The following is a 51,139-nucleotide window of genomic DNA, read 5'->3' on the forward strand; positions in this document are numbered from 1 at the left end:
CGTTGGGGCCGTAGTCCGTGTCGTCGTAGTCGGTGACGCCGTCGGCGTTGGGGCCGTAGTCCGTGTCGTCGTAGTCGGTGACGCCGTCGGCGTTGGGGCCATAGTCCGTGTCGTCATAGTTGGGTATGCCGCCTGTACCGGAGCCGTCATTGGTGCCGGCGGGCGCAGGTGTGGGGGTGGGGGTGGACGCCGGCGCGGGCGTCTGGGGCGTAATCGGGACCACAACCTCCACGGGGTCCTCCGGCGGCGGGGACTCGGCCTGCCCGGGCTCACCGCCCAGCTGGATCACAATGCTTTCGCCGTACCGGTCCTCCAGCTGCTCCTGAATCCGCGTCTCCTCCTGGGCCTGCCATTCCGCGTCGGCGCTGTTCACCGTAATGGAGATGGTGTCGCCGTCGGAGAGATAGCCCATGTCAATGGCGCGCTCCACCAGCTCGTCGGTGGCGGTCTCCCGGTTTTTGCCCTGGTAGGTATAGCCGGCGATCAGCGTCTCGCCGTCCTCATTCAGGCCCTCCAGACCCAGCACCCGGTCTGTCCGGCTGACCGTCATCTCCACATCCGGGTTGATCTGGATGCGCAGCGTGCCGTAGGCCGTGTAGTTGGGCTGGTAGTAGCCAAAGAAGACCAGGCACACGCAGGCGGCCAGGCCCGCCAGGCCGGACAGGGGCTTCCACACGGCGGGGGACTTCGCCTTGGGCGGCTGCAGTTCCACAATGTCCTGGACGGTGTCCCCCACCTGGTAGCTCAGGTTGGCCGCCTTCAGAAAGCGCCCCTCCTCGTCCAGCAGCACCGCGTAGGCCGGGTGGGTTTCCATGACCAGATAGTTCATCTTCCGCTCCCTCCCTTCGCCGGGGCCAGCTGCCGCAGGTGTCCCCGGATGATCTCATAGCCGTTGGTAAAGGCCAGCAGAATGGCCACCAGATACTTCCTGTGCCGCTCCATGGTCTTTTTGTCGGTGCCGGAGCCCGCCGCCAGCTCGTTCATGGGCAGGCGGCCCGTCCCCACCAGCCGGTCCAGCAGCTCCGGATGGGCCCGGGCGTGGTCCAGCACCCGGCGGCAGGCGGCCAGTGTGCGCTCCTGCCGGGGGCAGTTGTCCGCCACGTCGGAAAAGGAGATGCCGAAGGCCGCCAGCTGGGCGCCGAACTCCTGGATCTCCCGCTGGCTGGCCGTGCGCGTCTCGTAGGCCCCGATCTCATCCCGGGTGTCCGGCAGGGTGTCCAGCAGGGTGCTGTCCTCCTCCCCCGCGGAGGCGTGGAGAGAGATCACGTTTCCGTGCCGCTTTTCCGCCCGGTAGTGGTCGATGAGCCGGTTCCGGATGGCCCGGGCCGCATAGGGGAGAAAGGCCCCCCGCCCCTTTTCATAGCTCAGAATGGCCTCGTAGAAGGCCAGCATGGCGATGCTCAGCTCGTCCTCGTGGCCGTCCTCCGGGGCGGCGTGGGTGAATTTTACCGTCTCACTGCGAATGAAGCCCATGTACTGGCCGATCAGAGCGTCCGCCGCCTCCGGGTCCGTTTTGGCCGCGTAGACCTGGCCCACGATGCTGTGTTCTGTCCGCACCATTTCGATCCCTCCATCCCCTCCAGCAGAAGAGTACGGGCCGTCTGCCGGATTTTCGGGGTCGCAATAGATTTTTGCGAAAAGACTCCGGGTGTGTATACCTAGTCAATTTATCATTTTATCAAACATTAGGTTTCGGCTCTTTCCTGCCACTGTCAAATATCTGTAAAATTCATGTAAAATTGCCGCTGGACTTTGGCCGCGCCGGACAGGAGGAGATTTTACAGAAACCTGACAAAGAGCTGACGATCCCTGCATCGCACGTCAAAACGCCTTCCAGTATAATGATTGTGACACCCAAAAACGTTCGGAGCACAGAATCGGAGGGATTTGCAATGGCGGTGGGGATCGCGGCATGCCTGCTCCTGGGCGGCCTGTTCCTGTATCTGTCCGCCCGGCAGTACCGGCGCAGCGCCCGGTGGCGCGGCGCAGTCCGCCTGCTGGCTGTGGTGAAATCCGTGCGGTATCAGGAGGCGCGGCAGCAGAAAACGGAGATCAACGACCATAGATCGTCCACCGAAGCCACGCTCTGTTTCACCGACCGGGGCAGGGCGTACGAGGAGCGCCGGCAGTACCCGGGGATCATCCTTGCACCGGTCCCGGGGCAGAAGCTCCCCATCCTCCTTGACCGGGACAGCAGGGAATGGATTTTGCGGAAGGAGGCCCGGACCCATTGGCGCGTGTTCGCGGCGCTGGGCTGTCTCTGCACCGCGGCGGGGATAGCCCTGCTGCTGGACGGATGGGGGATCCTGGCGGCACTGACCGCCTATCGTGTGGAGGCCCCCAACCTGGCCGGCAGCACTGCCTGCGCGCTGATCGGGCTGGCCTGCGGGGCCTGCGCCTATGCCTGCGTCCGGGGCCTGATGCCCTCCCTGCTCCGGACGGCCGCCGAGCCGGTGGTCTGGCTGTTCAAGGCACGCGTCCTGCACCGGTTTGAGGAGGTGGAGGCCCAGTGCGTCGGGATCATCCGGCGGGAGACCGGCGATGAGGATGTCAGCTACTATCCCTTTTTTCAGTACACCACGGCGGGCGAACAGCTCCACTGGTTCCCCAGCCGCCAGATGTCCCGCAAGCGATACCGGCCCGGCGGCCGGTATACGCTTTACCGCGACACCGTGACCGGGGGATGTGCGCTGCGGCCCGGCGCCATGGAGCTGCTCTCCGCGCCCCTCTCCCTCATTCCCATCGGTTTTTTCCTCCTGCTCATCCTGTCGCTGGTGGTCTGTGCGGCGGGAACCCTCTGCATAGCGGCTATAGGATTCGCGCAGCTGATGGGGGCCTGAGCGGCAAAACAGCCCGGGGAGCCCGACAAGAGTCAGACGGCGCTCCGCCCGGAGCCGGCAGGAAACCCTGCAGGCTCCGGGCGGAGCGCCTCTTACACCTCTGTGCCGGGCCGGATCGCCAGGCCTACCCCTCCAGATCCATGCGCTCGATTTTGAAGATCACCGGCCGGGTCCCGTCTGAACAGCAGGTGATCATCACATTTTCCCGATTCATCCACCCCTTCATGATGGAGCCGCCCTGGAGGCCGGCGTAGATATACCGGGCAATGGCGTCCCAGGCCTCGGAGCAGTGGGGCATCCTGGGGCCGCCGGCCACCGTGTCCGGATCGGCGCAGGTTTTGACCAGGGTGTTCAGGCCCATGTGCCAGAAATCGTCCCGATCCCCCTCCCGCTCAAAGAGAAATTCGTCCCCCACGTTATAGCAGGGACAGGCCCCGGCGGCGGGATCGGCGCAGTACTGGGCCTGGAGCTCCGGGTACAGCTTTTTGTCCAGGACGGTTACTTTGACTCTGTGCTTCATGTGATTCGCTCCTTTAACTGGAAAATACAGGTGGAATCCGCCCGGCGGATGTGATAAAATCAGGCTCCGGAAGGTGAGGTGACCGCCATGCTGATGCCGCGCTACTATTTTGCGGAGGACTTCCGCCCCTTTCAGGACTATTTCCTGTCCCAGCCACACACCGAAAAGACGTTTCAGAAGGGCGGGCTGCTGTGGGAGCCGGGGCGCCCTTATGAGAAGATCCACTACATCCTCTCCGGGGCGGCGATGCACTACGCCCTGCATGAGAGCGGCCGCCGGAAGATCATCAGCTTTCACGGGCCGGGCACCGTCTTTCCCGGCTACCGCCAGAACGGCTACCGTATCGAGTGCACCCTGGCTACCCAGGCCCTCTCGGACATGCGGGTGCTGGAGTTCACGGTGCCGCAGTTTACCGCCATGTTTGTCTCCAGCCCCGCGCTGAGCCGTCAGGTGGTGAACTGGTACTCCATGTACATCAACCGCTTCCTGTACGAGACCATTCACCAGGAGTTCAACCCCACCCGTATCAAGCTCTGCAATCTGCTCTACCTGCTGCTCATGAACCGGCCGGCGGCTTCCGGCCCGGCCATCGGGATGACCCAGGAGGAGCTTGCGGACATCCTGGGCATGAGCCGGGTGCAGGTGTCCCGGGAGCTGTCTGCCCTTAGGAAGCAGGGGATCCTCTCCACAGGGCGAGGCGGACTGACGGTGACATCCCCCTTGAAGCTGGCCCGGCTCTGCACCAGCGAGACGGTGTGATCCGGGGATTCCATGGACCGATTTTACCGGATTTCCGGGCGGCTGTCTGCATCTCCTGATACACAGCGCCGGGCCGGAACCTGCCCGCAGTGCCGGATTTCCATCTGACGGAGCATATTGCGACAAAAGCGCGCGGCGTATCAATCGCCGCGCGCTTTTGTGAACACAAGGTGTTTGAGAGCCTGAATTATTCGGCATCCAGCTCGTACATGGCCAGGTACTCGTCCAGGTTGGAGCTGTCCACGGGCAGGCAGGGCAGAACCATATCCTCGATGTCCTCGCCCTCGATGGTCTTGATGAGGTTGGTGGCGCCGTCGTAGCCCAGGTTGTACCAGCGCTTGTCCACGGTGCCGGACAGGCCGCCGTCACGGATGGACTGCACGGCGTCGATGTTGCAGTCGCAGCCCACGACGACGATCTCGTCCTCGCGGCCGGCGGCCTTGATGGCCTCATAGGCGCCCAGGGCCATCTCGTCGTTGGCGGCGAACACGCCGTCGATGTCGGGGTACTTCTGGAGCAGGTCCTCCATGACGGTCATGCCGTCCTCACGCATGAACTTGGCGGTGATGCTCTCCAGCACGGTGATGTCGGAGTTGGCCTCGAACACGGACATGGCGCCCTCGTGGATCTGCTCGGCAGCCTGCACGCCGGGGGTGCCGTCCAGCATCAGCACGTTGCCGGCGCCGCCGATCTTCTCCACCAGGGAGGTGGCGCCCACTTCGCCGGCGGAGGTGTTGTCCTGGCCGACCCACACGAAGTCGCCGCCGGTGGGACGGGAGGCGGCGATCACCAGGGGAAGGCCGGCCTCGTTGACCTGCTCGATGGCGGGAACCACGCCCTCGTCGTCCACGATGATGAGCAGCATGCCGGCGATGTCACGGTTGAGCTGGTCCATGATGATGTTGGTCTGCTCCTCCTGGTTGTCCGCCTTGGTGGGGGCCAGGGTGGTGACGGTGTAGCCGTACTCGGCGGCGGCGGCCTCGGCGCCCTTCTGGGTCTGGAGCCAGATGGGGTTGGTCAGGTTCTTGGTGATGTAGACGATTTCCTTGGTGCCCTCGCCGGAGCCGGAGCCCTCTTCGCCGGAGCCGGTGCTGTTGCAGGCGGCCAGAGCGAAAAGCATGGCGGCGCAGGAGACAATTGCGAGGATGCGGCGCAGATTCTTTTTCATTTCTGGATACACTCCTTTTAATTTGGTTTCCTCTTATATTAAGCCGGTCGGCAAACCGGTCTTAACCGTCGCTCTTGACGTATTTCTTCTCCAGGAAGGACATGAGGACCTCCAGGAGGATGGCGCCCACGATCACGGCGCCGAACACGAAGGTCTGCCAGTGGGAGGACACGCCCACCAGGGTCAGGCCGTTGTTGATGACGGAGATCAGGATGGCGCCCACCACGGCGTTGAGCAGGCTGCCCTTGCCGCCGGCCAGGGAGATGCCGCCCAGCACCACCGCGCCGATGGACTGGAGGGAGAAGTCGGTGCCCAGCACGGGCTCGGCGGCGTTGAGGCGGGCCACGTACAGGATGCCGACGAAGGCGGCGATCACGCCGTTGAGCACGAACACGGACAGCTGCAGGCGGTTGACGCCGATACCGGAGATCTCAGCGGCCCGCTTGTTGTTGCCGATGGAGTAGACGTTGCGGCCCCAGATGGTCTTGACCATCAGGAAGATCAGAACCACGGCGCAGATGGCGGCGATGTAGATGGGCACGCCGATGCCGAACAGGGTGCCGGAGCCCATGAAGCGGAAGGAGTCGGGGAACACGCCGTAGACGATGGTGCCGCTCATGAGGATGTAGGCAGCACCCCGGACGGCGGAGTCCATGCCGTAGGTGGCCACGAAGGGGGGCAGCTTCACCACGCTGACCAGCAGGCCGTTGACCAGGCCGATGCCGGCGCCGACCAGCAGGCCCACGATCACCGCCAGGATGATGTTGACGCCGCCGGAGATCATCAGGGCGCTGATGCAGCTGGACAGGGCCGCCACCGAGCCGTTGGACAGGTCGATGCCGCCGTTGCCGGAGATGATGACGATGCCCTGGCCCAGCGCCAGGATCACCAGGAACGCACTGACCCGCAGCACGTTGGAGATGTTGTCGAAGGTCAGGAAGGTGGAGGGGACCTGCACGGCAAAGAAGATAACCACCAACAGGAGCAGCAGCCACCTGGACAGCTTAATGAGATATTTCACCATTGTCGATTACGCCTCCTGTCTCTTCTTGCGGTTGTAGAGGAACACGTCCACCATGATGCTGAGGATGACCACCACGCCGATGACGAAGGTCTGCCAGGAGGAGGTCATGCCCAGGTGGTTCAGGCCGTTCTTCAGAATCACGATGATGCCCACGCCGATGAGGGTGCCGCCGATGCCGCCCCGGCCGCCCTCGAAGGGAGTGCCGCCGATGACCACGGCCGCGATGGCGTCCCACTCATAGCCGATGCCGGAGGTGGACATGCCGCTGCCCATGCGGGTCAGCAGGAGGAAGCCGCCCAGGCCGGCGAACAGGCTGCTGAGCAGGTAGGCGGAGGACTCAATGCGGGTGGTGTTGATGCCGGCGTAGTGGGCCACCTGCCGGCTGCCGCCCACGGCGTACATGTAGGTGCCCCAGGTGGTGCGGTAGAGGAAGAAGGCCATGATGGCGAAAACCACCGCCGCGATGATAACATAGCTGGAGATGCCCGCCAGGCTGAAGCTGCGGAAGGCCTTCACGATGTCGGGGAAGCCCACGATCACGTTGCCCTCGGTGATGCCCATGACCAGGCCGCTGGTGACGCTCATCATGGCGAAGGTGACGATGAACGCCTCAATGCGCATCCGGACAATGAAGAAGCTGTTGATGAACCCGACCACCAGGCCCACCGCCAGCGCCGCCAGCAGGGCCAGGGGGAAGGAGCCCACGTCTCTCAGCACCATGGCCGCGGCCATGCCGCTCAGGCACATGGTGCCGCCGGTGGACAGGTCGATGCCGCCCTCCAGGATGGTCATGGTGACGCCGACGGCCACCACCAGCAGGATCGCCGCCTGGTTGAGCACGTTGAGAAGGTTGTCCAGATCAAAGAAGCTGTTGGTAAAGACGCTCAGGGCGATGAACAGGATCACCAGGCCCCAGAACACGCCCGGGAGCTTTTTCAGATTACTGATCAGCGATGTTTTTTGCATGGATATATTCCTCCCCTTTTCCCATTGCGTAGCTCAGGACCAGCTCCTGGTCGGCCTCATCCCGGGAGAGCTCCTTCACGATCTCTCCCTCGCGCATGACGTAGATGCGGTCGCTCATGCCCAGCACCTCGCTCATGTCGGAGGAGACCATCAGGATGCCGACCCCCTGGTGGGTGAGATCGTCCATGATGTGGTAGATCTCCTCCTTGGCGCCCACGTCGATGCCGCGGGTGGGCTCGTCCAGGATCAGCACCTCACACTCGGAGCACAGCCACTTGGCCAGGATGACCTTCTGCTGGGTGCCGCCGCTGAGGAAGCGGACCTTCTTCTCCGTGGTGGGGGTGGCGATGCGCAGCTTGTCGATAAACTCCTTCGTGGCCTTCTTCTCCCGGCCCACATTGATGATGCCGGCGGGATGGAGCTTCTTCAGGCTGGCCTGCACCACGTTCTCCCGGATGGACATCTCCACCGTGGCGCCCTCGTAGGCGCGGTCCTCGGGCACCAGGCCCAGGCCGTGGCTCACGCTCTCCTTGGCGCTGTGGCTCTTGAGGGGCTGGCCCTTCAGGGTGACGGTGCCGCCGTCCAGAGGGCCCACGCCGTAGGCGGCCTGCACCATCTCGGTACGGCCGGCGCCCATCAGGCCGAAGATGCCCACGATCTCGCCCTTGCGCACGGACACGCTGCCGTCCTTGACCCGCTTGCCGGACTTGATGTGCTCCAGGTGGAGGACCTCCTCGCCGGGCTGGGGGGCGTTGCGGTAGTAGTAGTTGCCGATCTCACGGCCCACCATCTGCTGGACCAGCTTGTCCATGGTGGTGTCCTCCAGCTTGGAGGTGCTGATGTGCCTGCCGTCCCGGAGCACGGACACCCGGTGGCCGATGCGGTAGATCTCCTCCATGCGGTGGGAGATGTAGAAGATGCCCACGTTGCGCTTGAGCAGCTTGTCCACCATGCGGAAGAGCTTCTCAATTTCGTTGGTGGTCAGGGCGGCGGTGGGCTCGTCCATGATGAGCACCTTGGCGTTGTGGGAGACCGCCTTGGCGATCTCCACGATCTGCCGTTCGCCCACGCCCAGGTCGAGCACCAGGGCGTTGGGGTCGATGTCCACCTCCAGGTCCTCCAGCACCCGCTTGCTCTCCTCGTACCGCTTGCGGTAGTCGATGCGGCCCTTGCCCTTCAGGGGCTCGTTGCCCAGGAAGATGTTGGTGGCCACGGTCTGGTGAAGCAGCAGGTTGAATTCCTGGTGGATAATGTCGATGCCCAGCTGCTCGGCCTGCTTGGGGTTTTGCAGATGAACCTGCTTCCCCTCGTAGTAAATGCTTCCGCTGTCCGGCTGGTAAATGCCTGTTAGGACCTTCATCAGCGTGGACTTACCGGCGCCGTTTTCTCCCAGAAGGACATGTACCTCTCCTTCATACAGGTTGATATTGACGTCGCTCAGCGCCTGCACGCCGCTGAAGGATTTGCTGATATCCTCAAGCCGGATCAATTCCTTCATTGCCATCCATCCTTTCTAACCTGGGTCTTGTAGAGCCTGCACTTGGCGGAGCTCTGAACAAAAATCTTCAAATGCAAGGTTTTTGCCAAGTTGGGAAAAAGAGGTCAAAGACGACCGGCAGCAACGGCAGAAAGTGAGCAGTGGAAAGGGATTGCGGGGAAAAAATTTTTTGTCCAGGCGGCCGCCTGGACATGCCCTCACCGAACAGGTGAGGGCATGATACCCCTTTGATCTGCAACAGTTGTTGTTGCTTTGCAACAAAGCGGCCTGTTGAAAACAACTGCATATTGGGCATCTATTATAGCGGCCTGGGCCTGATTGACTGATAAGGTTCCAAAAAGTGGAGCAAGCATTATCCGTATTATGGGACACTGCTTGCTGCAGAATATAATTTATTCAGATGCTGGAACCGTTCCCCCGCGCAAAGCGCGGGGGAACGGTTCCAGGTTGGGAGTATCCGGCCCACGTATATAGCCACGGTTTCCTTTGTTGTTCCATTTCTGCAACACAATCGCAATTATACAACAAAAAGAGTGGGCTCCAACCACGTCGGAAAATTGTGAATATACTCCGGGATTGCTTGCAGCTCTAAGAAAAAAGATTTCTTCGGGAACTTTTCCATTATTGGCATGCAGGTTGCTTAATCTGTTCGTGTCAGACAAACTTTGGTATGACAGAAATTATTCTGAAGAAGGAGTGCCGAACTATGAGCAAGACTGTTCTTGTAGACCTGTCCCATCCCTTCGGCCGGGGCAATCCCCTCTGGCCGTCCAACGGCGATTTCCACATCGACCGGGTGCAGCATATGCCCATGCACTACCGCCTGCTGCAGACCTTCAACGACTTCCACATGCACAACTCCACCCACGCCGACTCCCCCTCCCACGTGATTCCCGAGGGTGCATTCACCCATGAGCTGCCCCTGGAGAACTACTATGGTCCCGCTGTGTGCCTGGATATCCCCAAAAAGCACTGGGAGCTCATCACCGTGGAGGACATCGAGAAGGCCGCCGCCAAGGTGGAGGGCGGTATCCAGGAGGGCGACTGGGTCCTCATCTGCACCGGCATGAACAAGCGCTGGGGCGAGAACGACGACTACTTCATGTACTCCCCCGGCATGTCCATCGAGGGTGCCCACTGGCTGGTGGACCACAAGGTGAAGGGCGTGGGCTTCGACCTGCAGGCCCTGGACCACATCCTCTACACCTATGCCGCCCAGCACGGCCCCGGGCCCTACGTGCCCCGCATCGTGGACGAGTACAAGAAGGAATTCGGCCACGAGCCGCTGGAGGATTTCCCGGAGTGGGAGCCTGTCCACACCATCCTGCTGGGCAACAATGTCATGGGCATTGAGAACCTGGGCGGCGATATCGAGAAGGTCAAGGGCCAGCGGTTTATGTTCTGCGCCTTCCCCCTGCGCTGGTACATGGGCGACGGCACCATCGTCCGCGCTGTGGCCTTCATCGACGAGGACAAGATCAACAAGGACGTGCCCGACCGCGTCTACAAATACGGCGTGTATTGACCGAGAGCCCGTGCAGGGTTGAGGGATTGAGAAAGATTGTAAGGAGCGTATCACATGAATAAGCAAGACAAGAAAATTGCCAGTGAAAACATGAGCATGAACTTTGGCGTTCGCGGATGGTGGGTCATCATCTATCAGGCGCTGATGTTCTTTTTCCTTATTGGCTTCTCCATTGACGGCCTGAACATTGTGGCCCCGGCCTTCTCCGAGGCCACCGGCATCAACTACCCCAGTGTGCTGAGCATGGCTACGGTAGCCGGCATGATCGGTGTGGTGGCCTATATCGTCATTGCCCAGATCAACGTGAAGGTGGGCGCCCGACTGCTGTCCGGCGTGTGCCTCATTGGCGCCGGCCTGTCCTACATTTTCCTGGGCCACTCCACTACTTTGGTGACTTACTGCGTCGCCCTGACCCTGGTCACCTGCTTTATTAACGGCGCAGCCTATATCGCCGGCAACACCCTCATTGCCCAGTGGTTCCCCAAGAAGAAGGGCCTGGCCAACGGCTTCACCACCATGGGCCACAATTGCGGCTCCGCCTTCTATGTGCCCCTGGTCTCCATGATGATCGCCACCTTTGGCTTTGCCAACGGCCTGAGCTATCTGGCCATCGGTGCCATCGTGCTGGGCATTGTGGGCCTGCTCACCATCCGCAGCAAGCCCCAGGAGTGCGGCCTGTACCCCGACAACGTGACGAAAGAGGTCTACGAGCGGGAGTACTTTGACGGCGGCAAGGACGAGAACGGCGGCTGGACCGTGGTCAAGCTTCTGAAGACCAAGGAGATGTGGCTGTGTGCTCTCATCATCGGTATCAACCAGCTGGTGACAACCGGCGTCATGAGCCAGCTGGTGGTGCGCAACACCGGCCTGGGCTTTACCCAGGAGGCGGCCACCGGCCTGATGACCGTCTGCGCCCTGATCGGCGTAGTGGGCTCCTATCTGTTCGGTGCCATTGACCAGAAATTTGGCGTTAAGAAGGCCATCCTGATCTTCCTGGCCTGGTACTGCGTGGCCCTGGCCATCAATTGCACCGACACCACCATGGGCGTATATATCTCCGTGGCCATGATCGGCATCGCCGTGGGCGCGGCCGCCAACTTCATCGTCTCCCTGCCCGCCTCCGTTTTCGGCCGCCACGGTTTTACCCTGGTGAACTCTGTGTTCTTCCCCCTGATGCAGATTGTCCTGATGACCAACTATGTGGTCAACGCGGCCGCCCTGCAGATCACCGGCAGCCTGCGCGGCGCTTACTTTGTCTACATCGGTCTGCTGGTAGTGAACATGCTCATCACCCTGTGCATCAACCCCACCAAGTACAACAAGGACTATGCCGTGGAGGATCAGCTGAAGAAGGGCTGAGCTTCCGCGCAAAGCAGGGGCCGGCGGCGGGAAGGTGTACACCGCCCCGGCCCTTCTGCCGCATCTACCTGACTGTTACACCCCCACTCTCACCAGGCCAATTGCCAGAAAGGAAGCGATCCATATGTCATTGATGACCGGCCAGCAGTATATCGACAGCATCCGCAGTATGAATATGCAGGTGTACATGTTCGGCAAGAAAATTGAAAATCCCGTGGACGATCCCATTCTGCGCCCCTCCCTGAACAGCGTGCGCATGACCTATGATCTGGCCCAGATGCCGGAATATCAGGATCTGATGACCGCCGTGTCCAACCTGACCGGGGAGCGGGTGAACCGCTTCACCCACATCCACCAGTCCGCCGAGGATCTGGTGAAGAAGGTGAAGATGCAGCGCCTGCTGGGCCAGCAGACCGCCGCCTGCTTCCAGCGCTGTGTGGGCATGGACGCATTCAATGCGGTGTACTCCACCACCTATGAGGTGGACCAGAAATACGGCACCAGCTATCATGAGAACTTCAAGAAGTTCGCCGCCTATGTGCAGGAGAACGACCTGACCGTGGACGGGGCTATGACCGATCCCAAGGGGGACCGCTCCAAGGCCCCCCACGAGCAGGAGGATCCGGATCTGTTCCTGCGCATCGTGGAGCGCCGCCCCGACGGCATTGTGGTGCGGGGCGCCAAGGCCCACCAGACCGGCGCGCTGAACAGCCACGAGATCATCATCATGCCCACCCAGTCCATGAAGCCGGAGGACAGGGACTACGCCGTGTCCTTCGCCGTACCCATGGACGCCGAGGGCATCCTGATGATCATCGGCCGCCAGAGCTGCGACACCCGCAAGCTGGAGGGCAGCGAACTGGATGTAGGCAACAGTGAGTTCGGCGGCGTGGAGGCCCTGGTGGTGTTCAACGATGTGTTCGTGCCCAATGAGCGCATCTTCCTGTGCGGTGAGACGGAGTTTGCCGGCATGCTGGTGGAGCGGTTCGCCGGCTACCACCGGCAGAGCTACGGCGGCTGCAAGGTGGGCGTGGGCGACGTGCTTATCGGCGCCGCTGCCCTGGCCGCCGAATACAATGGCTGTGCCAAGGCCAGCCACATCAAGGACAAGCTCATCGAGATGACCCACCTGAACGAGACCCTGTACTGCTGCGGCATCGCCTGCTCCGCCGAGGGCCACCCCACCGAGAGCGGCAATTACCTCATCGACCTGCTGCTGGCCAACGTATGCAAGCAGAACGTCACCCGCTTCCCCTATGAGATTGCCCGCCTGGCCGAGGACATCGCCGGCGGCCTTGTGGTCACCGCCCCGGCGGAGGCGGATCTCCGCGACCCCGTGGTGGGCCCCTATGTGGAAAAGTACTTCCAGGCGGCCCCCGGCGTGTCCACCGAAAACCGCTTCCGTATCCTGCGGCTCATCGAGAACCTGACTCTGGGCACCGCAGCAGTGGGCTACCGCACCGAGTCTCTCCACGGTGCCGGCTCTCCCCAGGCCCAGCGCATCATGATCGCCCGCCAGGGCAACCTGCCCATGAAGAAGGAGCTGGCCAAGAAGATCGCCCACATCCGGGAGTAATCCGCATGCAGGCGTTTACTTACTATGTTCCCACAAGACGGGTTTTTGGCCCGGGTACCGAGGGAAGCGTGGGCAAGGAAGTCCGGGCCGCCGGAGGCTCCAGGATCCTGATCCTCTATGGCGGCGGCAGTGCCGTGCGCAGCGGCCTGCTGGACAGAGTGCTCGACTCCCTCCAGGCCGAGGGCGTTGCGCACTTCCTCAAGGGAGGCGTTCAGCCCAATCCGCTTCTGCGCTACGCGCTGGAGATCTCGGCGGAGTACCGGGACAAGGGAATTGATCTGGTGTTGGCCGTGGGGGGCGGCAGCGTGATTGACACTGCCAAGGCGGTGGCTCTTGGCTTGGCCGGCCCGGCGGATACCATCGAAAACGCCTTCGCCGGAAAGGCGGCGGAGGAGGATGCCCTTCCGGTCGGGGTGGTACTCACCATCGCCGCCTCCGGCAGTGAGAGCAGCGCCGTCTCTGTTCTCACGGACGACAGGACCCACGAGAAGCTGGTGTACGAGCATCCGTGCCTGCTCCCCCGCTTTGCCATTATGAACCCGGAGCTGACCTATACCACCCCGCCGCTGCCCACCGCCTGTGGTACTGCGGATATCATGATGCACACCATCGAGCGGTACTTCGCACCTGTGGACGGCAATGCCGCCACCGACGCGCTGGCGGAGGCCCTGCTGCGCACGGTGATCCGCTTCGGCCCTGTTGCGCTGGAGCGGCCGGAGGACTACGAGGCCCGCTCTGAGCTCATGTGGTGCGGAAGCCTCTCCCACACGGGGCTCACCGGACTGGGCCGCCCCAGCGACTTTTCCATTCACCAGCTGGGCCATGGCCTGTCTGGGCGGTACGGAGTACCTCACGGCATGAGCCTGACCATTCTCTGGCAGGCCTGGGCGGAGACCGTGTGGGAGACCGATCCGGCCCGCTTTGCCCGCCTGGGCAGGACGGTGTTCGGTATCAGAGAGGCGGACAACCGGAAGGCCGCGCAGGCCGCCATCGGTGCGGTGACAGACTATTTTCGGCGGCTGGGCCTGCCTACCAGCCTGGGGCAGTCCCCGATCGGGACGCTTTCCGAGGAGGAACTGACCGAACTGGCCCTGGCCTGCTCCAGAAACCGTTCCCGCACCGTAGGCTGCTTCCGCCCGCTGGGATACAGTGAAATGCTGGCAGTCTATCGGGCCGCCAACCGCGGGACAGACAAAAAAACGCTCGAGGCCGAGAGCCCCGAGCGGGATTGCCATCAAAAGGACTATGACAGCTCAATATGATACTGCTTGATTTTCCGGGAGATGGTGGAGACATTTACCCCCAGCGCCTCTGCCGCAGCACGCATGCTTTTGGAGTCCCTGAGCGCGCGCTCAATGAGGGTGCGCTCGTAAAGCGCAACCGCGTCACTGAGGTTTGAGACGGGCTGATCCGCCGTATCCGGCGCGCTCTGGCGGAGCAGATCCAGTACCAGTTCTTCTGGAATGGTATCCCCGTCCGGACAGCACAGCGTCAGATATTCCAGGGCATTTTCCAGCTCGCGGACATTACCCGGCCACCGGTAGTTCTTCAGGATGTTCATGGCCCCGGTGGAAAGCGTGATTGCCCGCTGGTATTTGTGCCCGTAGATCCGGAGGAAGTGCTCAATCAGCTCCGGAATATCCTCCGGCCGCTCCCGCAGGGGCGGAATCTGGATGGGGATCACATTCAGCCGGTAAAAGAGATCGCTGCGAAACGTGCCGGCGGCCACCTTTTCCCGCAGGTTGCTGTTGGTCAGGGAGAGAATGCGGATATCCAGATGGCGGGCCTTGGTTCCGCCCACCCGGGTGATTTCCCGGTTCTGGAGGGCACGCAGAAGCTTGGCCTGGAGATCCAGGGGGAGATCGCCGATCTCATCCAGCAGGAGTGTGCCGCCGTCAGCCAGCTCAAACAGGCCGGCCTTGCCGCCCGTGTTGGCACCGGAGAAGGCGCCCTTCTCATAGCCGAACAGCTCTGACTCCAGCAGGCTGGCTGGGATGGCCGCGCAGTTGACCTTGATATAGGGCCGGTTGTTGCGCAGGCTGTGGCGGTAGACCTCGTCGGCCACTACCTCCTTGCCTACGCCGGACTCGCCGGTGATGAGCACAGTGGCGTCCGAGGCGGCCACGTGGTGAATTTTCTCCCAGATATCATTCATGGCCGCTGAATGGCCGATCATCGGTCGGTTTTCCAAAGTGCTGCTGTTCTCGTTCACAGTAGAGGCAGGCTCTCTCTTGCGAATCTCTTCCAGATTATTGACAAACTGCTCAAAGTCGCCCTGAAGCTGCTTGAAGGTGGAGACGGGGTGGCTGCTGACTACCACTTTGGACAGCTCCCCGTCCGGCCCGAAGACAGGCACGCCTACGGTATAGCCCAGGAGCGGTGGGTCGGTTTTATAGGTGGTCGACAGACGGAATACCCTCTGCTTGCTGTGAATCACATCGCAGCTGGCGCCGCCGGTAAAGATCTTACCCTCCCGGACGATGTCGAACACGTTGCGGCCCAGCACATCTTCCGGCTGTACATTGGTGTTTCTGCTGTAGGCGGGATTGACATAGAGCACATTGCCCTCCCCGTCTGTAACAAAAATACTGTGGTCCAGGTGCTCTACAATTTCAAAAAAATTCAGATTTTCTCTGGCATAATCCTTTAAGTCCGCCGCCGCTTCTGCGATGGCGGCGGCGACCGGGCCGGATATTTGTCCGCTCTGAGTACGGAGCCCCTCCAACTTCTGAATGATGGTGTCGAGCTTATCCTGTATTTTCATTTCAACACCTCCGCGCTGTGGTATGATTTTGCAATCTAGTTTATTGTATCATAGATCTTTTCAATGTCAAAAGATATTGTTCCACCTGCGCAACACATTCCCCCATCGTGCAACAATCAGAGAGCACACGCCTGCCTCCCGCTGCATCGGCGAGCCGGTAAACGCTTGCGGTTGTAGGAGGAAATTTTTTCTCCGCACTTTGAAGCCTTGGCATGTGATTTGCTTATGTGTAAAATGTCAAGCGAACCTCTTGGCGCAGTCCAAATAAAACAGAAAAGGAGTTTTTGTTATGAGTAAGACCGTTCTTGTGGATCTGTCCCATCCCTTCGGCCGGGGCAATCCCCTCTGGCCGTCCAACGGCGATTTCCACATCGACCGGGTGCAGCATATGCCCATGCACTACCGCCTGCTGCAGACCTTCAACGACTTCCACATGCACAACTCCACCCACGCCGACTCCCCCTCCCACGTGATTCCCGAGGGTGCATTCACCCATGAGCTGCCCCTGGAGAACTACTATGGTCCCGCTGTGTGCCTGGATATCCCCAAAAAGCACTGGGAGCTCATCACCGTGGAGGACATCGAGAAGGCCGCCGCCAAGGTGGAGGGCGGTATCCAGGAGGGCGACTGGGTCCTCATCTGCACCGGCATGAACAAGCGCTGGGGCGAGAACGACGACTACTTCATGTACTCCCCCGGCATGTCCATCGAGGGTGCCCACTGGCTGGTGGACCACAAGGTGAAGGGCGTGGGCTTCGACCTGCAGGCCCTGGACCACATCCTCTACACCTATGCCGCCCAGCACGGCCCCGGGCCCTACGTGCCCCGCATCGTGGACGAGTACAAGAAGGAATTCGGCCACGAGCCGCTGGAGGATTTCCCGGAGTGGGAGCCTGTCCACACCATCCTGCTGGGCAACAATGTCATGGGCATTGAGAACCTGGGCGGCGATATCGAGAAGGTCAAGGGCCAGCGGTTTATGTTCTGCGCCTTCCCCCTGCGCTGGTACATGGGCGACGGCACCATCGTCCGCGCTGTGGCCTTCATCGACGAGGACAAGATCAACAAGGACGTGCCCGACCGCGTCTACAAATACGGCGTGTATTAATCCGCCCGGAAAGCACAAAGAGAGGATACCATGGCAGAAAAAAAGAAAATCGCCCTCCTGGGCGCGGGCACCATGGGCGTGGGCATCGCCCAGATGTTTGCACAGGCGGGGCACGAGGTCAAGCTGATTTATGTCTATGACGATAAGGTGCGGGCACACCCCTATGACACCATGACCGCCAATCTCAACATCCTGCGGGACGAGGGCGTGCTGGACGGGGCGGAGATCCCTGCCATTATGGGCCGGGTTACCTGCACCGAGTCCCTGGAGGAGGGGGCCTCCTCTGCCGATGTGATCATTGAGTGCATCGTGGAAAATTTGGCTGTCAAGCAGGACTATTTCCAGAAGCTGGACGCCCTTTGCCCCCCCTCCACGATCCTGACCACCAACACCTCCGCCATCAGCGTGACAGAGATCGCCGAAAAAGCGGTACATAAGGAGCGTATCATTGGCACCCACTTCTGGAATCCGGCTTACCTGATCCCCCTGGTGGAGGTAGTCCGAACCAAGTATGTCTCCGACCAGGTGGTGCAGGCCACCTATGACCTGCTGCAGGAGGCCGGCAAAAAACCGGTCATCGTCAAGAAGGATGTGCCCGGGTTCCTGGCCAACCGTATGCAGCATGCCCTGCAGCGGGAGGCTATCTCCATCGTGGAAAACGGCATTGCCGACGCCAGGGATGTGGACGACGCCATCAAGTATGGCTTCGGTATGCGCCTGGGCGTCTCCGGCCCCATGGAGGTCATCGACCGGGGGGGCCTGGATCTGACCTGCTCCATCCACAAGTACCTCTTCCCCTACCTGGAGAACTCCACCGAACCTTCCAGGCTGATGCTCCGGCTTATGGAGGAGGGCAAGCTGGGCTTTAAAACCGGCGAGGGCTTTCAGGCCTGGACACCGGAACAGATTACAGAGTCCAACGCCAACCTGACCCGGGGGCTGATTCAGGTGGCCCGCGCCCTGGGCAGGCTGTAACCCGAATCACAGAGACCGCCGGTCGCCGGAGCTGCCGCCGGCCGGCGAGAGAAACAGGAGGAACAACGACTATGTCCGACAAAAAGAAAACCTTGGTTGCCCTGGCAAAGGAGCCTACCGTTCAGGAGAGCGTCACCAAGGTTTTTGACCTGATGGGCGGCGTTACCAACATGATCAAGCCCGGCACCACCGTCATGCTCAAGCCCAATGCCGGCCATGCATCCCCCGCAGACACCTCCGTGTGCACCAACCCCGAGGTGGTGCGGGCCGTGATCCGCGAGGTAAAGAAGGCCAACCCCAAGAGCATCGTCATCGCCGAGGCCGCCGCCATTGGCTGCGACACCATGGAGTGCTATGAGGTGTCCGGCATCGCCGACGTGGCCCGTGAGGAGGGTGTGGAGCTCTACGATATCAAGGCCGACAAGGATCTGGTCAACGTGGCCGTGCGGGGCTACCGCTCCAACCTGAGCCATGTGAAGCTGCCCCGCCGTCTGATGGAGGCTGATCACCTGATCAACCTGCCCATCCTGAAGGCCCACGCCAGCATGGTGTTTTCCTGCGCCCTGAAGAACATCAAGGGTGTGGTGCAGGATGCGGTGCACCTGCAGATGCACCAGCAGAACCTGACCATGGCCATGATGGACGTGTGGAGCGTCTGCCACGCCGACATCAACATCGTGGACGCCATCCGCCCCGCCAGCGGCTACTCTCCCCACACTCCCGTTCCCATCGAGGTGGGCTGCATCCTGGGCTCCTATGACCCTGTGGCCGTGGATCTGATTGCCTGCGACCTGGTGGGCATCGATGCCGAGGCAGTGGACTACTTCCGCGTCTCCGCAGAGACCGGCCTGGGTACCACCAACCGGGACGACATCGAGGTGGTGGGTGCCAAGGTAGAGGACTGCTACAAGAAGATGTGGGTCCCCTATATCGGCGACATGAGCAAGCGCTGGCCTGAGTATCAGGTGCTGTGTGACGGTGCCTGCTCCAGCTGCCAGGCCCTGCTGGCCATCAACATGGAGACCCTGAAGGCCATCGGCGACTACGAGCGGCGCTCCGACTTCACCGTGGTGGCCGGCGGCAAGAACGTCATCCCCGACGACGTGGATGACAGGAAGCTGGTGCTCCACGGCAACTGCACCCGCAAGTACCTCAAGGACCACCCCAATGCCATCCATATCGAGGGTTGCCCCCCCTCCGAGCCCCTGCTGTACATGTCCATCTCCAACGGCGAGCTGGTCCATGGCAAGGGCGGCCAGATGAGCGAGTACATCCGTCCCCGCATGGCGGCGGATCAGCCCGTGTGGCGCAAGTACGTGGAGGAGCAGGCCAAGAAGTTCTACGGCGAGCAGCAGGCATGAGCTTCCGGTATGTGGACTATCCCCAGGAGATGCGGGAACTGATGGAGCGTATTTTTCACGAGGACTTCATGCAGGCACACACCCGCTTCCAGTCCTTTGAGGGCTTCCGCTACTCCAGCGCCGTGTTCGTCAACTGGAATGCGGAGCAGCTGATCTACAACGAAGAGGCTCTGGACAACTTTGTCCGGGAGAGCACCCGCTTTGCCTCCTGGGATGAGATGGTGTGCACAGCCACTGACCTCTATTTCCGGGCCTCCGGAGAGCGTTCCGTGGCTGACATGGAAGAGTAAACCTGTTTGGGGACAGCCGCGCGGCGCGCTGTCCCCTCTTTGAAAGGAAGGAAGATCCAATGGGTGACGTCGTCATCACCGCTGGGTGCCGTACCGCCATCGGTGCCTTGGGCGGGCAGTACAAAACTATGACCGCGCTGGATTTGAGCATCCCGGTCATGCAGAACCTGGTACAGCGGGCCGGTATCGACCCTGCTTCCATCGAGGACGTGATCTGGGGGTGCAACTACCAGCGCACCTACCTGGAAAACAACCTGGCCCGGGTGGCCCTGGTGAAGGCCGGTCTGCCGGTTACGGTGCCTGGCATCACGGTCCACCGCAACTGCACCTCCTCCATGAGCTCGGTGCAGATGGCCTACTATCAGATCAAGGCCGGCGAGGCGCAGTGCATCATGGCCGGCGGCGCCGACAGCATGAGCACCGCCCCTCACATGGTCTTTGGCCTTCGCTTTGGCAAAAAGATGGGCAACTTCGAGCTCCACGACTCCATGTGGGATTCCCTGACCAACCTGGGTGTGGGCCCGGCCATGGGCATCACCGCTGAGAACGTGGCCGAGCGCTACGGCGTCAGCCGGGAGGACATGGATGCCTATGCCCTCCAGAGCCAGCTGCGGGCCGCCGCCGCCATCAAAGAGGGCAAGTTCAAGGACGAGATCATCCCCGTCACCGTGAAGGGCCGCAAGGGCGATGTGGTGGTGGACACCGATGAGTATCCCCGGGAGACCAGCCTGGAGAAGCTGGCGGCCCTGAAGCCCTCCTTCAAGGAGGGGGGCAGGGTCACCGCCGGCAACGCCTCCGGCATGAACGACGCCTCCTCCGGCGTGATCGTCATGTCCGCCGAGGCCGCCGAGGCCGCCGGCTGCAAGCCCCTGTGCCGTATTCTCTCCGTGGCCACTGCCGGCGTGGAGCCGGAGGTCATGGGAATCGGCCCTATCCCCGCCGCTCAGAAGGCCATGGCCAGGGCGGGCCTGACCATGGCGGATATCGACCTGGTGGAGATCAACGAGGCCTTTGCCGCCCAGACCCTGGCCTGCCAGCGGGAGCTGGGCATCGACATGGACAAGCTGAATGTCAATGGCGGAGGCATTTCCCTGGGACACCCCGTGGGCGCTACCGGCTCCCGCATCATTATTACCCTGATGTACGAACTCAAGCGCCGGGGCCAGAGGTACGGCCTGGCCACCCTGTGCGCCGGCGGCGGCATGGGTACCGCCGTGATCATCGAAAATCTGGCCTGACAGGCCGAACAAATTCTGAGGTGAATGAACATGGCTACCACACAGCGTCTCAACCATAGCACCAAGGTCATTGTCACCGCCGCCCTCACCGGCGCCGTGACCACCAAGCAGAACAACCCCCACCTGCCCACCCAGCCCAAGGAGATCGCTGAGGCCGCCCTGCGCTGCTATGAGGCGGGCGCCGCCATGGTGCACATCCATGTGCGGGACGACGACGACTCCGCCAGCATGCGGTTTGACAAGTTCGAGGAGACTGTGCGCCTGATCCGGGACACCGGCTGCCCCGTGCTGCTCAACCTGACCTCCTCCGGCGGCCAGGGCTTCTCCTGGGAGGAGCGCATCCGCCCCTTCAAGGAGCTCAAGCCGGAGCTGGCCTCCTTTGACGCGGGCACTATGAACTGGCTCAACAGCGTGGTGTTTATGAACGAGCCCAAGTTCCTGGAGCTGTGCGGCCAGGAGATGATCGCCGCCAATGTCAAGCCGGAGATCGAGATCTTCGACATGGGCATGCTCAACACCGCCAAGTACTACCTGAAGACCGGCGTGCTCCAGGCCCCCGCCCACTTCCAGCTCTGTCTGGGCGCCCCCGGCGGCATGGAGGCCACCACCGAGAACCTGCTCTACCTGGTGAATCACCTGCCGGAGGACTGCACCTGGAGCACCTTTGGCATCGGCCGCGGCGCCAACGAGATCACTCTGGCCGCCCTGGCCCTTGGCGGCAACATCCGCGTGGGACTGGAGGATAATGTCTACTACAACAAGGGCGTGCTGGCTGAGGGCAGCGAGCAGTTCATCGGACGCGTCAAGCGTGTGGCCGCTGAGTTTGGTAAAGAACTGGCCACTCCGGACGAGGCCCGCGCTATTCTGGGGCTCAGTCGGTGCTGAGCCTGCGGCATATGGCCTGCCCCGTCTGAAAAGCAGACATAGGGAACCCTGACGGTTCATCTCCGCGCCAAGTGCCGCCGCTTTGCGGCGGTTGTGCTCCGAAACGCCCTGCGGGGCAGCCTTTCACACTATCTCTCCCTCCGAATCCTTCGGCTGGAGGGTTTATCGACAGTCTCAGGGACCGCTTCTGGAAAGCGGTCCCTTTCCATGTTTATGCCGGCGCACAGCCTGCTGCGGAAAGAGGAAGCGGTGGAAGGGAGTGGGGATGCCCGGACGGATGCTGCTACCCTACGGCTTTTCCCTTCCCCGTCTGCGCCCTTTTTCCTGCCCGGCGTGGGATTCCCGGTAGCGGAGGGGCGGAATCCCCTCCTGCTTTTTGAACACCTTGGTGAAATAGCTCTGATCCTCAAAGCCAACCAGCTGGGCGATATCTGTCAGGCGGATGCTCTTCTGCTTCAGCAGCCCCTTGCTCCGCTCAATCCGAATGCGGGTGAGGTAGGTGGTGAAGGACTCCCCCGTCTCCTCCTTGAACACCCGGCTGAAATAGGAGGGGGACAGGTAGACCCGCTGGGCCATCTGCTCCATGGTGATCTTTTCGCTGTAGTGGGTGTTCAGGTACTGTACGGTCTGGTGGATCACATTGGCGTGCCGCGCCCCCGCCCAGTCGAACACGCTGTCCATCAGGGAGCCCATGGTCTTGGTGAACCAGAGGCACAGGGCGTCGAAGTCCTGAATGCGGTTCATGGCCAGCAGATACTGGTGATTGGCGGTCAGGATGGACTCGGAGTTGGCGCCGGCGTCGATGGCCGCCCGGCTGATGAGGACCAGCAGCTCGTAGATCTGGGTCTTGATGCGGGCCAGATCTCCGCCGGAGGAGAAGAACAGGTAGCCCAGCAGCTCATTGAGCTGCCGCTGGGCCTCCTCCTTATTCGTCTGGCGCACCGCCCGCAGCATGGCCCGCTCCGTCTCCAGCGGATAGGGCGGGGCCGCGCTGTCGGTCTTGACCTGCTGGATATAGGCGGTGATCTGCCCCTGGATCTCGGTGGAGCCCTGGCTCTCCAGCATCCGGTTGGCCGCGGAGACGTTGTTGAGGAAGCCCACCGCCATGAAGAGCAGGTTGGACATGCCGGTCACCTTTTCCGCCGGGACGTAGGGGATGTTGTCCAGCAGGGCCGTCACGTTCTGGAGCGGCTGGCCGCACAGGCCCATCTGCCCCTCCAGATCGCAGGCGATGTAGTCCTGCCTGTCCACCATGAGGAAGGGCCCCACCGTCAGCTTGGCGGTGGCCTCCTCATTCTCCAGGATGGGGGATACAAAGCAGGTCAGCCCCATGGGGCAGAAATAGATGTACTTGCCGCCGAAGCGGGTGGACTCGGTCATGCTGTAGAGCTGGGACTGCACACACTCCTCCGGCCGCCGCCCGGCGGCGTGGCACAGCTGGCAGGAGGCGCAGCCATATCCCTGCTCGTAGTAGGCCCTGCCCTGGGCGTCGGTCACCAGGCAGCCCACGCCAAAGGCGGCGGAGAACGCCTGGGCGCACTCCTGGGCCAGCTTGAGGTTGAAGGTCTTTCCGGGCGACATGCGGCGTCAGCTCCTCTCCCGCAAGTTAAAAATAGTAAATCTATGTCTTTAATAAGAATATACAAAAATTTTTTGGTAGTCAAGTGTACTGTGACATAAAATTACCAAATTTTCTAGAAAAATTACAAGTCAGTCTGTCCCCAAGCAGGTATAGTAAAGATTAAGAAACCCCGGGAAATCGGGGGAATTTACAGAAATCTTTCATCATATCCGGGAGGAAAGCATCATGAGCATTTTGACTGACATTTCCGAAAACCTGCAGCGCGGCAAGGCCAAGGTGGTCAAGGAGCTGGTTCAGCAGGCCATTGACGAGGGGGTCCCCGCCCAGCAGATTCTGGACGAGGGCCTGCTCAGCGGCATGAGCGTGGTGGGTGAGAAGTTTAAGAACAACGAGGTGTTCGTGCCCGAGGTGCTGGTGGCCGCCCGCGCGATGAACATGGGTGCCGCCCTGCTCAAGCCCCTGCTGGCCGAGAGCGGCATGAAGGCCAGCGGCCGGGTGTGCATCGGCACCGTCAAGGGCGACCTCCACGACATCGGCAAGAACCTGGTCAAGATGATGATGGAGGGCAAGGGCATCGAGGTGATTGACCTGGGCACCGACGTGGCCCCCGAGACCTTCATCAAGACCGCCGTGGAGCAGGACTGCCAGATCATCGCCTGCTCCGCCCTGCTGACCACCACCATGGGCGTCATGGGTGAGGTGGTCAAGGCCGCGGAGGCCGCCAACATCCGGGATCATGTGAAGATCATGGTGGGCGGCGCCCCCGTCACCGAGGCCTTCTGCGAGCAGATCGGCGCCGACTGCTACACCGCCGACGCGGCCAGCGCCGCCGACGCCGCCGTAGAGCTCTGCAAATAACCGGGGGGTGGCCGCGATGGATATGAAAGCATGGCTGCATGAACAGCTGACCGCCGACAAGCGCCGCGCCCTGCCCATCCTGTCCTTCCCCTCCATCCAGCTGCTGGGCATCACCGTGCGGGAGCTCATCTCCGACAGCGATCTCCAGGCCCGGGGCATGTGCGAGGTGGCCAAGCGCTGCCCCGCCGCCGCCGCGGTGTCCATGATGGATCTGTCGGTGGAGGCCGAGTGCTTCGGCTCCCAGATCCGGGTGAGCGATGACGAGGTGCCCACCGTGGTGGGCTCCGTGGTCAACTCCATGGAGGACGCCCAGGCCCTGAAGGTGCCCCAGGTGGGCGCCGGGCGCACCGGAGTGTATGTGGAGGCCATCTCCAAGGCGCTGAAGCTCATCACCGACCGGCCCATCTTCGCCGGGGTCATCGGCCCCTACTCCCTGGCCGGCCGCCTGATGGACATGACCCAGATCATGATGAACTGCTATGACGAGCCGGAGATGGTCCACGCCACGCTGGAGAAGGCCACCGACTTTATCCTCGCCTACATCCAGGCCTACAAGGACGTGGGGGCCCACGGCGTGGTCATCGCCGAGCCCGCCGCCGGCCTGCTCTCTCCCGACCTGTGCGAGGAGTTCTCCTCCCCCTATGTCAAGAAGATCGTGGACGCCGTGCAGGACGACCAGTTCCTGGTCATCTACCACAACTGCGGCAACGCCGCCGCCCGCATGGTGCCCCAGCTCCTGGAGATCGGCGCCTCCGGCTACCACTTCGGCAACGCGGTGAGCATGGAGGAGGTCCTGGAGCAGATGCCCGGCGACGTGCTCACCATGGGCAACCTGGACCCGGTGTCCGTCTTCCGCAGCGGCACGCCCGGGCAGGTCCGGACGGACACGCTGGAGCTTCTGAAACGCTGCACCCCCCACAAGAACTTCCTGATCTCCTCCGGATGCGACATCCCGCCCGCCTCCTCCTGGGAGAACATCGACGCGTTCTTCGCGGCGGTGGAGGAATTCTATCAATGACACCCCGGCCGGGAGGCGGATGCACCGCTTCCCGGCCTTTATACAAGGAGAATGGACATGACTGCATGGAACCAGCTCATCGAGGAGGCGGTGGCCCTGGGGGCCTTCAAGGCCGGGGTGATCCCGGTCTCCGCCGTATCCTTTGACAGGAGCTTCCGGGACATCTGCGAAACCAATGCCTGCGGCAAGTGCGGCCGCTGCTGGATGTGCCCCCCCGACATCGGGGACATCGACGTGCTGATGGAGCAGGCCCGCGGCTACGACTGGCTGCTGGTCTACCAGACGGTGAGCCGGCTGGAGGACAGCTTTGACTTCGAGGGCATGATGGAGGCCGCCCACCGCCACAGCCTGCTCTCCCGCCGGATGGAGCAGCTGTGCGCCGGCCGGATTCCCGGCCCGCGGCTCCACCTGGGGGCCGGCGGCTGCCATGTGTGCGCCGCCTGCGCCAAGGTGGACAACGAGCCCTGCCGCCATCCGGATCTGGCCATGGCCTCCCTGGAGGGCTACGGGGTCAACGTGTCGGAGCTGGCCGCCGCCAGCGGCATGAAATACATCAACGGGCAGAACACGGTCACCTACTTCGGTGCTGTCTTTTTCAAGGAGGGATAGCCCATGGCGTGTCTGACAATCTGGGCGGACGGCCGGGCCCTGCCCGTGGAGGTGGAGGCGGGGGCGCTGCTGTCCGACGCCCTGCTGCACAGCGGCCACCGGCCGGACATGCCCTGCGGCGGCAGGGGCCGGTGCCGCAAGTGCCGGGTGCAGGCCTCCGGAGCCCTCTCCCCTCTGAGCGCTGCGGAGCTGGACGCCCTCTCTCCCGCCGAGCGGGAGGCGGGGGTCCGGCTGGCCTGCTGCACCCGCATCCTGGGGGACGCCCGGGTGACGGCCGCCGGCGACGGGGCGGTCACCCAGATCTGCACCCAGGGGGAGGCCCGGGCGGTGGAGCGCCTGGACCCCATGTTTGCCGCGCTGGGGGCCGCCGTGGACATCGGCACCACCACCCTGGCCGCCCAGCTCTACGACCGGGACGGCCTTCTGGCCACGGCCGCGGCCCCCAACCCCCAGCGGTCCTTCGGCGCCGACGTGATCAGCCGGATCGGCCGCTCCATGGAGGGGGACAGCCCCGCCCTGGCCAACTGCGTGCGCCAGGCCATCGCCGGCCTGCTCCGGACGCTGTGCGGCCAGGCCGGGCGGAGAAGCGAGGAGATTGACGCCCTGGTTCTCACGGGCAACACCGCCATGCTCCACCTGCTCTGCGGCCTGGACGTCTCCCCCCTGGCGGCCGCCCCCTTTCAGGCCGAGGAGCTCTTCGGCAAAACCCTGCCCGCCGCGGAGCTGGACCTCCCCTGCGCGCCGGGGGCCCGGGCCTATCTGCCCCGGTGCATGTCCGCCTTTGTGGGGGCGGATATCACCACCGCGCTGCTGGCCAGCGGCATCTGCACCGGCCGGGAGACCCGGATGCTGACCGACATCGGCACCAACGGGGAGATCGCCCTGTGGCACCAGGGCAGGTTGAGTTGCTGCTCCACCGCGGCGGGGCCGGCCTTTGAGGGGGCCAATCTGTCCCAGGGCATGCAGGGCGCCCCCGGCGCCATCGACCACGCCTGGGTGGCGGACGGCGCCCTGGAGGTACACACCATCGGGGAGGCAGAGCCGGCGGGCATCTGCGGAAGCGGGGTGGCCGACGTGCTGGCGGGCCTGCTGGAGCTGGGCAGGCTGGACGAGACCGGGCTGCTGAACGAGGGCGACGACGCGTGGCCCCTGGCCCCCGGCGTGGCCATCACCCAGGGGGACATCCGGCAGGTGCAGCTGGCCAAGAGCGCCGTGCGGGCGGGCATTGAGACCCTGCTGGCCCGGGCCGGTCTGGCCCCGGACGCCCTGGCGGAGCTGGCCATTGCCGGAGGCTTCGGCAGCTACCTGTCCCTGGACAGCGCAGCGGCCATCGGGCTCATTCCCCCGGAGCTAAAGCCCCGCTGCCGGGTGCTGGGCAACGCGGCCCTGGCCGGTGCAGCCATGCTGCTGCGTAGCCGCCCCCTGGTGGACGAGAGCGCCGCCCTGGCCGGAGCCGCCGTCACGGCGGAGCTGGCCACCGACCCCGTCTTCATGGAGCAATATGTGGAGCAGATGATGTTCTGAGCCGTTAGGAAAAAACGGGCGGGAAGCCGATGCTTCCCGCCCGCTTGTTTTGTCGGGGGAATCAGGTGCGCTTGCCGGTGACGTAGGTGTTGAACCAGACGGCGAAGAACATCAGGCCGCCGTTCACCACGTACTGCATGTACTCGTTGACGTTCAGCAGGGTCATGCCGTTGCTGATGATGCCGGTGAACAGCACGCCGATGAGGGTGCCCCACACGGTGCCGATGCCGCCCAGCATGCTGGTGCCGCCGATGACCACGGAGGAGATGATCTGGGTCTCCCAGCCGCGGCCAAAGCCGAAGGTGGCGCTGCGGACCTGGGCGGAGTTCATCACGCCGCTGAGCACGCACATCAGCTGCACGATGCACAGCACGAACAGGCGGGTCTTCCACACGCTGATGCCGTTGAGGCGGGCGGCCTCGGCGTTGCCGCCCACGGCGTAGATCTGACGGCCCAGGGTGGTCTTCTCGGTGATGAACCAGAACACGAAGAACACCGCCACGAAGATGAGGGCCGGGACGGGGATGCCGGCGATGCGGCCGGTGCCCAGGAAGATGTACCAGTCAGGGTAGCAGGCGGTGATGGGGAAGCCGCCGCAGATGATGGCCGCCAGGCCGTACATGATGTTCAGGGTGGCCAGGGTGACGATGAAGGAGGGCATGCCGAACTTGTGGCGGGACCAGGCGTGGAACACGCCCAGCAGCATGCCCACCGCCACGGCGGCCACCACGCCGATGAGGGCGCCCAGCTCCAGCGGGACGCCGGCGACGGCGTTCAGGGTCTTGGCGACCCAGGCCACGATGACGGCGCTCAGGGCCACCTGGGAGCCCACGGACAGGTCGATTTCGCCCGCGATCATGACCAGGCACATGCCGTAGGCAATCACGCCCTTCATGGCCGAGTTGCGCAGCACGTTGAGAAGGTTGCTGGGTCGCAGGAAGGCCGGCTCCACAATGGCCAGGGCGATGATGATCACGATGAGCAGCAGCTCGATCATGTGATCCAGCAAGAAATTGTTTGTCTTCTTCTTGGAGAACAAACTCATCTTGGGCAGTTTCAGGGATTTCCCGCTCATTCTATGTTTCCTCCCATGCAGTAGGAATAAAGCTGTTCGATGGTCAGGTTCTCAGGATAGACCTCGCCGACGATATGCCCCATGTGCATCACCAGAATGCGGTGGCAGACCTCCATCAGCTCCTCCAGCTCGGAGGAGACGAAGATGCTGGAGACGCCCTTGCGGGCCTGATCCCACATGATCTGGAAGATCTGCTGCTTGGCGTTCACGTCGATGCCCCGGGAGGGCTCGTCGTACATCATGATGGTGGGGTCGGTGTTCAGCCAGTTGCCGATGACCACCTTCTGCTGGTTGCCGCCGGACAGGGAGCCCACCGCGGCGGTCAGGCTGGGGACCTTGATCTGCAGTTCGTCCACCTGACGCTGGGCGAAGTCCTTCCGCCGCCTCTGGTTGATGATGTGGTGGTCTGAGATCTTGTCCAGGCAGGCGTTGCACAGGTTGTCCCGGATGGAGTGGATCAGGATGACGCCCTGGTTCTTCCGCTCCTCCGGCGTCAGGCCCATGCCCTTGCGCTTCATCTGCTCCGGGGTGGCCTTGCGGTTCATGGGCTGGCCGTTGATGGTGATCTGGCCGCTGTCATAGCCGTCCACGCCGAACAGGGAGCGCAGCAGCTCCGTGCGGCCCGCGCCCAGCATGCCGGCGATCCCCAGGACCTCGCCCTTTTTCAGCTCGAAGCTGACGTCCTCGAACTTTCCGGCCCGGGTCAGGTGCTCCACCTTCATGACGGTCTCGTCCTGCACCTTCAGGTCGGCCGGACGGGTCTTGAGCTCCACGTCGCCGAACATCATCTTGATGACGCTCTTGTGATCCAGCTCCGAGACATCCTTCTTGCCCACAAACTTGCCGTCCCGCAGCACCGTCACCGTGTCCGCGATCTCCCAGATCTCCTGGAGGCGGTGGGAGATGTAGATGATGACCACCCCCTGATCCCGCAGGGTGCGCACCACCTCAAAGAGGCTCTCCGTCTCGTTGTGGGCCAGGGCGCTGGTGGGCTCGTCCAGCATCAGCACCTTGGGGGAGAAGCTCATGGCCTTGGTGATCTCCACCACCTGGCACTGCCACATGCTCAGGCGGTAGACCTTCTCGTGGGGGTCGATGTCCACGTTCATCTTCTTCAGCAGATCCCCCGCCATCTGATAGGTCTTTTTCCAGTCGATGAGCTTTCCTTTTTTGGGCATGCGGCCCAGATAGATGTTCTCCGCCACAGTCAGGTAGGGAACCAGGCTCAGCTCCTGATAGACCGTGGCAATGCCGTGGGCGAAGGCGTCTGTCGGAGAGGAAAAGTGCAGCTCCTGATCGTCCAGGAAGAACTTGCCGGCGGTGGGCTGAATGGCGCCGGAGAATACCTTGACCAGGGTGGACTTTCCGGAGCCGTTCTTGCCGATGAACGCATGCACCTTTCCGCCGTCAAAGGAGACGGTGACGTCATCCAGCGCCCGAGTGCCCGGATAATCTTTCACGATCCCTTCCGTTCTTAAAACACTCATATGGTATTCCTTCCATTTCCTGTTGAGTCATCTTGGACAGCAAACGGCGTGCCGAGGCGCTGTCGCAGGCAGGCCGAAAGCGGAAACGCACCGAACGCAGGGCTGCGGAGCTTTTCCGCCGCCGGTCTGCCGTCCTGCATTCGCGGTCAGAGAAGATGCCCCGCCGCCCCAAGAGGCGGCGGGGCATCCGGAAATTACATCATGCTCTGCAGATCAGCCAGGTAGGTGTCCAGGCCCTCGGTATCGCCGCGCAGCAGGGGGATGCCGGGGATGATGTTGGTCTCGCCCTCGCCGTCAACGGGGTTGCCCTCCAGGGAGTTGATCAGGGCCTCCACGGTGGAGTAGCCGATGGCATAGGCGTCCTGGGCGGTGACGGCCTGCAGGATGTTGGTGTCGTCCTTCAGCAGGTCCACGATCTGCTCGGAACCGTCGGTGCCGAAGACGAAGATCTCACCGGCCTTGCCGGCGTTCTCAACGGCCATGACGGAGCCCACGGTGCCGCCGTCGTTGGCAGCGTAGATGATGTCCAGATCGGGGTTGGCGCTGATCATGTCGCCGGCGGTCTCAACGGCCATATCCTGGAGCCAGGCGTCCTGGTCGGCGATGATCTTATAGTTCACACCGGCCTCGTCCAGGGCGGCGAAGAATCCGTTGACGCGGTCAGCGGACTGCTCGGGGATCTGGGTCTTGAACTGGATGACGCCGATGTTGATGGTCTCGTCAGCGGCATAGTTCTCCTGGATGAACTGCACGGCGGCCTCGCCGGTCTGGTGGCAGAAGGAGTAGTTGTCGGCGGAGTAGGAGGCCACAGCGCCGGGGAAGGCGTCGATGGAGTTGTTGCAGATGGCGACCTTCATGCCGGCATCCATCACGTCCGCGATGGTGGCGGGGGAGGTCTGGGTGTTCAGGGGGGAGATGGCCACGCCGGCCACGCCCTGGGCCAGGTAGGTGTTCAGCGCGTCGGTCTCACGGGTCTGGTCGTTGTTGGTGTTGGTCATCTGGATCTCATAGCCGTACTCGTCGGCGGCGGCCTGATAGCCGGCGGACAGCAGCTTGAAGAACTGATCCTCCTGGAAGACGATGCCGGCGATGAGCTTGTTGCCCTCCCCGCCGGCGGCCGGGGTCTCGGTCTCGGTCCCGACCGGAGCCGTGGACTCTCCGCTGGGGGTGTCGGTGCCGCCGCTGCTGCAGGCGGCCAGGCCGACCGTCATGGACATTGCAAGGGCCAGAGCGAGCAGTTTTTTTGCCTTTTTCATTTCCTTACCTCCTAAGTAATCCTGAAAAATATTCCTAACAGCATCGCGCTGCAAGGCACAGAGGGATGCTTATGCGTCAAAGTCGCCGCGGATTTTGCGGATGGACTGGTTCATAGAGCGGTAGCCCTCAGCGGGCACATAGTCGGGGATGGAGTTGCCGGAGCCGAAGGCGAAGCCGCCGTGGCCCACGGACTTGCTGACCACCTCCTGGATGTAGTCGAACATGGCGTCGGGATCCAGCCGGCACACGGCGTCGGTGTCGATGCCGCCGAAGTTGCCGATGCGGTCGCCGTACTGCTCCACCCAATAGGTGAAGGGGGCGATCTGATCCTCGTTGGAGTGCTTGGCGTCGATGCCGGCCGCGATGATGTCCTCCATCACGTCGAAGATGCAGCCGCAGGAGTGGAGCAGGAAGGGCTTGCCCGCGTCGTGGACCGCCTGGATGATCGGCTTGTACTGGGGGATCACCAGCTCCCGGATCTCGTCCGGGGGCAGCAGGGTGGTGGACTTGAAGCCCAGATCGTCGCCGAAGCGGCAGACGCAGTAGATGTCGCCGTACTCCCGGAGGAACCGCTTCCAGATCTTCAGGTTGCTCTCGCCGATCTTGAAGAACATGTCGTGGTACAGCTCTTCGTCGTCCACCCGCATGTAGCACAGATCCTCGTAGCCCACCAGGTCCTGCACGCACTCGAAGATGCCGTACCCCACGCCGCCGATGGCCTTCATGCCCTCCGGCATGTTGCGGCGCAGCGCCTCAAAGGACCGGTGGTACATCTGGAAGTAGGTGTCGCAGATGCCATCCCAGGGGTAGCGCTCAAAGTCCTCCCGGGTCTGGATGACGCCCTTCACATGCTCGCCCAGGGCACCGCTGCCCGGCATGGCGGGGCCGATGAGCTCCTCGAAGGAGACCGTGTCGTAGCCCATATCCCGGTAGAAGCCGCAGTAGTTGCGGAAGAACTCGTCCAGATCCCGGTCGTCCCCGTTGTACAGCTCGGCGAAGGACACGCCGGTGATCTCCTCCATCACCTTGGGGTCCACCTTGTGCTCGTAGAGGGGGAACCGTTTGACCTCGATGTTCCTGGCGGCCTTTACCATATTGGTGTAATCCGGCTGAAACTCTCTCATGGCTATGTAACTCCTTATTCGTCCCAGGCGGTGTAGAACGCCTCCACGTTGGCCAGGGGCACGTCGCGGTTGATCTCGCTCTCCCCGATGAGGCCGCCGCCGTTGACGTGCAGGGCCTGGATCATGGCCCGGGCCGCCTGCTTCACGTCCTCCGGCGTGCCGTGGGGCAGGGTGTTCTGGCGGCTGATCTCGCCCCAGAAGGTGATCTTTCCGGCGAACGCCCGGGCCACCTTCTCCACGCCCATGCACCACAGCTGGGAGTTGATGGCGTCCACCCCCATCTCGATGAAGTGGGGATAGAGATCAAAGATGTAGCCGTCGCTGTGGAAGAAGACCTTCTTCCCGGCGGCGTGGATGCGGTCGAACAGCTCCTGATACAGGGGCTTGAACAGCTTGACCCAGGCGTCGGGGGAGATGAGCAGGCTGCGCTGGGTCCCCCAGTCATCGCCGAAGGGCACGGCGTCCACGTCCATGGCCAGCCACGCGTCCACATAGACCCGGAGGAACTCCATCACCATGTCCATCATGGCGAACATCTCCGGCTCCTCCAGCGCGATGTCGCAGTAGAGGTTCTCGGTCCCCCGCAGGAACTGGAACCGCTCGAACACGCTGACCCAGCCGCCGATGAGGAACTTCCCGGTCTTTCGGGCGGCGGCGATCTGCCCGGTCAGGGCGGGCTTGTTGCGCTCCCACTCCCGGAGGAACTGCTCCGTGGGGGGCGTGTACCCCTTCATGGCCTCGTAGTCCGCGAAGACGGGGTGCTTGACCTCGCCCACCACGCCGGCCTGGATGTTGGTCCACCGGCTGCCCCAGGGGTCCGTGTAGGTGCCCACCTGGTAGTACTCCGGCGTAAAGCCGTGGTCGAAGGGCCCCACAAAGGAGGTGATGTCCAGCCGGTCCGCGTAGCGGGCCTGCAGCTCCTCGAAGGCCTGGCCGTGGGCCAGACGGGCCGCGGGCAGCACCCAGATGTCCAGAGGGATGCGGTCGCTGCCCCGGAAGGCCAGGGTGTTCAGGACCCTCTCCCGGCCGGTCATTGGTAGATGCCCTCCTCCCACCAGATCCTGTTCATCAGCTCATAGCGCTTCAGCTCCAGACCGGTGAAGGCGCAGTTGGAGGTGGAGAAGATGTAGCCGTAGCCCGGCATGCCCTGGCGCAGCGCCCGGCGGACGTCCTCCACCAGCTCCTCCTCGGTGCCCGTCTGCATCAGGCCGCAGTTCACGTTGCCGATGAGGCACACCCGGTCGCCGTAGAGCCGCTTGGCCTCCGCCAGATCCACGCCGCCCTGGGGGTCCAGGGAGTGGACGGCGTCGGGGCCGCAGTCCACGATCATGTCCAGAATGGGCATCACGTTGCCGTCGGTGTGCTTGATGGAGTAGTAGCCGTTGGCCCGGTAGTAGTCCAGAATCTCCTTCAGGTAGGGCTGGACGAACTCGGCGAACATATCCCGGCTGTAGAAGGGGTTGACGTTGAAGCAGTAGTCGGAGCAGAGGGCCCAGCCGTCCAGCAGGCCGGGGTGCCTGTGCATCTCGTCGCACAGCTTCTGGGCGAACTCCACCTTCCGCTTGGTGCCGTCGTGGATCTTCTCCGGCTCCTCGTACATCATGGTGGAGAACTCCATCATGGTGTCGCCGGTGGGGATGGGGTAGGTGGGGTCGCCGTGGATCATCAGGAAGAACTTGTCGCCGGACAGCTCCCGGATGGTCTCCAGAATGGCCCGGGTGGACTCGATGTCGTCGGGCATCTCCCCGTTGGGGCCGGGATTGGGGTGGACGAAGATGGCGCTGTGATGGTACTTCTCGGCGGTCTCGATATAGGCCTTGGCCATGTCCACCAGGTGGAGACGGCGCTCGGCGGCGCTCATCTGGTACCACTGGGAGTAATCCCGGTGGAGGGGGTGGATGCGGCCGATGGCCTCCATGGTCAGGAACATCACCAGTTCAAAATGAGGGACGTGGCCCTGGATGGGCTCACGGCGCAGGGCTTTGATAAAACGTTCTCTGGGTGTCATCATGCGTCACGCTCCTGAATCGTTAAAAACTAAACAATTTGGAAAACTGATGGATTAAAATATTGAACTTTTTTGTGTAATCTGCTATATTTTGTAGTGTACACATTTTCCCTGTGGCTCGCATTCAAAAACGAGCATAGTACAAAATCGAAGACGCTCACGAAAGGACCACTCCCCATGGCAAAAGAACCGATTGCATGGGTCGACTCTCCCGTCTTCACCAAGGAGAGGCAGATCCTCACCGGCCAGACCCTCCAGGTCCCCGGCCTGCGGATGTACGGCCACCACAGCACCGCCCACGCCATCGCCGCGCTGGACAGCCACTACCACCGGAACTGCTTTGAGTTCACCTACCTGGTTCACGGCAACGTGCGGTTTTCGGTGGGCGGACACAGCTACCCCCTCTCCGGCGGGGATCTCTTTGTCACCCTGCCGGACGAGGTTCACGACACCGGCGCTATCCCCATGTCCCTGCACCAGATGTACTGGTTCCAGCTGGAGGACAGCGACCCCGACAACTTTCTCTTCATGGCCCCGGATGTCGCCCGGGAGTTGCTGCGGCTGCTCCGCCGCCTCCCCACCCGGGTCATCAAGCTGGACGCGGAGGAGACCACCGAGCTGCTCACCCGGGTGTTCCAGCTCTTCCAGAGCGGCGAGCCGGTCAGCCGGATGCAGGGAACCCATCTGCTGGGCTATTTTCTCTACCACGTGGTGGAGTGCGCCGAAATCCCGCGCTTTCTCATCACCCCGGACATCGGCCGGGCCATCGACTATATTTTCCAGCACCTGTCCGAAAACCTGCCCATGGAGGAGCTGGCCCGCATTGCGCTGCTGTCCGAGTCCCGGTTCAAGCAGAAGTTCAAGATGGAGATGGGCACCAGCCCCCGGGACTTTGTCAATTTCCACAAGGTGGAGGCCGCCAAAAACCTGCTGCTGGAGGGGCACAGCGTCACCGACGTGGCGATGGAGCTCAGCTTTTCCAGCAGCAACTACTTCTCCAGCGTCTTCCGGCGGTACACCTCCTTTTCCCCCACCCAGTACGCCCAGTCCATGGTGGGGGCCAACCAGCTCTCCCCGGACAACAAGGACTACCTGGCCGACGAGATCGAGAAAGACACGAAACGCAAGGAGAAATCGCTATGAGACGGATTTTATGCTATGGGGACTCCAACACCTGGGGGTACGACGCGGCGGCGGACGACCGCTTCCCCGAGGAGGTGCGGTGGACCGGGGTGCTCCAGCAGCTGCTGGGGGAGGGCTTCCGCGTCATTGAGGAGGGCCAGCCCGGCCGCACCACCGTGTGGGACGACCCCATCGAGGAGCACCGCAACGGAAAGACCGCCCTGTACAGCGTGCTGGAGAGCCAGAGCCCCGTGGATCTGGTGGTGCTCATGCTGGGAACCAACGATCTGAAGCCCCGGTTCTCCCTGAACGCCTTTGACATCGCCGCCGGGCTGGAGCGGCTGGTGCGCATCATCCAGACCCATCTGCCCACGGCCCAGCGCCGCCCGCCGGAGATCCTGCTGGTCTGCCCGCCGCCGGTGGGGGAGTGGGTGGACCGGGGGTCCATCGCCGGGATGTTCACCGGCGCCCACAGTGTGGCCGTCTCCCGGGAGCTGCCCCGGCAGGTGGAGAAGATTGCCCGGCAGTATGGCTGCCGCTTCTGCGACGCCGGGGAAGCCGCCCAGCTCAGCCCGGTGGACGGCGTCCACCTGACCGCCCAGGGCCACCGGAACCTGGCCGGGCTGCTGGCTCCCGTCATCCGGGCCTGCTTCCTGACGTAAAGCCGTAGAAAAAACCCGCGTCCGCTGTTGGGACGCGGGCTTCTGGCTGTCGATAAACCCTCCGGCCAAAGGATTCGGAGGGAAGGATAGTGTGAAAGGGAACCGTCAGGGTTCCCTTTCGCGTTGGATCAAACAACTTTTTGAAACTTTTTTGAAGTTTCAAAAAGTTCAGCATCCTGTCGAAAAGACTTTTTCGACAGGATGAAACCCGCGTCCGCTGTTGGGACGCGGGTTTTTCTGTATAGGCTCAGAGCTCGGCCAGGGTGGGCATGGCGGGGATGGCCCCGCTGCGGGAGCAGGTCTTGGCGGCCGCCCGGTTGGCGAAAGAGACGATGTCCTCCACCTCTGCGGCGGTCAGCCCCTCCAGGGGACCGGCCGGCCGGCGGCACAGGCGGCTGAGCACCGCCCCCAGGAAGGTGTCCCCGGCGCCGTTGGTGTCGGCCACGGCGGTTTTTACCCCCTTCACCCATCCGGCGGACGGGCCCATGCGGTAATAGGCCCCGTCTCCGCCCAGGGTGAGGAGCACCAGGCGGATTCCCATGTCCCGGAGAATGGCCGTGCCCTGCTCCGGATCGCCGGTGCCGGTGAGCAGGGGGAGCTCCTCGTCGGAGAGCTTGAGCACGTCCACCAGGGGCAGGGGCCTCTTCATCCACTCCACGGCCTCCTCCCGGCTGGGCCACAGGGCCTGGCGGTAGTTGGGGTCGTAGCTGACCAGAATCCCCCGGCGGCGGGCCTCCTCCACGGCATAGAGCGTGGTCTGGCGGGCGGCCCCGCCGGTGAGGCTCACAGAGCCGAAGTGGAGGAATTTGGACCGGCCCACCAGCTCCAGATCCACCTCCCCGCAGGTCAGCTCCGCGTCCGCACCCCGGACAAAGCGGAAGTCCCGCTCCCCGGCAGCGTCTACCGAGACGATGGCCATGGTGGTGGCGGCCTCGCCCGTCCGCAGGCCGGACACATCCACCCCGTTCTCCCGCAGCACGCCGGTGAGGTAGGCGCCGAAGCCGTCGGCCCCCACCTTCCCGATGAAGGCGGTTCCGGCGCCCAGGCGGGCGGCGGCTACGGCCACATTGGCCGGCGCGCCGCCGGGATTGGCGGCCAGCACCGGCACTCTGGCCTCGTTGACCCCGGTCTGGGTCAGATCAATCAGAATTTCTCCAATGGCGGTGATATCAAGCATCGTCCCTTGCTCCTTTCCGTCTCAGTATGTCCTGGCAGGCCGGGAGACAGCCTGTCCGCATCAAGATAGCACAGTTGTCCGGAAAGCACAAGGAGAAAATTTCCGCCGCCGCCTGCGGGGAGGGCAGTACTGTTTTTGTGCGAAGTATGATAACATATTGCTTTTACCCGGGTTCCGTTTCTATAATTATCCCGACAGAGTGTTGTATGATATCGTCGGGACAGGCTGGCTTTTTGTGAGAAATTGACAGAATCTGGGCGCTCCGCCCTGCCGGCGATACGCAGAAAAGGAGTGAACCGCATGACAGAGATGACTTCCCTCCAGCGCGTACAGGCGGTACTGGCCGGGCAGATGCCCGACCGCCTGCCCGTGATCCCCCAGGGCTTCCTGTTCAGCGCGAAAACCGCCGGCTATGACATCGGCGAGATCAACCGCAGCCCGGCCAAAATGGCCGAGAGCCACCTGCTGTGCCTGGAGAAGTACGGCTACGACGGCTGCGTGGTGGACGTGGACGATGCCACCCTGGCCGAGGCCTGCGGCGCCAGGGTCGTCTTCCGGGAGCACGACGTGGCCTCGGTGGATGAGCACCACCCCGTCCTCACCGATCTGAGGGATATTGACAGCCTCCAGCTGCCCGACCCCCTGAAGGACGGCCGCATCTGCGACTGGCTGGAGACCACCCAGCGCCTGGTGGAGGCGGTGGGCGACCGGGTGTTCGTCATGGGGCGGGCCGACCAGGGGCCCTTCAGCCTGCTCTGCCTCCTGCGGGGCACCCAGGAGCTGATGATGGACCTGCTCACCGAGGACGAGGAGGTGGTCTGCCACGCCCTGGAGTGGACCACCCAGGCCCACATCCGCTTTGCCCAGGCTCAGCTCCAGGCCGGCGCCCACGCCACCAGCATGGGGGACGCCTATGCCAGCTCCGACCTGATCTCCCCGGATATGTACCGCACCTTCGCCCACCCCTATGAGAAGAAGGTGGTGGAGGCCCTGGCCCCCACGAGGAAGCCCTACTCCGTCCACATCTGCGGCGACACCTCCGCCATCGTGGGGGACATGGGCGCGCTGGGCGCCCAGATCCTGGAGCTGGACTGGAAGGTGGACATGGGCGCGGCCCGGCAGGCGGTGCCCGACTCCACCGTGCTGATGGGCAACATCAACCCCAGCGACCCCATGTGCATCGGCACGCCGGACCAGGTGCGCAGCTGCGTCCAGGATGTGATCCACAAGACCCGGGGCCGGGGGCTCATTCTCAGCTCCGGCTGCGCCCTGGGCGCCAACACAAAGCCGGAGAACATGGCCGCACTGGTGGAGTCCGCCAGGCTGTACGGCACCCGGGAGCAGCTGGAGGAGCTGCAAAAATAAGGCCCCGCCTGCCCCTGGGGGCAGCGGCCGGAAGAAAAGAAGTCTTATCATGATCCATACGCTGAAAAGCGACTACCTCACCGTCCAGATCAACGAGAAGGGGGCCCAGCTGTGGTCCATCCGCACGGAGGACGGCACCGAGTACCTGTGGCAGGGGGATCCGAAATACTGGGAGGACCGGGCGCTCAACCTTTTCCCGCAGATCGGCCTGTGCACCAACAACACCTACACCCTCCACGGCAGGGAGTACAAGATGGACATACACGGGTTCATCAAGGACACGGTGCTCGCCCCGGCGGAGTGCGGGGACAGCCGGCTGGTCCTGGCCTGCGAGGACACGGAGGAGACCCGGGCCATCTATCCCTTCCGTTTCCGCTACGCCATCGCCTACACCCTGGACCGCCAGACCCTGGACATCACCGTCACCGTGGACAACCGGGACAGCCAGACCATGTACTTCTCGGTGGGCGGCCACCCCGGCTTCAACCTCCCCCTGGAGGAGGGCCTGGCCTACGACGATTACTGCCTGCAGTTCCCCGCCGGCGCCACCGCCAAGCGGGCCGAGTGCACCCCCGGCGACTGCATTATGCTGGACCAGATCACGGACTACCCCCTGATTCACGACCGCATCCCGCTGAGCCATGAGCTGTTCGCCCGGCGCGTGCTCATCCTCACCGACATGCCCCGGCAGGTCACCCTGATGTCGGACAAGGGACACAAGCGGGTCACCGTCACCTACCCGGACATGAAATACCTGGGGGTATGGAAGTGCCTGGGCACCCAGGCCCCCTACGTGTGCATCGAGCCCTGGACCGGCGTGTCCGCCCGCAGGGGCGTGGTGGAGGCCTATGAGTCCCACCCGGACATGATTCACCTGGCCCCCGGCGGCCACTATGAGAACCACTGGAGCATCCAGATCGTCTGAGCGACTGAATTGAGGAAAAAGGAGCGATATCCGCCATGAAACGCAGTGAGATCAACCGTGCCCTCCAGGAGATGGAGGCCACTCTGAAGCGCTGTCAGATCAATCTCCCCCCCTTCTGCCACTTTACCCCCGGCGAATGGCGGGAGAAGGGCCATGAGTACGACGAGATCCGGGACAACATGCTGGGCTGGGACATCACCGACTACGGCCAGGGGGACTTCGACAAGGTGGGGTTCTCCCTCATCACCCTGCGCAACGGCAACCTGAAGATGCGGGACCGCTACGCCAAGACCTACGCCGAGAAGCTCATCTACCTGAAGGAGGGGCAGTACTCCCCCAACCACTTCCACTGGAGCAAGATGGAGGACATTATCAACCGCTGCGGCGGCACCCTGCTCATCCGGGTGTACAACTCCCTGCCCGATGAGTCCATCGACAAGGTCTCCGACGTCACCGTCCACCTGGACGGCCGCACGGTTACCGTGCCCGCCGGCACCCAGGTCCGCCTGGAGCCCGGCATGAGCATCTCCATCCAGCCCCGTCTGTACCACGACTTTGAGGTGGAGCCGGGCACCGGCCCCATCGTCATCGGCGAGGTCAGCCAGTGCAACGACGACAACACCGACAACCGCTTCAATCCCCCTGTGGGCCGCTTCCCCACCATCGAGGAGGACGAGCCCCCCTACCGTCTGCTGTGCAACGAGTATCCCGCCGCAGAGTGAGCGGCGCGGCGCGGGAATCGTGAAGCGAAGCGGAGCATCAGCTGCCGCAGGCCAAACCCATGGCCTGCGGCAGCTTTTCTGCCCGCCCCAGGCCCGCGGGAAACTTTTTGGGGTGCCGGAGCGTCTATATAATACCAATCCATTCTGTGTGGTCGAGGTGGTTTTATGAAACGGATTTGTGCCCTGCTGCTGTGCGGCGCGCTGCTGATTCCGCAGGTCTCCGCGGCGGCCGCGGGCTCCTGGCCGTCCTGGGCGGAGGAGGCCCTGAGCTGGGGGCGGGAGGCGTCCATCAGCCAGGAATTTCTGAGCGAACCGGAGGAGACCGTCACCCGCGGCATGGCCGCCCAGCTGCTCTATGAGGCGGCGGGGAAGCCTGCGGTGTCGGGGGAGTGCCCCTTCACCGACGTGTCCGGTGACAACGCCGACGCGGTGACCTGGGCGGCGGAGCAGGGCTATCTCACCGGCGTGGGGGACGGGAAGTATGAGCCCGCCCGCTCCGTCACCCGGCAGGAGTTCGCCGCCATCCTCTGGCGGCGGGCCGGCTCCCCCGGCACGGCGGTCCAGGGCCTGGACCAGTTCCGGGACGCCGGGGCCGTGGGAGAGTGGGCCCGGACGCCGGTGCTCTGGGCCATGCAGGCCGGCATCATGGCCGGGCGGGGCCAGGATCAGCTGGCCCCCACCGGCACGATCACGGTGGCGGAGGCCCTGGCCATGCTGGAGCGGGCCCACGGCCTGCCCGACGTGGCCCAGCTCCGGGCGGATCTGGAGGCCCTCACCGCCGCCCACCGGCCCGTCGGCTCCCAGGGGGAGGCGGACGCGGTCCAGTACCTGAAGGGGCGGTTTGAGGCCATGGGCTACACCGTCACCCTCCAGCCCTACACCGACAGCCAGGGCCGCTCCGGCAGCAATGTCATCGCGGTGAAGGAGGCATCCTCTGCGGATGCGGACATTCTGGTGCTCTCCGCCCACCACGACAGCGTGCCCACCGCCTACGGGGCCAACGACAACGCCTCCGGCGCGGCCGCCCTGCTCTACGCGGCGGAGGCGCTGAAGGACGTGGACACCGACACGGAGCTGCGCTTCATCAGCTTCACCGACGAGGAGAACGGCAAGAACGGCTCCCGGGCCTACACCGCCGCCCTGACGGAGGAGGAGAAGGGGCAGATGATCGGCGCCATCCAGTTTGACATGCTGGGGGGCCTGGGCTCCGACGGCACCCTGGTATGCACCATGGGCGGGGAGGCCAACTGGGTCAGCGACCTGCTCCAGGAGAAGGATCCGGAGCTGGCGCGGGACGCGGAGACCGCCAGCGACCACGCCTCCCTGCAGCTGGCCGGCGTGCCCTCCGTCCTGCTGATGCAGGACGGGCAGGGCTACCTGTACCACTCGGCGGCGGACACGGCAGACCAGCTGAATCCCTACGCCATCGCGGGCGCGGCGGAGACCGCCGTGGCCGCGGCGGCGGAGATCTGCTCCCCTGAGACCGGCTCCTACCGGGCGCTGGCCCGGGAGCAGGGGGAGGGCTACACCTACCGCCAGACCCGGCAGAACGTGATCTACTTCAGCAGCTCCAGGGCCGACACCGAGGCCTACATCGGCGCCGCCGGGGAGCTGGCGGACACCTGGGAGATCTCCGGCGAGGGCTGGACCGACGTGTACGAGAGCTACCGCTACTCCATGCGCTGGTTCGACGGGGACACCCCCATGAACACCTACTACCAGTACCGCAACGGCTTTCTGGAGCGCATCGAAATCCGGCCGGAGGAGACCGGCTGCACGGCGGAGCAGGTACAGACGCTCATTGAGGCCATGTACGGCGCTCCCACCTCCCGGGAGGACGGGCAGATCAGCTGGGCCGACCCGGTCTACAGCAAGTACATCACCCTCTCCAGCGACGAGCAGGGCTGCCTGGTGACGGTGAGCAGCTACTCCGTGGGCATCACCAACGTGCTCGCCTCCTACCCGGTGCGCGGCGGCCAGGCCAGCATCACCGACCCGGAGGACGCCCTGGTGTGGGACTATCTGTGCTCCATCCTCCCCCTGGAGGCCCGGCAGAAGATCGCCCAGTTCAACCTGTTCACCGACGGCACCAGCAACATCCTGGCCTACACCTCCCCGGTGCAGGTGGACGGCGTCTCCGACAACACCCGGTTTTCCATCAGCATCGACTACTACGACGTGTACGACGAGAACGGGGAGAAGCGGGACTGGAGCAAGCTGACCTACACCATCCTCCACGAGTACGGCCATGTCCTGCTGGAGGACGAGACCCAGGTGGATCTGACCAAGGGCACCGGCACCCACGACCCGGCCACCTTTATCGAGGGCTCCTTCCGCAAGGGGTTCTACGATACCTTCTGGAGCGCGCTGGGGGACACCGGCGTGGGGGACTATGAGGCCAACCCCACCCACTATGTGAGCCGCTACGGCGCCAACTACTTCCACGAGGACATCGCCGACACCTTCGCCGTCTTTGTCCTGGGCGGACAGCCCCAGGGGGACACCGTGGCGGAGGAGAAGCTGCGCTTCTTCTGGGCCGACCCGGACATGGCGGCCCTGCGCGCCGCCATCCGGCAGAACCTGGGCCTGGACTGGCCGGAGGGGGACAGCCCGCTCCGCTGACCATCTCCTGACATGCCCGGTCGGCTTCCGGAGGCGGAGATCAGCCCCCGTGCTCTTCGCTCCACACGTCCAGGGCCTCCCGGGTGCCATGGAGCATCCCCCGGTAGAAGTAATACCGGCACTGGCGGCGGACATGCTGGCGGTAGCAGCTCAGATATTGATCCAGGAAAAAGCTGCCCTCCGACTCCAGCCAGTGCAGAAGGGCCTCCATGTTCCGCTCCATCTCCATCATGCACTTGAAGTCCTCTTGGGTGTAAGCTCCCTTGCCCTCCCCATAGGGCGGGCAGTTTTCAAAGGCGGTTTCCCAGTCAGCTCTCATCTTCGCCGTCCTCCTCCCGCATACTCTCCAGCGCCACCCGGGTGGCCTCTATCACAAACCGGGAAAAGGTCACGTTGGTGCCCTGGATCGCCTCATCCACCTGCTGGATAATCTCATTTGGAAAACGGATGTTTTTCGGGGTTGTCTCTGGAACCGAAGGCAGTTGAAACTTTCTTGCCATACAAATCACCAAGTTTAATGTATGGCAAATTGTGGCGTTTGTAAGCACCACACATTGTGGGACATTTTGTGTGACACGGGACGTTGTAGGGCGCGGCATCCTTGACGCGCCGCCTGTAGGGGCGGATATCATCCGCCCGCCCCATGGAGGCACCGGCCTCCGGCGGCCCCACTTTCTTTCCAAAGAAAGTGGGGGGAAAGAAAGGGCAGGGCGGGGGATTTCGATTTCCCCCGCCCTGCACCCACCCCTTAAAACGACCAATAGGGGGGAGCTGCGGCTCCCCCCTATTGGATGTACCCCCCAAGCTGTCCTACAGGTAACGTTCCGGCGGCGGCCCGGCGGGCCAAGCCGGTACAGCGCAGCTGCTCTCAAGGCTTGCAGGGTAACCCCGATGCGTGCCACCCGAGGCGCGGCAGCGCCTGTAACGTGACTGTCTATAAAACGGGCGGCGATGCGCGGTTGGTCTTTGCAAACCAGACACAGCGCACCGCCGCCATGAGCCCCCGTATTGGGGGGTCCAGGGTGGGCGAAGCCCCCCGGCCCTTCTTTCCCCCCATTTCTTCGGGAAGAAATGGGGGCGCCCGCCGCGCAGGCCCGCCCCGTAGGGGGCACCACGGCGTGGGAACGGGGGAACCCGTCATCCGTCTGGCCTTCGGTCATCCACCTTCCCCCCAGCGGGGGAACGCTTCGGGCGGATGATATCCGCCCCTACGGGCCCGGCAGACGGCGCACTCGCGGTGGAGACGCTGGGGCAGTCAGATTTTCTGGAACACGTGAATGCGGAACTGGGCCCGCACACGCAGGCCGTCCAGGGCGGCCAGCCGCTCCGCCCCCGCCTTGGGCGTCTTCCAGTAGTAGGGGGTCATCTGGAACAGGTCGCGGAGATCCTCCCCGGCCACGTCCATCACGGTCTCCACCGGGACGACCCTTTCATAGGAGAACCCCTCGTAGGGGATGTTCTCCTCCTTGTTGGGGTAGGGGCTGTCGTAGAGCACCTGCTTCAGCTCCCACAGGTGCCCGGCCCCCGGCACCACATAGAGGAAGGCGCCGCCGGGGCGGAGCACCCGCCGGAACTCCTCCAGCGCCAGGGGAGAGAAGCAGTTGAGCAGCAGGCCAACCGAGGCATCCGCCAGAGGCAGGTGGTACACCGAGGCCACGGCGAACTCCGCCCCGGGCACCCGGCGGGCGGCCAGGCGCACCGACGGCTTGGACAGGTCGATCCCCGCCAGCCGGGGGCGGTTCAGGGCCTCCCACAGCCCGGCGGTGTAGTACCCCTCGCCGCAGCCGGAGTCCAGCACCCCCTCCTCCGGCCCGGCGCAGGCCCGGGCCAGCCCGCACAGGGCGTCCCGCAGGGGGGCGTAGTAGCCCCCGGACAGGAAGCGGCTCCGGGCGGAAGCCATGCCTTTGTCGTCGCCGGGGTTTTTGGCGTGCTTCCGGTTGGCGGGCAGCAGGTGGACGTACCCCTCCCGGGCGATGTCGAAGCTGTGGCCGCTGGGGCAGGCGTAGGCCCGCTCCCCCCGCTCCAGAGGGCCGCCGCAGTGGGGGCAGACGAACAGGCTGTTCATGGCATCTCCTCCTGTACCCGGTCGTGCCAGGGGCAGGTGACCAGGTGGTCGTTGATCAGCCCCGCCCCCTGGAGGTAGGAGTAGACGATCACCGGCCCCACAAAGCGGAAGCCCCGCTTTTTCAGATCGGCGCTCACCCGCCGGGACAGGTCGTCCTCCGCCGGCATATCCTCCGTCCGCTCCAGCCTGTGATCCACCGGCACGCCGTCCACCCAGTGCCACAGGTAGTCGGCAAAGCTGCCCCACTCCTCCTGCACCTGCAGAAAGGCCCGGGCGTTGGTGACGGCGCACCGGGCCTTGCTCCTGTTTTTGATGACCCCCGGCGCGGCCAGGGCGGCGGCGATCTCCGCCTCCCCCCAGTTCGCCAGCACCGCCGGGTCAAACCCGGCGAAGGCGGCGTTTAATGCCTGCCGCCGCTCCAGGATCAGCCGCCAGGTCAGCCCGGCCTGGAAGCCCTCCAGCTCCAGCAGCTCGAACAGGGCCTTGTCGTCCCGGCAGGGCCGGCACCACTCCTCGTCGTGGTAGGCGGCCTCGTGCTCCGACTTCGCCCAGGGGCAGCGTCTCGTCTCATCCACCGCTTTTTACCTCCTTGCGCTCCTTTTATGCAATCTATTACACCACAAAAGGGCGGTCTTGTCCATTTTTTCTCTAGCCCCCGCGGGGGATCTATGGTATAATGCGCTCCGCATGGTAATGTTCCGTTTTTATCAATCATAAGGAGTACGACATGATTACAGTTTCCGATCTGGGCCTGGCCTACAGCGGCCAGCCCCTCTTTTCCCACGTAGATCTCCAGTTTACCAAGGGCAACTGCTACGGCATCATCGGCGCCAACGGCGCGGGCAAGTCCACCTTCCTGAAGATCCTCTCCGGCCAGCTGGAGCCCACCTCCGGCGAGGTGTCCATCCTGCCCAAGACCCGCATGTCGGTGCTCAAGCAGGATCAGAACGCCTACAACGCCTACAACGTGATGGACACCGTCATCATGGGCAACCAGCGCCTGTATGACATCGGCAAGGAGAAGGACGCCCTCTACGAGAAGGAGGAGATGACGGAGGAGGACGGCATCCGGGCCTGCGAACTGGAGGAGGAGTTCGCCGAGCTGGGCGGCTGGGAGGCGGAGAGCGACGCCAGCCGCATCCTCCAGGGCCTGGGCGTGGGCACCGAGTACCACCAGAGCGCCATGGCCACCCTGGATCCCCGGCTGAAGGTGAAGGTGCTGCTGGCCCAGGCCCTGTTCGGCAATCCGGACATCCTGCTGCTGGACGAGCCCACCAACAACCTGGACATCAACGCCGTCAACTGGCTGGAGGACTTCCTGCTGGACTTTGAGGGCACCGTGATCGTGGTGAGCCACGACCGGCACTTCCTCAACACCATCTGCACCCACATCGTGGACATCGACTACAACAAGATCAAGATGTATGTGGGCAACTACGACTTCTGGTACGACGCCTCCCAGCTGATGCAGAACCTGATGAAGAACCAGAACAAGAAGAACGAGGAGAAGGCCCAGGAGCTGAAGGAGTTCATCTCCCGTTTCTCCGCCAACAAGTCCAAGTCCAAGCAGGCCACCGCCCGGCGCAAGCTGCTGGAGAAGATCACGCTGGAGGAGATCCCCGCCTCCTCCCGCCGCTACCCCTGGGTGGCCTTCTCCCCCGACCGGGAGGTGGGCAAGGACATCCTGTTCGTCACCGACGTCAGCAAGACCATCGACGGGGTGAAGGTGCTGGACAAGGTGAGCTTCATCGTGGGCCACGGGGACAAGATCGCCTTCGTGGGCGACAACGAGAACGCCCACACCGCCCTGTTCCAGATCCTCACCGGCGAGATGGAGCCCGACGAGGGCACCGTCAAGTGGGGCCAGACCGCCACCTTCTCCTACTTCCCCAAGGACAACACGAAATTCTTCCAGGACTGTGACGACAACCTGGTGGAGTGGCTGCGCCAGTGGTCTTCCGACCCCCACGAGGCCTATCTCCGGGGCTTTTTGGGCCGGATGCTCTTCTCCGGGGACGAGGTGTACAAGCCCGTGAAGGTGCTCTCCGGCGGCGAGAAGGTGCGGTGCATGCTCTCCCGCATGATGCTCTCCGGCGCCAACGTGCTGCTGCTGGATCAGCCCACCAACCACCTGGATCTGGAGTCCATCGCCGCCCTGAACAACGGCCTGGAGGCCGTCAAGTGCAACGTGCTGGTGGCCTCCCATGACCACCAGTTGATCCAGACCGTCTGTAACCGGGTGTTTGACTTCACCCCCGAGGGGCAGCTCATCGACCGGAAGATGACCTACGACGAGTATCTGGAGAGCCAGAGCGCCCAGTAATCCGAACCATACGGCACCGCCGGATCGCTTCTGCGATCCGGCGGTGCTGCGTTACAGGGCGGGCGCGGCCCTCTTCCGGCGGAGCCAGAACCCCAGCCCGATCAGATCCGCCAGGCCCCAGCCGATGGACACCGCCCACCAGATGCCCAGCAGGCCCACGGCGGGGATGGGGGAGAGGAGGTAGGCCAGGGCCACCCGGGTGCCCAGGGAGACGGCGGTGAGCACCACCGACACCCCCGGCCGCCCGGTCCCCCGGAACAGGCCGTAGAACAGGAACAGGATGCCGATGCCGCAGTAGCAGGCCCCCTCGATGCGCAGGTACTGCACGCCGATGGCGATGATCTCCGTCTCCTCCGGACTGACGAAGATGGTCATGAGGGGGGCGGCGAAGAGGCACACCAGGGCCGAGGCCGCCAGGCTGAACACCAGGGAGGTGGCCGCAGCGGCCCGCAGGCCCCGGCGCACCCGCTCCGGCTGCTCCGCCCCGGTGTTCTGGGCCACGAAGGTGGAGAAGGCGTTGCCGAAGTCCTGGACGGGGAGATAGGCGAAAGCGTCGATTTTCACCGCCGCGGCGAAGGCGGCCATGACATTGACCCCGAAGGAGTTCACCAGCCCCTGCACCATCAGGATGCCAAAGTTCATCACCGACTGCTGCACGCAGGTGAGCAGGGAGTAGTTGATGATGCGCCCCAGCTCCCCCCGCCGCACCGCGCAGTGGCGCTTTTCCAGGCGGAGGAAGGGCACCCGCCGCCAGCTGTACCACGCGATGCCCGCGGCGGAGGCCCCCTGGGCGATCACCGTGGCCCCGGCGGCGCCGGCCACCCCCCAGCCCAGGCCCAGCACAAACCAGAGATCCAGCGCGATGTTCACCGCCGTGGACACCCCCAGGAACACCAGCGGGGCCGCCGAGTTGCCCACCGAGCGCAGCAGGCAGGCAAAGTAGTTGTACACAAAGGTGAAGCAGATGCCCAGCAGCACCACCCGCAGGTAAGCGTGGGTCTGCTCCCAGGCCTCGGCCGGGGTCTGGAGCAGGGACATGACAGGCTCCAGCAGCGCCAGCACCCCGATGTTGAGGGCCACCGCCACCGCCCCGATGAACACAAAGGAGGCGAAGAGGCACCGCTTCAGCTCCTCCTCCCGCCCGGCGCCGTAGAGCATGGACCACAGGGCGCCGCTGCCCATGCACAGGCCCAGCAGCACCGAGGTGAGGAAGGTCATCAGGGTGAAGGCGAAGCCCACCGACGCCAGGGCGGCCGGGCCCAGAGCCCGGCCCACGATGAGAGTGTCGGCGATGTTGTAGCACTGCTGGAGCAGGTTGCCCGCGATCATGGGCGCGGCAAAGGCCAGCATGGGGCGGGTGATGCCGCCCCGGGTGAGATCCACCTGCACGGCCCTCTCTCCTTTCAAAACGCAAGTTATAAATTTCTTTTCGTAAGCATCATAGCAAATTTCTGCGGAAAATACAAGGGGACGCTTGCGTTTTTCTCCATACCGGGATAAGATACAGGCAGACTGTGACAGAGGAGGGGTCGGCGTGTTTCTCAGCGGCCTGGACGATACCGACCGGCGCATTGTGGAGCTGCTCATCCACAACGCCCGCATGTCCTACTCCGACCTGGGGGAGGCGGTGGGCCTGTCCCGGGTGGCGGTGAAGGCCCGCATCCGCGCCCTGGAGGAGCGGGGGGTCATCGAGGAGTACACCACCATCGTCAACCCCCAGCGCATCAGCGGGGCGGTGTCCTGCTACTTCGAGATTGAGGTGGAGCCCGCCTGGTTCCCCCGGGTGGTGGATACCCTGCGGGACAACGAGACGGTGACCCAGATCTACCAGGTGTCGGGCAACAACAAGCTCCACGTCCACGCCGTGGCGGCGGGGCAGGAGGAGCTGGAGGCCTTCCTGGACGGGGTGATCCACCGCCTGCCGGGGGTGACGGGCCTGAGCTGCAACATCATCCTCTCCCGCATCAAGGACATCAAGGGCCTGCGGCTGTGACACAGCGCGGCGGCGGGAAGAGTCCTCTTCCCGCCGCCGCACGGCATGACAAGATATATGTTTACAGCTCCCGGCCGCAGCCGCCGCAAAAGAGGGCGCGGGGCGCGTTTTTCCTCCCGCAGTCGGGGCAGTACCAGCTTCCGTCCGGGAGGGGAACCACCCTGGCCCGGGCCGCCGGGCCGGGCGCCGGCTCCGCGGTGAACAGGGGCGCCACGTTCACGTCCCGCCGCCCGACGCCGGCCAGCCAGCGGAGATCCAGAGAGTCCAGCAGGGGCGGCCTGGACTCCAGCCATGCCGCGCAGCCCTGGCAGTACCGCACCTCCGGGGCGTTCTCCGTCCCGCACTGTTTGCAGAAATTCCCATGCCTCATCTCTTCCGACCTCCCGCCGTGGGCGCTTCCCCGAGCCGCCCATTTCATACCATGCGCCGGCACTTTTACAGGTTCTACAAAGGCAGTTATAGCACAAAACAAAGATATGTCAATCCCCAAAGGGCTTTTTGCGGCTCCGGCTGCGGCCGGAGACACCGGCCACCTGCGGCGCTGAGAAATCCACAAAAATGGTGCACTTTTTGGCAAAGTGTGCTATACTATATTTTCGATATCACTTCAATCCGAAAGGACGCGGACTATGCGAAAAGAAATCCTGCTGCCCGCCGTGGCCGCCGCGGGCGGCGTGGTGGGCTTCGCCTTCCGCCGCTGGGAGCTGGCCACCGCCTTTGAGGCGGACACCGGCCTGCCCATCGACGGGGCCCCCGCCACCATGGCCCTCATTGTGCTGTCGGTGGTCATGGCCGTTGTGCTGGCCCTGCTATGCCGGGGCAAATACCCGGCCTTCACCGGCTATGACCAGGCCTTCCAGGCCAAGGGAAACACCGCCTACGCCACCGCCGGCATTCTCAGCGCCTTCCTGTTGCTGGCCGCGGCGGCCCTGCTGGTGTACGAGTTCTTCCAGGCCGGGCCCGACCGGGTGTACACCAACCTGCTGGTGGCCGCCCTGGCCCTGGCGGCCGGCTTCTGCGTGATGGGCACGGTGCAGAACAACTTCAAGGGCCTGGGCAGGGGGAAGCTCAACTTCACCCTGCTGCTGCCCGCCTACGCCTGCTGTGTGTGGCTCATCGCCGCCTACCAGGTGCGGGCCGGCGACCCGGTGCAGCTGGACTACGTGTTTGAGCTCTTCGCCATCATCGCCTCCCTGCTGGGGCTCTATTTCCACGCCGCCTTCGCCTTCACCAAGGGCCGCCCCTTCTGGGCGGTGTTCTTCGCCCTGCTGGGGATCTACTTCTCCATCACCACCCTGGCCGACGGGCATGAGCTGGGCTTCACCCTGCTCTACGCCTTCGCCATCGTCTACCTGGCGGTGTCGGCCATCACCCTGCTGTACAACGCCGGCCGGCCGGAGCTTCCGGCCCAGGCGGAAAACGATACCAATGACACGACGGAGGGAACGCCCGATGAACCCTGAGAAAAAGACCTTTTATATCACCACCCCCATCTACTACCCCTCGGACAAGCTGCACATCGGCCACACCTACTGCACCGTGGCTACCGACGCCATGGCCCGGTACAAGCGCCTCACCGGCTATGACGTGATGTTCCTCACCGGCACCGACGAGCACGGCCAGAAGATCGAGGACAAGGCCAGGGAGGCCGGCGTCTCCCCCAAGAAGTTTGTAGACCGCATCGTGGAGGGCCCCCAGGGGGTCAAGGATCTGTGGAAGCTGATGAACATCTCCAACGACCGGTTCATCCGCACCACCGACGACT

General features: G+C 63.5%; 47 protein-coding genes and 1 pseudogene. 26 read left to right on the forward strand and 22 right to left on the reverse strand.

Annotated features, from left to right (window positions below):
• A pseudogene (locus QZ378_RS01905) lies at positions 1-829 on the reverse strand (hypothetical protein); the annotation flags it as partial.
• Entirely contained in the window at positions 826-1,560 is a 735-nt protein-coding gene (locus tag QZ378_RS01910; RefSeq protein WP_366935113.1) for a sigma-70 family RNA polymerase sigma factor, read from the reverse strand. The gene QZ378_RS01910 and the pseudogene QZ378_RS01905, both read right to left, overlap by 4 nt.
• A 332-nt stretch (positions 1,561-1,892) precedes the next feature.
• Between QZ378_RS01910 and QZ378_RS01915 the strand changes: the two genes are divergently transcribed.
• Positions 1,893-2,840, forward strand: a complete 948-nt coding sequence (locus QZ378_RS01915; protein ID WP_291257127.1) for a hypothetical protein — start codon at positions 1,893-1,895, stop codon at positions 2,838-2,840.
• 124 nt (positions 2,841-2,964) lie between these two features.
• Here QZ378_RS01915 and QZ378_RS01920 read toward each other — a convergent pair whose 3' ends face one another.
• Positions 2,965-3,360: a TIGR04076 family protein gene (locus QZ378_RS01920; RefSeq protein ID WP_191379586.1), complete on the reverse strand. Its 396-nt coding sequence runs from the start codon at positions 3,358-3,360 to the stop codon at positions 2,965-2,967.
• An 87-nt stretch (positions 3,361-3,447) separates the two neighbouring features.
• Here QZ378_RS01920 and QZ378_RS01925 point away from each other — a divergent pair, with 87 nt between their 5' ends.
• Entirely contained in the window at positions 3,448-4,119 is a 672-nt protein-coding gene (locus QZ378_RS01925; RefSeq protein ID WP_291257128.1) for a Crp/Fnr family transcriptional regulator, read from the forward strand.
• A 187-nt stretch (positions 4,120-4,306) separates the two neighbouring features.
• Here QZ378_RS01925 and QZ378_RS01930 read toward each other — a convergent pair whose 3' ends face one another.
• The 4 genes from QZ378_RS01930 to QZ378_RS01945 all read right to left on the reverse strand — a co-directional run bounded on the left by QZ378_RS01930 (position 4,307) and on the right by QZ378_RS01945 (position 8,775).
• Positions 4,307-5,287, reverse strand: coding sequence for a sugar ABC transporter substrate-binding protein (locus tag QZ378_RS01930; protein ID WP_191379588.1), 981 nt, complete (start codon positions 5,285-5,287; stop codon positions 4,307-4,309).
• 61 nt (positions 5,288-5,348) lie between these two features.
• Positions 5,349-6,308 (reverse strand): ABC transporter permease, encoded by a 960-nt coding sequence (locus QZ378_RS01935; RefSeq protein WP_291257129.1) that lies wholly within the window; start codon positions 6,306-6,308, stop codon positions 5,349-5,351.
• Positions 6,309-6,317: 9 nt separating this feature from the next.
• Complete coding sequence (locus QZ378_RS01940; RefSeq protein ID WP_191379590.1) at positions 6,318-7,277, reverse strand: ABC transporter permease; 960 nt, start codon at positions 7,275-7,277, stop codon at positions 6,318-6,320.
• Positions 7,252-8,775, reverse strand: coding sequence for a sugar ABC transporter ATP-binding protein (locus QZ378_RS01945; RefSeq protein ID WP_207728531.1), 1,524 nt, complete (start codon positions 8,773-8,775; stop codon positions 7,252-7,254). The genes QZ378_RS01940 and QZ378_RS01945 overlap by 26 nt, the downstream gene beginning before the upstream one ends.
• A 706-nt stretch (positions 8,776-9,481) precedes the next feature.
• Here QZ378_RS01945 and QZ378_RS01950 point away from each other — a divergent pair.
• From QZ378_RS01950 to QZ378_RS01965, 4 genes are all read left to right on the forward strand, one after another.
• Positions 9,482-10,300, forward strand: a complete 819-nt coding sequence (locus QZ378_RS01950; protein ID WP_291257130.1) for a cyclase family protein — start codon at positions 9,482-9,484, stop codon at positions 10,298-10,300.
• Positions 10,301-10,354: 54 nt separating this feature from the next.
• A complete protein-coding gene (locus QZ378_RS01955; RefSeq protein ID WP_291257131.1) occupies positions 10,355-11,659 on the forward strand; it encodes a nitrate/nitrite transporter in 1,305 nt (434 codons plus the stop codon).
• A gap of 124 nt (positions 11,660-11,783) precedes the next feature.
• Positions 11,784-13,235 carry a 4-hydroxyphenylacetate 3-hydroxylase family protein gene (locus QZ378_RS01960; RefSeq protein ID WP_191385379.1) on the forward strand — a complete coding sequence of 484 codons (1,452 nt, stop codon included), beginning with the start codon at positions 11,784-11,786 and terminating at the stop codon, positions 13,233-13,235.
• Positions 13,236-13,240: 5 nt separating this feature from the next.
• Complete coding sequence (locus tag QZ378_RS01965; RefSeq protein WP_291257132.1) at positions 13,241-14,497, forward strand: iron-containing alcohol dehydrogenase; 1,257 nt, start codon at positions 13,241-13,243, stop codon at positions 14,495-14,497.
• On the opposite strand, the gene QZ378_RS01970 is transcribed toward QZ378_RS01965, so the two are convergent.
• Positions 14,479-15,999 (reverse strand): sigma 54-interacting transcriptional regulator, encoded by a 1,521-nt coding sequence (locus tag QZ378_RS01970; RefSeq protein WP_291257133.1) that lies wholly within the window; start codon positions 15,997-15,999, stop codon positions 14,479-14,481. The two genes, QZ378_RS01965 and QZ378_RS01970, sit on opposite strands and share 19 nt — an antisense overlap.
• A gap of 289 nt (positions 16,000-16,288) precedes the next feature.
• Between QZ378_RS01970 and QZ378_RS01975 the strand changes: the two genes are divergently transcribed.
• The 6 genes from QZ378_RS01975 to QZ378_RS02000 all read left to right on the forward strand — a co-directional run bounded on the left by QZ378_RS01975 (position 16,289) and on the right by QZ378_RS02000 (position 21,856).
• A complete protein-coding gene (locus QZ378_RS01975) occupies positions 16,289-17,107 on the forward strand; it encodes a cyclase family protein (RefSeq protein WP_291257130.1) in 819 nt (272 codons plus the stop codon).
• Between the two features lie 30 nt (positions 17,108-17,137).
• A complete protein-coding gene (locus tag QZ378_RS01980; RefSeq protein ID WP_291257134.1) occupies positions 17,138-18,082 on the forward strand; it encodes a 3-hydroxyacyl-CoA dehydrogenase NAD-binding domain-containing protein in 945 nt (314 codons plus the stop codon).
• A 71-nt stretch (positions 18,083-18,153) separates the two neighbouring features.
• A complete protein-coding gene (locus QZ378_RS01985; RefSeq protein ID WP_191380498.1) occupies positions 18,154-19,443 on the forward strand; it encodes a DUF362 domain-containing protein in 1,290 nt (429 codons plus the stop codon).
• On the forward strand, positions 19,440-19,733 hold the full coding sequence (locus tag QZ378_RS01990) for a hypothetical protein (protein ID WP_191380499.1): 294 nt from the start codon (positions 19,440-19,442) through the stop codon (positions 19,731-19,733). The genes QZ378_RS01985 and QZ378_RS01990 overlap by 4 nt, the downstream gene beginning before the upstream one ends.
• Positions 19,734-19,792: 59 nt before the next feature.
• Entirely contained in the window at positions 19,793-20,971 is a 1,179-nt protein-coding gene (locus QZ378_RS01995; RefSeq protein WP_291257135.1) for a thiolase family protein, read from the forward strand.
• A 30-nt stretch (positions 20,972-21,001) separates the two neighbouring features.
• Entirely contained in the window at positions 21,002-21,856 is an 855-nt protein-coding gene (locus QZ378_RS02000) for a 3-keto-5-aminohexanoate cleavage protein (protein ID WP_191380501.1), read from the forward strand.
• A 288-nt stretch (positions 21,857-22,144) separates the two neighbouring features.
• On the opposite strand, the gene QZ378_RS02005 is transcribed toward QZ378_RS02000, so the two are convergent.
• Positions 22,145-23,437: a helix-turn-helix domain-containing protein gene (locus tag QZ378_RS02005; RefSeq protein WP_191385346.1), complete on the reverse strand. Its 1,293-nt coding sequence runs from the start codon at positions 23,435-23,437 to the stop codon at positions 22,145-22,147.
• Positions 23,438-23,663: 226 nt separating this feature from the next.
• Here QZ378_RS02005 and QZ378_RS02010 point away from each other — a divergent pair, with 226 nt between their 5' ends.
• From QZ378_RS02010 to QZ378_RS02025, 4 genes are read left to right on the forward strand one after another with little or no spacing between them, the layout of a single operon-like run.
• The gene (locus QZ378_RS02010) at positions 23,664-24,296 is read left to right on the forward strand and encodes a corrinoid protein (protein WP_291257136.1); all 633 of its coding nucleotides are present in this window, start codon (positions 23,664-23,666) and stop codon (positions 24,294-24,296) included.
• A gap of 22 nt (positions 24,297-24,318) precedes the next feature.
• On the forward strand, positions 24,319-25,314 hold the full coding sequence (locus tag QZ378_RS02015; protein ID WP_291257137.1) for a uroporphyrinogen decarboxylase family protein: 996 nt from the start codon (positions 24,319-24,321) through the stop codon (positions 25,312-25,314).
• Between the two features lie 57 nt (positions 25,315-25,371).
• Positions 25,372-25,923, forward strand: a complete 552-nt coding sequence (locus tag QZ378_RS02020) for a DUF2284 domain-containing protein (RefSeq protein WP_291257138.1) — start codon at positions 25,372-25,374, stop codon at positions 25,921-25,923.
• A 3-nt stretch (positions 25,924-25,926) separates the two neighbouring features.
• Positions 25,927-27,447: an ASKHA domain-containing protein gene (locus QZ378_RS02025; protein ID WP_291257139.1), complete on the forward strand. Its 1,521-nt coding sequence runs from the start codon at positions 25,927-25,929 to the stop codon at positions 27,445-27,447.
• 61 nt (positions 27,448-27,508) lie between these two features.
• Here QZ378_RS02025 and QZ378_RS02030 read toward each other — a convergent pair whose 3' ends face one another.
• The 6 genes from QZ378_RS02030 to QZ378_RS02055 all read right to left on the reverse strand — a co-directional run bounded on the left by QZ378_RS02030 (position 27,509) and on the right by QZ378_RS02055 (position 34,401).
• Positions 27,509-28,522 carry an ABC transporter permease gene (locus QZ378_RS02030; RefSeq protein WP_291257140.1) on the reverse strand — a complete coding sequence of 338 codons (1,014 nt, stop codon included), beginning with the start codon at positions 28,520-28,522 and terminating at the stop codon, positions 27,509-27,511.
• Complete coding sequence (locus QZ378_RS02035; protein WP_291257141.1) at positions 28,519-29,982, reverse strand: sugar ABC transporter ATP-binding protein; 1,464 nt, start codon at positions 29,980-29,982, stop codon at positions 28,519-28,521. The genes QZ378_RS02030 and QZ378_RS02035 overlap by 4 nt, the downstream gene beginning before the upstream one ends.
• Positions 29,983-30,203: 221 nt before the next feature.
• Positions 30,204-31,265 carry a substrate-binding domain-containing protein gene (locus tag QZ378_RS02040; protein WP_291257142.1) on the reverse strand — a complete coding sequence of 354 codons (1,062 nt, stop codon included), beginning with the start codon at positions 31,263-31,265 and terminating at the stop codon, positions 30,204-30,206.
• Positions 31,266-31,334: 69 nt separating this feature from the next.
• Positions 31,335-32,390, reverse strand: coding sequence for a uroporphyrinogen decarboxylase family protein (locus tag QZ378_RS02045; RefSeq protein WP_191380483.1), 1,056 nt, complete (start codon positions 32,388-32,390; stop codon positions 31,335-31,337).
• Between the two features lie 14 nt (positions 32,391-32,404).
• The gene (locus QZ378_RS02050; RefSeq protein WP_291257143.1) at positions 32,405-33,424 is read right to left on the reverse strand and encodes a uroporphyrinogen decarboxylase family protein; all 1,020 of its coding nucleotides are present in this window, start codon (positions 33,422-33,424) and stop codon (positions 32,405-32,407) included.
• A complete protein-coding gene (locus QZ378_RS02055; protein ID WP_191380485.1) occupies positions 33,421-34,401 on the reverse strand; it encodes a uroporphyrinogen decarboxylase family protein in 981 nt (326 codons plus the stop codon). Before QZ378_RS02055 ends, QZ378_RS02050 begins: the two co-directional genes overlap by 4 nt.
• A 174-nt stretch (positions 34,402-34,575) precedes the next feature.
• Here QZ378_RS02055 and QZ378_RS02060 point away from each other — a divergent pair, with 174 nt between their 5' ends.
• Together QZ378_RS02060 and QZ378_RS02065 are read left to right on the forward strand one after the other, a co-directional pair.
• Complete coding sequence (locus tag QZ378_RS02060; RefSeq protein WP_191380486.1) at positions 34,576-35,541, forward strand: helix-turn-helix domain-containing protein; 966 nt, start codon at positions 34,576-34,578, stop codon at positions 35,539-35,541.
• Complete coding sequence (locus QZ378_RS02065; RefSeq protein ID WP_291257144.1) at positions 35,538-36,182, forward strand: SGNH/GDSL hydrolase family protein; 645 nt, start codon at positions 35,538-35,540, stop codon at positions 36,180-36,182. The genes QZ378_RS02060 and QZ378_RS02065 overlap by 4 nt, the downstream gene beginning before the upstream one ends.
• Before the next feature lie 247 nt (positions 36,183-36,429).
• Here QZ378_RS02065 and QZ378_RS02070 read toward each other — a convergent pair whose 3' ends face one another.
• Positions 36,430-37,359 carry a carbohydrate kinase gene (locus QZ378_RS02070; RefSeq protein ID WP_291257145.1) on the reverse strand — a complete coding sequence of 310 codons (930 nt, stop codon included), beginning with the start codon at positions 37,357-37,359 and terminating at the stop codon, positions 36,430-36,432.
• Between the two features lie 300 nt (positions 37,360-37,659).
• On the opposite strand from QZ378_RS02070, the gene QZ378_RS02075 reads away from it, so the two are divergent.
• The 4 genes from QZ378_RS02075 to QZ378_RS02090 all read left to right on the forward strand — a co-directional run bounded on the left by QZ378_RS02075 (position 37,660) and on the right by QZ378_RS02090 (position 42,993).
• Positions 37,660-38,724: a uroporphyrinogen decarboxylase family protein gene (locus tag QZ378_RS02075; RefSeq protein WP_291257146.1), complete on the forward strand. Its 1,065-nt coding sequence runs from the start codon at positions 37,660-37,662 to the stop codon at positions 38,722-38,724.
• Between the two features lie 49 nt (positions 38,725-38,773).
• Entirely contained in the window at positions 38,774-39,649 is an 876-nt protein-coding gene (locus QZ378_RS02080) for an aldose 1-epimerase family protein (RefSeq protein ID WP_291257147.1), read from the forward strand.
• A 35-nt stretch (positions 39,650-39,684) separates the two neighbouring features.
• Positions 39,685-40,371, forward strand: a complete 687-nt coding sequence (locus QZ378_RS02085; RefSeq protein WP_291257148.1) for a D-lyxose/D-mannose family sugar isomerase — start codon at positions 39,685-39,687, stop codon at positions 40,369-40,371.
• Between the two features lie 165 nt (positions 40,372-40,536).
• The gene (locus QZ378_RS02090; RefSeq protein ID WP_291257149.1) at positions 40,537-42,993 is read left to right on the forward strand and encodes a M20/M25/M40 family metallo-hydrolase; all 2,457 of its coding nucleotides are present in this window, start codon (positions 40,537-40,539) and stop codon (positions 42,991-42,993) included.
• A 40-nt stretch (positions 42,994-43,033) separates the two neighbouring features.
• On the opposite strand, the gene QZ378_RS02095 is transcribed toward QZ378_RS02090, so the two are convergent.
• The 4 genes from QZ378_RS02095 to QZ378_RS02110 form a co-directional block, all read right to left on the reverse strand.
• Entirely contained in the window at positions 43,034-43,312 is a 279-nt protein-coding gene (locus tag QZ378_RS02095; protein ID WP_087240053.1) for a hypothetical protein, read from the reverse strand.
• The gene (locus QZ378_RS12960) at positions 43,302-44,153 is read right to left on the reverse strand and encodes a YlcI/YnfO family protein (RefSeq protein ID WP_366935114.1); all 852 of its coding nucleotides are present in this window, start codon (positions 44,151-44,153) and stop codon (positions 43,302-43,304) included. The genes QZ378_RS02095 and QZ378_RS12960 overlap by 11 nt, the downstream gene beginning before the upstream one ends.
• 95 nt (positions 44,154-44,248) lie before the next feature.
• Positions 44,249-45,058 carry a putative RNA methyltransferase gene (locus QZ378_RS02105; protein ID WP_291257150.1) on the reverse strand — a complete coding sequence of 270 codons (810 nt, stop codon included), beginning with the start codon at positions 45,056-45,058 and terminating at the stop codon, positions 44,249-44,251.
• Positions 45,055-45,633 carry a DNA-3-methyladenine glycosylase I gene (locus QZ378_RS02110; protein ID WP_291257151.1) on the reverse strand — a complete coding sequence of 193 codons (579 nt, stop codon included), beginning with the start codon at positions 45,631-45,633 and terminating at the stop codon, positions 45,055-45,057. The genes QZ378_RS02105 and QZ378_RS02110 overlap by 4 nt, the downstream gene beginning before the upstream one ends.
• A gap of 152 nt (positions 45,634-45,785) precedes the next feature.
• Here QZ378_RS02110 and QZ378_RS02115 point away from each other — a divergent pair, with 152 nt between their 5' ends.
• Positions 45,786-47,381, forward strand: a complete 1,596-nt coding sequence (locus QZ378_RS02115; protein ID WP_291257152.1) for an ATP-binding cassette domain-containing protein — start codon at positions 45,786-45,788, stop codon at positions 47,379-47,381.
• 51 nt (positions 47,382-47,432) lie between these two features.
• Here the strand turns inward: QZ378_RS02115 and QZ378_RS02120 are convergent, their stop codons facing one another.
• A complete protein-coding gene (locus QZ378_RS02120; RefSeq protein ID WP_291257153.1) occupies positions 47,433-48,770 on the reverse strand; it encodes an MATE family efflux transporter in 1,338 nt (445 codons plus the stop codon).
• A 145-nt stretch (positions 48,771-48,915) separates the two neighbouring features.
• On the opposite strand from QZ378_RS02120, the gene QZ378_RS02125 reads away from it, so the two are divergent.
• The gene (locus tag QZ378_RS02125; RefSeq protein ID WP_087240039.1) at positions 48,916-49,374 is read left to right on the forward strand and encodes an Lrp/AsnC family transcriptional regulator; all 459 of its coding nucleotides are present in this window, start codon (positions 48,916-48,918) and stop codon (positions 49,372-49,374) included.
• A 61-nt stretch (positions 49,375-49,435) separates the two neighbouring features.
• Here QZ378_RS02125 and QZ378_RS02130 read toward each other — a convergent pair whose 3' ends face one another.
• Positions 49,436-49,744: a zinc-ribbon domain-containing protein gene (locus QZ378_RS02130; RefSeq protein WP_291257154.1), complete on the reverse strand. Its 309-nt coding sequence runs from the start codon at positions 49,742-49,744 to the stop codon at positions 49,436-49,438.
• A 259-nt stretch (positions 49,745-50,003) separates the two neighbouring features.
• Here QZ378_RS02130 and QZ378_RS02135 point away from each other — a divergent pair, with 259 nt between their 5' ends.
• Together QZ378_RS02135 and QZ378_RS02140 are read left to right on the forward strand one after the other, a co-directional pair.
• Complete coding sequence (locus QZ378_RS02135) at positions 50,004-50,837, forward strand: hypothetical protein (protein WP_291257155.1); 834 nt, start codon at positions 50,004-50,006, stop codon at positions 50,835-50,837.
• A partial coding sequence (locus QZ378_RS02140; RefSeq protein ID WP_291257156.1) for a class I tRNA ligase family protein occupies positions 50,827-51,139 on the forward strand: 313 nt, incomplete at its 3' end. The genes QZ378_RS02135 and QZ378_RS02140, both read left to right, overlap by 11 nt.

The sequence above is a fragment of the Flavonifractor sp. genome (assembly GCF_019422385.1).
Lineage (GTDB): Bacteria > Bacillota > Clostridia > Oscillospirales > Oscillospiraceae > Flavonifractor > Flavonifractor avistercoris.

Excerpts from the sequence above, each read along its gene's own strand:
- QZ378_RS01910 (WP_366935113.1), bottom strand. The coding sequence starts at position 1,560 with ATGGTGCGGACAGAACACAGCATCGTGGGCCAGGTCTACGCGGCCAAA.
- QZ378_RS01915 (WP_291257127.1), top strand. The coding sequence starts at position 1,893 with ATGGCGGTGGGGATCGCGGCATGCCTGCTCCTGGGCGGCCTGTTCCTG.
- QZ378_RS01920 (WP_191379586.1), bottom strand. The coding sequence starts at position 3,360 with ATGAAGCACAGAGTCAAAGTAACCGTCCTGGACAAAAAGCTGTACCCG.
- QZ378_RS01925 (WP_291257128.1), top strand. The coding sequence starts at position 3,448 with ATGCTGATGCCGCGCTACTATTTTGCGGAGGACTTCCGCCCCTTTCAG.
- QZ378_RS01930 (WP_191379588.1), bottom strand. The coding sequence starts at position 5,287 with ATGAAAAAGAATCTGCGCCGCATCCTCGCAATTGTCTCCTGCGCCGCC.
- QZ378_RS01940 (WP_191379590.1), bottom strand. The coding sequence starts at position 7,277 with ATGCAAAAAACATCGCTGATCAGTAATCTGAAAAAGCTCCCGGGCGTG.
- QZ378_RS01945 (WP_207728531.1), bottom strand. The coding sequence starts at position 8,775 with ATGAAGGAATTGATCCGGCTTGAGGATATCAGCAAATCCTTCAGCGGC.
- QZ378_RS01950 (WP_291257130.1), top strand. The coding sequence starts at position 9,482 with ATGAGCAAGACTGTTCTTGTAGACCTGTCCCATCCCTTCGGCCGGGGC.
- QZ378_RS01955 (WP_291257131.1), top strand. The coding sequence starts at position 10,355 with ATGAATAAGCAAGACAAGAAAATTGCCAGTGAAAACATGAGCATGAAC.
- QZ378_RS01960 (WP_191385379.1), top strand. The coding sequence starts at position 11,784 with ATGTCATTGATGACCGGCCAGCAGTATATCGACAGCATCCGCAGTATG.
- QZ378_RS01965 (WP_291257132.1), top strand. The coding sequence starts at position 13,241 with ATGCAGGCGTTTACTTACTATGTTCCCACAAGACGGGTTTTTGGCCCG.
- QZ378_RS01970 (WP_291257133.1), bottom strand. The coding sequence starts at position 15,999 with ATGAAAATACAGGATAAGCTCGACACCATCATTCAGAAGTTGGAGGGG.
- QZ378_RS01975 (WP_291257130.1), top strand. The coding sequence starts at position 16,289 with ATGAGTAAGACCGTTCTTGTGGATCTGTCCCATCCCTTCGGCCGGGGC.
- QZ378_RS01980 (WP_291257134.1), top strand. The coding sequence starts at position 17,138 with ATGGCAGAAAAAAAGAAAATCGCCCTCCTGGGCGCGGGCACCATGGGC.
- QZ378_RS01985 (WP_191380498.1), top strand. The coding sequence starts at position 18,154 with ATGTCCGACAAAAAGAAAACCTTGGTTGCCCTGGCAAAGGAGCCTACC.
- QZ378_RS01990 (WP_191380499.1), top strand. The coding sequence starts at position 19,440 with ATGAGCTTCCGGTATGTGGACTATCCCCAGGAGATGCGGGAACTGATG.
- QZ378_RS01995 (WP_291257135.1), top strand. The coding sequence starts at position 19,793 with ATGGGTGACGTCGTCATCACCGCTGGGTGCCGTACCGCCATCGGTGCC.
- QZ378_RS02000 (WP_191380501.1), top strand. The coding sequence starts at position 21,002 with ATGGCTACCACACAGCGTCTCAACCATAGCACCAAGGTCATTGTCACC.
- QZ378_RS02005 (WP_191385346.1), bottom strand. The coding sequence starts at position 23,437 with ATGTCGCCCGGAAAGACCTTCAACCTCAAGCTGGCCCAGGAGTGCGCC.
- QZ378_RS02010 (WP_291257136.1), top strand. The coding sequence starts at position 23,664 with ATGAGCATTTTGACTGACATTTCCGAAAACCTGCAGCGCGGCAAGGCC.
- QZ378_RS02015 (WP_291257137.1), top strand. The coding sequence starts at position 24,319 with ATGAAAGCATGGCTGCATGAACAGCTGACCGCCGACAAGCGCCGCGCC.
- QZ378_RS02020 (WP_291257138.1), top strand. The coding sequence starts at position 25,372 with ATGACTGCATGGAACCAGCTCATCGAGGAGGCGGTGGCCCTGGGGGCC.
- QZ378_RS02025 (WP_291257139.1), top strand. The coding sequence starts at position 25,927 with ATGGCGTGTCTGACAATCTGGGCGGACGGCCGGGCCCTGCCCGTGGAG.
- QZ378_RS02030 (WP_291257140.1), bottom strand. The coding sequence starts at position 28,522 with ATGAGCGGGAAATCCCTGAAACTGCCCAAGATGAGTTTGTTCTCCAAG.
- QZ378_RS02040 (WP_291257142.1), bottom strand. The coding sequence starts at position 31,265 with ATGAAAAAGGCAAAAAAACTGCTCGCTCTGGCCCTTGCAATGTCCATG.
- QZ378_RS02045 (WP_191380483.1), bottom strand. The coding sequence starts at position 32,390 with ATGAGAGAGTTTCAGCCGGATTACACCAATATGGTAAAGGCCGCCAGG.
- QZ378_RS02050 (WP_291257143.1), bottom strand. The coding sequence starts at position 33,424 with ATGACCGGCCGGGAGAGGGTCCTGAACACCCTGGCCTTCCGGGGCAGC.
- QZ378_RS02055 (WP_191380485.1), bottom strand. The coding sequence starts at position 34,401 with ATGATGACACCCAGAGAACGTTTTATCAAAGCCCTGCGCCGTGAGCCC.
- QZ378_RS02060 (WP_191380486.1), top strand. The coding sequence starts at position 34,576 with ATGGCAAAAGAACCGATTGCATGGGTCGACTCTCCCGTCTTCACCAAG.
- QZ378_RS02065 (WP_291257144.1), top strand. The coding sequence starts at position 35,538 with ATGAGACGGATTTTATGCTATGGGGACTCCAACACCTGGGGGTACGAC.
- QZ378_RS02070 (WP_291257145.1), bottom strand. The coding sequence starts at position 37,359 with ATGCTTGATATCACCGCCATTGGAGAAATTCTGATTGATCTGACCCAG.
- QZ378_RS02075 (WP_291257146.1), top strand. The coding sequence starts at position 37,660 with ATGACAGAGATGACTTCCCTCCAGCGCGTACAGGCGGTACTGGCCGGG.
- QZ378_RS02080 (WP_291257147.1), top strand. The coding sequence starts at position 38,774 with ATGATCCATACGCTGAAAAGCGACTACCTCACCGTCCAGATCAACGAG.
- QZ378_RS02085 (WP_291257148.1), top strand. The coding sequence starts at position 39,685 with ATGAAACGCAGTGAGATCAACCGTGCCCTCCAGGAGATGGAGGCCACT.
- QZ378_RS02090 (WP_291257149.1), top strand. The coding sequence starts at position 40,537 with ATGAAACGGATTTGTGCCCTGCTGCTGTGCGGCGCGCTGCTGATTCCG.
- QZ378_RS02095 (WP_087240053.1), bottom strand. The coding sequence starts at position 43,312 with ATGAGAGCTGACTGGGAAACCGCCTTTGAAAACTGCCCGCCCTATGGG.
- QZ378_RS12960 (WP_366935114.1), bottom strand. The coding sequence starts at position 44,153 with ATGACCGAAGGCCAGACGGATGACGGGTTCCCCCGTTCCCACGCCGTG.
- QZ378_RS02105 (WP_291257150.1), bottom strand. The coding sequence starts at position 45,058 with ATGAACAGCCTGTTCGTCTGCCCCCACTGCGGCGGCCCTCTGGAGCGG.
- QZ378_RS02115 (WP_291257152.1), top strand. The coding sequence starts at position 45,786 with ATGATTACAGTTTCCGATCTGGGCCTGGCCTACAGCGGCCAGCCCCTC.
- QZ378_RS02130 (WP_291257154.1), bottom strand. The coding sequence starts at position 49,744 with ATGAGGCATGGGAATTTCTGCAAACAGTGCGGGACGGAGAACGCCCCG.
- QZ378_RS02135 (WP_291257155.1), top strand. The coding sequence starts at position 50,004 with ATGCGAAAAGAAATCCTGCTGCCCGCCGTGGCCGCCGCGGGCGGCGTG.